This window comes from Streptomyces sp. NPDC091271 (assembly GCF_044757505.1).
Lineage (GTDB): Bacteria > Actinomycetota > Actinomycetes > Streptomycetales > Streptomycetaceae > Streptomyces.
The window spans coordinates 265,919-321,801 of sequence record NZ_JBIVVD010000004.1 but is presented as its reverse complement, the minus strand read 5'-3'; the positions used below and the strand labels follow the sequence as shown (position 1 = coordinate 321,801).

54 protein-coding genes and 1 pseudogene (1 of these 55 cut by a window edge) are annotated in these 55,883 nt (G+C 70.8%); 20 read left to right on the top strand and 35 right to left on the bottom strand.

Annotated features, from left to right (window positions below):
- The 3 genes from ACIQM3_RS18030 to ACIQM3_RS18020 form a co-directional block, all read right to left on the bottom strand.
- Positions 1–738, bottom strand: the 5' portion of a protein-coding gene (locus tag ACIQM3_RS18030) for an SRPBCC family protein (RefSeq protein WP_401517932.1). 597 nt of this gene lie to the left of the window's left edge; the window shows 738 of its 1,335 coding nt (coding positions 1–738); the start codon lies at positions 736–738; its stop codon lies off the left edge, out of view.
- A gap of 112 nt (positions 739–850) precedes the next feature.
- Positions 851–1,480: a TetR/AcrR family transcriptional regulator gene (locus ACIQM3_RS18025; RefSeq protein ID WP_401624961.1), complete on the bottom strand. Its 630-nt coding sequence runs from the start codon at positions 1,478–1,480 to the stop codon at positions 851–853.
- Complete coding sequence (locus tag ACIQM3_RS18020) at positions 1,477–1,959, bottom strand: MarR family winged helix-turn-helix transcriptional regulator (protein ID WP_401624958.1); 483 nt, start codon at positions 1,957–1,959, stop codon at positions 1,477–1,479. Before ACIQM3_RS18020 ends, ACIQM3_RS18025 begins: the two co-directional genes overlap by 4 nt.
- 115 nt (positions 1,960–2,074) lie before the next feature.
- Between ACIQM3_RS18020 and ACIQM3_RS18015 the strand changes: the two genes are divergently transcribed.
- From ACIQM3_RS18015 to ACIQM3_RS17975, 9 genes are all read left to right on the top strand, one after another.
- A complete protein-coding gene (locus tag ACIQM3_RS18015; protein WP_401624955.1) occupies positions 2,075–3,433 on the top strand; it encodes a carboxypeptidase regulatory-like domain-containing protein in 1,359 nt (452 codons plus the stop codon).
- A gap of 85 nt (positions 3,434–3,518) precedes the next feature.
- Entirely contained in the window at positions 3,519–4,559 is a 1,041-nt protein-coding gene (locus ACIQM3_RS18010; protein ID WP_401624952.1) for an enoyl-CoA hydratase/isomerase family protein, read from the top strand.
- 34 nt (positions 4,560–4,593) lie between these two features.
- Positions 4,594–5,817, top strand: coding sequence for a CoA transferase (locus tag ACIQM3_RS18005; protein WP_401624949.1), 1,224 nt, complete (start codon positions 4,594–4,596; stop codon positions 5,815–5,817).
- On the top strand, positions 5,814–7,196 hold the full coding sequence (locus tag ACIQM3_RS18000; protein ID WP_401624947.1) for an amidohydrolase family protein: 1,383 nt from the start codon (positions 5,814–5,816) through the stop codon (positions 7,194–7,196). Before ACIQM3_RS18005 ends, ACIQM3_RS18000 begins: the two co-directional genes overlap by 4 nt.
- A 72-nt stretch (positions 7,197–7,268) precedes the next feature.
- Positions 7,269–7,997, top strand: a complete 729-nt coding sequence (locus tag ACIQM3_RS17995) for a TetR/AcrR family transcriptional regulator (protein WP_401624944.1) — start codon at positions 7,269–7,271, stop codon at positions 7,995–7,997.
- A gap of 206 nt (positions 7,998–8,203) precedes the next feature.
- Positions 8,204–8,398, top strand: a complete 195-nt coding sequence (locus ACIQM3_RS17990) for a ferredoxin (RefSeq protein ID WP_401517952.1) — start codon at positions 8,204–8,206, stop codon at positions 8,396–8,398.
- Positions 8,395–9,630: an NAD(P)/FAD-dependent oxidoreductase gene (locus ACIQM3_RS17985; RefSeq protein ID WP_401624941.1), complete on the top strand. Its 1,236-nt coding sequence runs from the start codon at positions 8,395–8,397 to the stop codon at positions 9,628–9,630. The genes ACIQM3_RS17990 and ACIQM3_RS17985 overlap by 4 nt, the downstream gene beginning before the upstream one ends.
- Complete coding sequence (locus ACIQM3_RS17980) at positions 9,630–10,922, top strand: NAD(P)-binding domain-containing protein (protein ID WP_401624938.1); 1,293 nt, start codon at positions 9,630–9,632, stop codon at positions 10,920–10,922. Before ACIQM3_RS17985 ends, ACIQM3_RS17980 begins: the two co-directional genes overlap by 1 nt.
- An 82-nt stretch (positions 10,923–11,004) precedes the next feature.
- Complete coding sequence (locus tag ACIQM3_RS17975) at positions 11,005–12,231, top strand: cytochrome P450 (RefSeq protein ID WP_401624935.1); 1,227 nt, start codon at positions 11,005–11,007, stop codon at positions 12,229–12,231.
- A 125-nt stretch (positions 12,232–12,356) separates the two neighbouring features.
- On the opposite strand, the gene ACIQM3_RS17970 is transcribed toward ACIQM3_RS17975, so the two are convergent.
- Positions 12,357–13,046, bottom strand: coding sequence for a TetR/AcrR family transcriptional regulator (locus tag ACIQM3_RS17970; RefSeq protein ID WP_401624932.1), 690 nt, complete (start codon positions 13,044–13,046; stop codon positions 12,357–12,359).
- Positions 13,047–13,312: 266 nt separating this feature from the next.
- Between ACIQM3_RS17970 and ACIQM3_RS17965 the strand changes: the two genes are divergently transcribed.
- Together ACIQM3_RS17965 and ACIQM3_RS17960 are read left to right on the top strand one after the other, a co-directional pair.
- Complete coding sequence (locus tag ACIQM3_RS17965) at positions 13,313–14,437, top strand: ABC transporter permease (protein ID WP_401624929.1); 1,125 nt, start codon at positions 13,313–13,315, stop codon at positions 14,435–14,437.
- Between the two features lie 65 nt (positions 14,438–14,502).
- Complete coding sequence (locus ACIQM3_RS17960; protein ID WP_401624927.1) at positions 14,503–15,594, top strand: ABC transporter permease; 1,092 nt, start codon at positions 14,503–14,505, stop codon at positions 15,592–15,594.
- Positions 15,595–15,653: 59 nt separating this feature from the next.
- Here ACIQM3_RS17960 and ACIQM3_RS17955 read toward each other — a convergent pair whose 3' ends face one another.
- On the bottom strand, positions 15,654–16,256 hold the full coding sequence (locus ACIQM3_RS17955) for a TetR family transcriptional regulator (protein ID WP_401624925.1): 603 nt from the start codon (positions 16,254–16,256) through the stop codon (positions 15,654–15,656).
- A gap of 172 nt (positions 16,257–16,428) precedes the next feature.
- On the opposite strand from ACIQM3_RS17955, the gene ACIQM3_RS17950 reads away from it, so the two are divergent.
- The 3 genes from ACIQM3_RS17950 (at position 16,429) to ACIQM3_RS17940 (ending at position 20,344) form a co-directional block, all read left to right on the top strand.
- The gene (locus tag ACIQM3_RS17950; protein WP_401624922.1) at positions 16,429–17,481 is read left to right on the top strand and encodes a 2,3-butanediol dehydrogenase; all 1,053 of its coding nucleotides are present in this window, start codon (positions 16,429–16,431) and stop codon (positions 17,479–17,481) included.
- A 286-nt stretch (positions 17,482–17,767) separates the two neighbouring features.
- On the top strand, positions 17,768–19,375 hold the full coding sequence (locus ACIQM3_RS17945) for a carboxylesterase/lipase family protein (RefSeq protein WP_401624919.1): 1,608 nt from the start codon (positions 17,768–17,770) through the stop codon (positions 19,373–19,375).
- Between the two features lie 159 nt (positions 19,376–19,534).
- Entirely contained in the window at positions 19,535–20,344 is an 810-nt protein-coding gene (locus tag ACIQM3_RS17940) for a FadR/GntR family transcriptional regulator (protein WP_401624916.1), read from the top strand.
- Positions 20,345–20,408: 64 nt separating this feature from the next.
- Here ACIQM3_RS17940 and ACIQM3_RS17935 read toward each other — a convergent pair whose 3' ends face one another.
- The 9 genes from ACIQM3_RS17935 to ACIQM3_RS17895 all read right to left on the bottom strand — a co-directional run bounded on the left by ACIQM3_RS17935 (position 20,409) and on the right by ACIQM3_RS17895 (position 29,337).
- On the bottom strand, positions 20,409–21,452 hold the full coding sequence (locus ACIQM3_RS17935) for an MBL fold metallo-hydrolase (protein WP_401624914.1): 1,044 nt from the start codon (positions 21,450–21,452) through the stop codon (positions 20,409–20,411).
- The gene (locus tag ACIQM3_RS17930) at positions 21,439–22,470 is read right to left on the bottom strand and encodes a phosphotransferase family protein (RefSeq protein WP_401624911.1); all 1,032 of its coding nucleotides are present in this window, start codon (positions 22,468–22,470) and stop codon (positions 21,439–21,441) included. Before ACIQM3_RS17930 ends, ACIQM3_RS17935 begins: the two co-directional genes overlap by 14 nt.
- A complete protein-coding gene (locus ACIQM3_RS17925; protein WP_401624908.1) occupies positions 22,470–23,246 on the bottom strand; it encodes an SDR family NAD(P)-dependent oxidoreductase in 777 nt (258 codons plus the stop codon). Before ACIQM3_RS17925 ends, ACIQM3_RS17930 begins: the two co-directional genes overlap by 1 nt.
- Complete coding sequence (locus tag ACIQM3_RS17920) at positions 23,243–24,544, bottom strand: acyl-CoA dehydrogenase family protein (RefSeq protein WP_401624905.1); 1,302 nt, start codon at positions 24,542–24,544, stop codon at positions 23,243–23,245. The genes ACIQM3_RS17925 and ACIQM3_RS17920 overlap by 4 nt, the downstream gene beginning before the upstream one ends.
- Positions 24,545–24,588: 44 nt before the next feature.
- Complete coding sequence (locus tag ACIQM3_RS17915; protein ID WP_401624902.1) at positions 24,589–25,623, bottom strand: aldo/keto reductase; 1,035 nt, start codon at positions 25,621–25,623, stop codon at positions 24,589–24,591.
- A 58-nt stretch (positions 25,624–25,681) separates the two neighbouring features.
- Positions 25,682–26,593 carry an LLM class F420-dependent oxidoreductase gene (locus ACIQM3_RS17910; RefSeq protein WP_401624900.1) on the bottom strand — a complete coding sequence of 304 codons (912 nt, stop codon included), beginning with the start codon at positions 26,591–26,593 and terminating at the stop codon, positions 25,682–25,684.
- An 89-nt stretch (positions 26,594–26,682) separates the two neighbouring features.
- The gene (locus ACIQM3_RS17905; protein ID WP_401624897.1) at positions 26,683–27,561 is read right to left on the bottom strand and encodes an SDR family NAD(P)-dependent oxidoreductase; all 879 of its coding nucleotides are present in this window, start codon (positions 27,559–27,561) and stop codon (positions 26,683–26,685) included.
- 349 nt (positions 27,562–27,910) lie between these two features.
- Positions 27,911–28,354, bottom strand: coding sequence for a nuclear transport factor 2 family protein (locus ACIQM3_RS17900; protein ID WP_401624894.1), 444 nt, complete (start codon positions 28,352–28,354; stop codon positions 27,911–27,913).
- The gene (locus ACIQM3_RS17895; protein ID WP_401624892.1) at positions 28,336–29,337 is read right to left on the bottom strand and encodes an NADPH:quinone oxidoreductase family protein; all 1,002 of its coding nucleotides are present in this window, start codon (positions 29,335–29,337) and stop codon (positions 28,336–28,338) included. The genes ACIQM3_RS17900 and ACIQM3_RS17895 overlap by 19 nt, the downstream gene beginning before the upstream one ends.
- Positions 29,338–29,438: 101 nt before the next feature.
- Between ACIQM3_RS17895 and ACIQM3_RS17890 the strand changes: the two genes are divergently transcribed.
- Positions 29,439–30,335 (top strand): acyl-CoA thioesterase, encoded by an 897-nt coding sequence (locus ACIQM3_RS17890; protein WP_401624889.1) that lies wholly within the window; start codon positions 29,439–29,441, stop codon positions 30,333–30,335.
- 77 nt (positions 30,336–30,412) lie between these two features.
- Here the strand turns inward: ACIQM3_RS17890 and ACIQM3_RS17885 are convergent, their stop codons facing one another.
- Positions 30,413–31,315, bottom strand: coding sequence for an NAD-dependent epimerase/dehydratase family protein (locus tag ACIQM3_RS17885; RefSeq protein WP_401624886.1), 903 nt, complete (start codon positions 31,313–31,315; stop codon positions 30,413–30,415).
- A gap of 90 nt (positions 31,316–31,405) precedes the next feature.
- Between ACIQM3_RS17885 and ACIQM3_RS17880 the strand changes: the two genes are divergently transcribed.
- The gene (locus ACIQM3_RS17880) at positions 31,406–31,909 is read left to right on the top strand and encodes a MarR family winged helix-turn-helix transcriptional regulator (protein ID WP_401624883.1); all 504 of its coding nucleotides are present in this window, start codon (positions 31,406–31,408) and stop codon (positions 31,907–31,909) included.
- Positions 31,910–32,015: 106 nt separating this feature from the next.
- On the opposite strand, the gene ACIQM3_RS17875 is transcribed toward ACIQM3_RS17880, so the two are convergent.
- The 3 genes from ACIQM3_RS17875 to ACIQM3_RS17865 all read right to left on the bottom strand — a co-directional run bounded on the left by ACIQM3_RS17875 (position 32,016) and on the right by ACIQM3_RS17865 (position 35,612).
- Positions 32,016–32,918, bottom strand: coding sequence for an alpha/beta fold hydrolase (locus tag ACIQM3_RS17875; RefSeq protein ID WP_401624880.1), 903 nt, complete (start codon positions 32,916–32,918; stop codon positions 32,016–32,018).
- A 635-nt stretch (positions 32,919–33,553) separates the two neighbouring features.
- Positions 33,554–34,201, bottom strand: a complete 648-nt coding sequence (locus ACIQM3_RS17870; protein WP_401624877.1) for a nitroreductase family protein — start codon at positions 34,199–34,201, stop codon at positions 33,554–33,556.
- A 43-nt stretch (positions 34,202–34,244) separates the two neighbouring features.
- A complete protein-coding gene (locus ACIQM3_RS17865; protein WP_401624874.1) occupies positions 34,245–35,612 on the bottom strand; it encodes an MFS transporter in 1,368 nt (455 codons plus the stop codon).
- Between the two features lie 135 nt (positions 35,613–35,747).
- On the opposite strand from ACIQM3_RS17865, the gene ACIQM3_RS17860 reads away from it, so the two are divergent.
- A complete protein-coding gene (locus ACIQM3_RS17860; RefSeq protein WP_401624872.1) occupies positions 35,748–36,212 on the top strand; it encodes a MarR family winged helix-turn-helix transcriptional regulator in 465 nt (154 codons plus the stop codon).
- Positions 36,213–36,382: 170 nt separating this feature from the next.
- Entirely contained in the window at positions 36,383–36,652 is a 270-nt protein-coding gene (locus tag ACIQM3_RS17855) for a hypothetical protein (protein WP_401626508.1), read from the top strand.
- 67 nt (positions 36,653–36,719) lie between these two features.
- Here the strand turns inward: ACIQM3_RS17855 and ACIQM3_RS17850 are convergent.
- The 15 genes and pseudogenes from ACIQM3_RS17850 to npdG all read right to left on the bottom strand — a co-directional run.
- Positions 36,720–36,950: pseudogene (locus ACIQM3_RS17850) on the bottom strand (integrase); the annotation flags it as partial.
- Positions 36,905–37,417, bottom strand: a complete 513-nt coding sequence (locus tag ACIQM3_RS17845) for a site-specific integrase (protein WP_401624869.1) — start codon at positions 37,415–37,417, stop codon at positions 36,905–36,907. The gene ACIQM3_RS17845 and the pseudogene ACIQM3_RS17850, both read right to left, overlap by 46 nt.
- 20 nt (positions 37,418–37,437) lie before the next feature.
- Positions 37,438–37,932 (bottom strand): hypothetical protein, encoded by a 495-nt coding sequence (locus ACIQM3_RS17840; protein WP_401624867.1) that lies wholly within the window; start codon positions 37,930–37,932, stop codon positions 37,438–37,440.
- A 147-nt stretch (positions 37,933–38,079) separates the two neighbouring features.
- Positions 38,080–39,225 (bottom strand): thiolase family protein, encoded by a 1,146-nt coding sequence (locus ACIQM3_RS17835; RefSeq protein WP_401624864.1) that lies wholly within the window; start codon positions 39,223–39,225, stop codon positions 38,080–38,082.
- A 53-nt stretch (positions 39,226–39,278) separates the two neighbouring features.
- Entirely contained in the window at positions 39,279–40,835 is a 1,557-nt protein-coding gene (locus ACIQM3_RS17830; RefSeq protein WP_401624862.1) for an acyl-CoA synthetase, read from the bottom strand.
- 75 nt (positions 40,836–40,910) lie between these two features.
- A complete protein-coding gene (locus ACIQM3_RS17825; protein WP_401624860.1) occupies positions 40,911–42,068 on the bottom strand; it encodes an acyl-CoA dehydrogenase family protein in 1,158 nt (385 codons plus the stop codon).
- Positions 42,069–42,090: 22 nt separating this feature from the next.
- On the bottom strand, positions 42,091–42,897 hold the full coding sequence (locus ACIQM3_RS17820) for an enoyl-CoA hydratase/isomerase family protein (protein WP_401518012.1): 807 nt from the start codon (positions 42,895–42,897) through the stop codon (positions 42,091–42,093).
- On the bottom strand, positions 42,894–44,099 hold the full coding sequence (locus ACIQM3_RS17815; protein WP_401518015.1) for an acyl-CoA dehydrogenase family protein: 1,206 nt from the start codon (positions 44,097–44,099) through the stop codon (positions 42,894–42,896). Before ACIQM3_RS17815 ends, ACIQM3_RS17820 begins: the two co-directional genes overlap by 4 nt.
- Before the next feature lie 169 nt (positions 44,100–44,268).
- Entirely contained in the window at positions 44,269–45,441 is a 1,173-nt protein-coding gene (locus ACIQM3_RS17810) for a thiolase family protein (RefSeq protein WP_401624858.1), read from the bottom strand.
- Positions 45,434–46,588: an acyl-CoA dehydrogenase family protein gene (locus tag ACIQM3_RS17805; protein WP_401624856.1), complete on the bottom strand. Its 1,155-nt coding sequence runs from the start codon at positions 46,586–46,588 to the stop codon at positions 45,434–45,436. The genes ACIQM3_RS17810 and ACIQM3_RS17805 overlap by 8 nt, the downstream gene beginning before the upstream one ends.
- 33 nt (positions 46,589–46,621) lie before the next feature.
- The gene (locus ACIQM3_RS17800) at positions 46,622–47,752 is read right to left on the bottom strand and encodes an acyl-CoA dehydrogenase family protein (protein ID WP_401624854.1); all 1,131 of its coding nucleotides are present in this window, start codon (positions 47,750–47,752) and stop codon (positions 46,622–46,624) included.
- Between the two features lie 83 nt (positions 47,753–47,835).
- Positions 47,836–48,606, bottom strand: a complete 771-nt coding sequence (locus ACIQM3_RS17795; RefSeq protein ID WP_401624852.1) for an SDR family NAD(P)-dependent oxidoreductase — start codon at positions 48,604–48,606, stop codon at positions 47,836–47,838.
- A gap of 119 nt (positions 48,607–48,725) precedes the next feature.
- Positions 48,726–49,490 (bottom strand): crotonase/enoyl-CoA hydratase family protein, encoded by a 765-nt coding sequence (locus ACIQM3_RS17790; protein WP_401624850.1) that lies wholly within the window; start codon positions 49,488–49,490, stop codon positions 48,726–48,728.
- Between the two features lie 45 nt (positions 49,491–49,535).
- Positions 49,536–50,300 (bottom strand): SDR family NAD(P)-dependent oxidoreductase, encoded by a 765-nt coding sequence (locus tag ACIQM3_RS17785; protein WP_401518027.1) that lies wholly within the window; start codon positions 50,298–50,300, stop codon positions 49,536–49,538.
- 76 nt (positions 50,301–50,376) lie between these two features.
- A complete protein-coding gene (npdG, locus tag ACIQM3_RS17780; RefSeq protein ID WP_401624848.1) occupies positions 50,377–51,093 on the bottom strand; it encodes an NADPH-dependent F420 reductase in 717 nt (238 codons plus the stop codon).
- Between the two features lie 86 nt (positions 51,094–51,179).
- On the opposite strand from npdG, the gene ACIQM3_RS17775 reads away from it, so the two are divergent.
- Positions 51,180–52,007, top strand: coding sequence for a FadR/GntR family transcriptional regulator (locus tag ACIQM3_RS17775; protein ID WP_401624846.1), 828 nt, complete (start codon positions 51,180–51,182; stop codon positions 52,005–52,007).
- Between the two features lie 115 nt (positions 52,008–52,122).
- Here the strand turns inward: ACIQM3_RS17775 and ACIQM3_RS17770 are convergent, their stop codons facing one another.
- Together ACIQM3_RS17770 and ACIQM3_RS17765 are read right to left on the bottom strand one after the other, a co-directional pair.
- Positions 52,123–53,280, bottom strand: coding sequence for an acyl-CoA dehydrogenase family protein (locus ACIQM3_RS17770; RefSeq protein ID WP_401624844.1), 1,158 nt, complete (start codon positions 53,278–53,280; stop codon positions 52,123–52,125).
- An 81-nt stretch (positions 53,281–53,361) separates the two neighbouring features.
- On the bottom strand, positions 53,362–54,627 hold the full coding sequence (locus tag ACIQM3_RS17765) for a MaoC family dehydratase N-terminal domain-containing protein (protein ID WP_401624842.1): 1,266 nt from the start codon (positions 54,625–54,627) through the stop codon (positions 53,362–53,364).
- An 85-nt stretch (positions 54,628–54,712) separates the two neighbouring features.
- Here ACIQM3_RS17765 and ACIQM3_RS17760 point away from each other — a divergent pair, with 85 nt between their 5' ends.
- Positions 54,713–55,723 carry an LLM class flavin-dependent oxidoreductase gene (locus ACIQM3_RS17760; RefSeq protein ID WP_401624840.1) on the top strand — a complete coding sequence of 337 codons (1,011 nt, stop codon included), beginning with the start codon at positions 54,713–54,715 and terminating at the stop codon, positions 55,721–55,723.
- Positions 55,724–55,883: the final 160 nt, after the last annotated feature.

Genomic DNA, 55,883 nt, shown 5'->3' with positions numbered 1-55,883 from the left:
GGCGTGCCCGGCCTCGAAACACTCGAAGGGGCCGCCGATCGCGTCCACGTCGTAGTCCTCGTCGGCGGCGCCCATGCTGAGCGAGGGGTGCGCCTGCATGACGTGGTAGGCCTCCAGGAACGCCTCCTGCGCCATCTTCCAGTTCGCCGGCAGCACGATGTGGCGCCACCACCGGACCTGCATACGGTCGAAGGCGATGGGGTCGAGTGCTTCGGCGATGTCCTTGAGGAACTCGCTGAGCGGCGGGGCGTCGGAGTCCGGGTTGACGAACACCATGCCGCCCCACGTGCCGACCTGGCACTCCCGCAGTCGCAGGAGCTCCGGGTCGAGACAGGCGGGGGTGAAACCCCGCTCGGCGTAGACGTAGGAGTTGGAACCGTCGAGGTTCCACCGCCAGCCGTGGTACGGACAGACGATCTGCCGCCCGTGGAACGTACCGGTGCCGTTGCCCAGGGCGGTGGCACGGTGGCGGCAGGCGTTGAAGTACGCCTTGATCGAGTCGTCCGACTCCCGGACGACGAGGATGGACTGGTCGTTGATGGTGTACTCGGTGAAGTCGCCGGGCCTGGGGATCTCTTCCAGGCGACAGGCCATCTGCCAGACGCGGGACCACAGGTGGTCCTTCTCCAGCTGGGCGAATTCGCGGGAGTAGTACCGCTGGGCCGGCACTCGCGCGGGGTGCTCGATGGCGTGCGGGATCGTGGCCGTCGACCGGTTCGGATCAGGGGTGAGTGACACGTCGTCGCCTCCTTTGGCGCAACGTAAGTAAATAGCTGTTCACTTATTTACGAGCACGAAACCCAGGGGGTCAAGAGGTGTACACGAACTGAATTACGTCGGGCGGCGCCGGTCAGGCGCGCCGCGGCCCCAGGGATCCGCTGACGAGCAGCGCCTCGAACTGCCGGATCGCGGCCGCGTGCCGATCCCGGGACACGGTCGCCGCCAGGTGGGTCAGCCCCCAGGTGAGGGAGGTGAGCATGTCGCTCAGCGCCTGCCTGTCGACGTCCTCGGCCAGCTCACCATGGCGCACGGCGTCGTCGATGAGGCGGGTGTACAGCTTCTCCTCGGCGTCCTGCCGGGCGACGAGCGCCTCACCGAATTCCGGATGACGGCCCGCCTCCATCTGGACGGCTTCGTTGAGCCGGGTCGCCGCCGGGTACTCCCGCATGCACGCCAGAGACTCCTCCAGCAGGGCCACGAAGCGCTGCTGGAGGGTGCCCGGGATCTGGGTGGCCAGGTCGAGACGGCTCAAAATGCTGTTCATCGTCTCGTCCAGCGTCGCCGCCACGAGCTCCTTCTTGGAGGGGAAGTAGCGGTAGATCGCCGCGCCCGTGATGCCCGCCCGGCCGGCGATGTCCTTCATGGTGGCGTTGGCGTAGCCGACCTCGGCCACGTACTCGGCCGCGACGAACATGATGCGCCGTCGCGTCTGCTCCCCGTCCACGCCCGCCGGGCGCCCCCGCTTGCCCCCCTGGGTCATGCCGCCCCGCCTTCCCGCTCCTGGTTCGCCGGCCTGGTGTCGTCCGACAGCAGCCGCAGCACCCGCGCCGTCGCGGTGACGTCCTTCACGTCCACGTCCGCGAGCAGCCGCCGCAGCCGCTCGACCAGCTCTTCCTCCAACTGGTCGACCAGCCCTTCACCCCGGGGGGTGAGCCGGACCCGCTGGACCCGCTGGTCGTCGGCGTCCCGGGTCCGCTCGACGATCCCCTGCGCCTGGAGCTGGGTCACCTGGCGGGTGACGTGCGGCGCGTGCACGAGCAGGTGGTCGGCGAGGACACCGATGCTCATGGGTTCGTCCGCCCGGCGCAGCACGCGCATGAGCGAGACCCCCGCCCGCTCCACCTTCACGTCCAGCGTCGCCACGAAGGTCGCGTGCACCTGCGAACGCGTCATGGCGTAGGCGAACGTCATCATCGCCTGCTGGAGCTCATGGAGCGCGGAATCTTCCTGGTCGGACACTCCCCCATCCTCCCTCACCGACCCCCGTGCCAGGTACCGACCCTTGGCGAGATATCCTTACCTAACTTAAGTAATGTCTACGCCCTGGTTACCGCCGGGTGTGAAAGGAGCGCTCGTGTCCGAGCAACCCGACAGCAATCCGGGTCTCCTGCGTACCCTGACCGGCGGACTCTGGTTCCCGGTCTTCTTCTTCTTCGGGTTCCTGCTCTGCTACCTGCTTCCGTTCCACAACCCCACGCCGCACGACGTCAAGATCGCGGTCTCCACACCGGCGGCCGCCGCACAGGTGCGTACCGCCCTGTCCGCCGAGGCCCCCGGTGCCTTCGAGATCCTGACGGCGACGGACGCGGACGACGCCGAGCAGAAGGTGCTCGACAGGGACGCGGTCGCCTCCTACGCGGCCGGTGCCGACGGCAAGGCCACGCTGTACGTCGCGAAGGCGAACGGCACCATGCTGGAGTCGGCCGTCCAGCAGACCTTCGAGAAGGTGGCCGGAGCGTCGGGCGCCGAACTCACGACGACCGAGGTCGCACCGGTCGCGTCCGGGGACTCCACGGGAACGTCGTTGTTCTACCTCACGATGACGTGGACCATCGTGCCGTACGTGTCCGTCATGATGATGCTCCGCGTGGTGACCCTCGGCCGCCGGGCGAAGCTGCTGACGTTCGCCGGCGTGGGCGCGTTCATCACAGCCGTGGCCTACCTGGTCGGCCTCGCGGTGGATGTCATCCCCAACGAACCGCTCGCCCTGCTCTACGCCTTCGCGGTCACCCAACTGGTCGCCTGGGTCACGTACGGGCTGGTGCCTTACGTGAAGCAGTTCATCCCGGGTGTGGCCATGGGCCTGTTCGTCCTGCTCAACATCCCGTCGAGCGGTGGGGCCATGCCCTACCAGATGGTGCCCGGGTTCTTCCGCGTGCTGCACCCCGTGATGCCGCTCGGCAACCTGGTCGACGCCCTGCACGGAGTCTTCTACTTCGACAACAAGGGCCTGCTCCGCCCCACTCTGGTGCTCGCCGCCTGGCTGGTGGCAGGAGCCGCGCTGGTCGCCGCGGGCGTGCTGCGCGAGCGGCGGATGAAGAGCCGCGCGGCGGCCGCCGAAGGAGACGACACCGTGGTGGAGGCGGTCGTGGAGGACCCCTCCATAGAGGCGCCCATGCCGCACGCGATCCGTCCCGGTCACCGTTCGGCTCTCGGGGAGGCCCCCATGGTGTACGGAACGGTGACGGAGGAGTCCGGCGCGACCGTCGCGGGCGCGCGGGTCACCGTGATCGACGCCCAAGGCCGTCAGCTGGCTCATGCCCGCACCGACGAGAACGGTGCGTACGGGCTCACCGGCATGCCGGAGCAGTTCCTGGTCATGGTTCTCTCGGCCCCGGGACGCCTGCCCGCCACGACGAACGTCCTGCCCCGGGAAGGGCGGCAGCAGCGGAAGGACTTCATCATGCCCGGTCGGAGCGCTGTGGCCGGCTGAGGGCGGCCTCTCCAGGTCCGCGGTCCAGGTCAGCGGCGCAAGACCCTGGACCGCGGCGGGCCCGTGGTGAACTAATGGCCGCACCATGCAGCTGAACGGACAAGACTTCGACGGCGTCTCGGCCCCATTGGTCCTGGACGAGGGCGGGTATCCCCAGAACCCTCTGGCCCTGGTCGATCTGGGCGACCCCGACGTCCTCGACCGGCTGCCCGGCGCCCCGCGCGACGGCGGCCGGATCATGGTGGGGGTGGTCCGGGGGCCGTTGCCGGCCACGGCCGTCCCCCTGCTCGCCCTGCTCGACTGCACGCTGGTGGAGGGCCCGCCGCCAGGGGACGCCGATCCCCGGACGTACGTCGCCGTCGCCGACGCCCGCACGTCGGCCGAGCGGCTGGCGCGGTCCGTACGGGGCGCCCCGCTCGCCGCTCTGACCCTGGCCGGGCTGCTGCGGGCAACGGAACAGCTGGCCGTCTCCGAGGGTCTGGGCGCGGAGTCCGCCGCGTATTCGACGCTGCTCGCCGGCCCCGAGTTCGCCGTCTGGCGGGCCGGGCGGCCCCGACGGCCCGGTTCTTCCTCCGCCGATCCCGTCCTCGTCCACCGCGACGGCGGGCTGCTGCGCATCGAACTCAACCGGCCCGGACGGCGCAACGCGTTCAGTGCCGCACTGCGCGACGGCCTGGTGGAAGCGCTGGAGATCGCCCGGCTGGACGACACGGTCACCGGTGTGGAGCTCAGTGGGCGCGGCCCTGCCTTCTGCAGCGGTGGCGACCTCGACGAGTTCGGAACCACGCCCGACCCGGCGACCGCGCACGTCCTGCGCCTGCGGCAGAGCGCGGGCGCAGCCGTCGACCGCTGCCGCGAACGGGTCCATGCGCGTCTGCACGGGGCCTGTGTCGGAGCCGGGATCGAAGTGCCCGCTTTCGCAGGACGGATCACCGCCCACCCGGACACGTTCTTCCAACTGCCCGAGCTGTCCATGGGTTTGATACCTGGTGCAGGCGGCACCGTGAGCATCACCCACCGGATCGGCCGCTGGCGTACGGCGTTCATGGCACTGACCGGCGAACGCCTCGACGCCAAAATGGCCCAGGACTGGGGACTGGTGGACCACCTTGCCGTCCACGGCTGAGAGCCCGCTCGCCGGCTGGGCGGCTTGTGGCGGGATGGCACTGACCGGCCGGGCCGACGGGCCACCCCTCGCCTCGCCGGGCGATCCGGCCGGTGCCGTACGCCGGGCGCTCGCCGCGTTCGCGGGGGACACCGGGGCGGACCCCGCGCGACTGCCGGGGCACCGGCTGCTCGGTGAGCGTGCGGCCTCGGCCGGGTTCGCCCGGCGCGCGCCCCGGTCCGTCGGCGGGGCCTTCCGCATCCTGTCCTGTGCGGACGGCCCGATGGGCATCTCCCTCGCCCGCCCGACGGACCTCGAACTCGTCCCCGCGCTGATCGAGGACGGCGACGGCGGTGACCCGTGGGCAGCGTTGGCCGACTGGGCCGCCGGCCAGGTCGCGGCGGACGCCGTGGGGCGGGCCCAGCTCCTCGGGATCCCCGCCTGCTCGGTCCCTGCCACCCCCGGCGAGGCCGGGGACGAGCAGGCCGTTCACCGCGCCCGCCAGGCGATCGTGAAGGGCGCCCCTCGTCGCACGCCCGGACTGCCTCCCCTCGTGGTCGATCTCAGCGCACTGTGGGCCGGCCCCCTGTGCGCCCACCTTCTGGGCCTCACCGGCGCTCGGGTCGTCAAGGTGGAGAGCCCCGAGAGGCCCGACGGCGCACGCTCGGGTCCTCCGGCCTTCTACGACCTGCTGCACGCCGGCCACGCCTCGGTCTGCCTGGACCTCACCTCTACCCCGGGCCGGGACGCTCTGCGCCGCCTGGTGGAACGGGCCGATGTGGTGCTGGAGTCCTCCCGCCCACGCGCCCTGCGCCGCATGGGGGTGCTCGCGGAGGAGGCCGTCGACCGCGGCACGGTCTGGACCAGCATCACCGCGTACGGCCGTTCCGGCCCGTGGGCCGAGCGTGTGGGCTTCGGCGACGACGTCGCGGCAGCCGCCGGGCTGGTGGTCCAGGACCCGGCGACCGCCCAGCCGCTGCCCTGCGGGGACGCCCTGGCCGATCCCCTCACCGGCGTGGCCGCGGCGGCGGCCACCGCCGCGGCCCTGCGTGAGGGGCACGGCCGGCTCATCGACCTCGCCATGCGGGACGTCGCTGTCGCGGCGGCCACCGCGCCCGGACCCGAGCCCCATACCGTCGGCCGGTGCTCGGACGGCACCTGGCAGGTCGAGACCGAGCACACCCGCTTCCCCGTCCTGGCCCCGCACGCCCGCTCCCCGCACGGCCCGGCACGCGCCCTGGGCGCCGACAACGCCGCATTCACGGGAGACGGCGCGTGACCGTCACAGGGATGCTGCTCGCGCGCGTGGAGGTCGACGGGGCGCTGTGCGACGTACGCATCCGCGGAACGCATGTCACAGAGGTGGGCGTCCGGCTACGGTCCCAGGCGGGCGAGGAGGTCCATGACGCCCGGGGCGGCGCACTGTTGCCCGGACTGCACGACCACCACATCCACCTGCTCGCGCTGGCCGCCCGCGCCGGCTCGGTGGACTGCGGCCCGCCCTCCATCACTTCCCTGGACTCGCTGGCCGCCGCCCTGCGCTCGGCCGGCCGGGACCTCCCTCCGGGCGGCTGGCTGCGCGGCACGGGCTACGCCGAGTCGGTGGCCGGCCTCCCTGACCGGCACCTGCTGGACCGGCTCGTCCCGGACCGCCCGGTCAGGATCCAGCACCGCGGCGGAGCCCTGTGGATCCTCAACTCCCGGGCGCTGCACGCGGTCGCGCCCGCACTGGACGACTCCTCCGACGTGGAGCGTGACGCCGCCGGGGCGCCCACCGGACGCCTGTGGCGGTACGACGCCAGGCTGCGCCCCGCCCTGCCGACGGCGCCGCCCGACCTCGGGCCGGTGGGCGCCCGGCTCGCCTCCTACGGCATCACCGGGGTCACCGACGCGACGCCCGATCTCGACACGGGCGCGTTGAAGCTGCTGCACGACGCGAGCGCTTCCGGCGCAATCCCCCAGTCCCTCCACCTCATGGGGGCCGACGGCGGTGATGCCCCGCACAAGATTCATCTGCGGGACCACGACCTGCCCGCCCTGGAGGCGCTCACGGTGCGCATCGCGGCCGCCCACGCGGCCGGCCGGCCGGTGGCGGTGCACTGCGTGACCCGCGAGTCCTTGATCCTGACGCTGGTGGCGCTCCAGGAGGCCGGCCCGCACCCCGGGGACCGCGTCGAGCACGCTGCTGTGGTCCCGCCCGAGGTGTATCCGCTCCTGGCCGAATACGGGGTGCGTGTCGTCACCCAGCCCACACTCCTCACCACCAGGGGCGACGACTACCTCCGCGACGTCGAACCCGCGGACCGCGCCCATCTCTATCCGTACGCCTCGCTGCTGGCGCACGGCATTCCGGTGGCCGCTTCGAGCGACGCCCCGTACGGCGACCCGGACCCGTGGGCCTCCATCGCAGCCGCGAGCACCCGCAGCACACCATCGGGCCGCGTCGTCTCGCCCGCCGAACGGGTCCCCGCACGCGTCGCCCTGGAGGGGTTCCTGTCACCCCCGGACGAGCCCGGAGGCCGGGTGCGGCGCGTCACACCGGGCCTACGGGCCGACCTGTGCCTGCTGTCCGTACCTCTCGCGGAGGCGCTGGCCGGACCGACGGCCGGACACGTCGCCCTGGTCCTGCGGAACGGGCGGGTCATCCACCCTCGCTGACTCGGTCCGTCCGCGGTTCAGGGGCCTGGACGTGGCCGGATTATTCTGTCCGGAACACGGCGAAAGGACGACATGAACAAGGACGCGGGCGACACCGTGCGACGGGAGCGGAGCCCGCGCGGGCAGGGTGAGCAGCTGCGCCGGGAGATCCTGGACGCGGTCGCCCGGCTGCTGGACGAATGGGGCGGGGCCGAGAAGCTGACCATGCGCGCGGTGGCCCGCGAAGCAGGCGTTGCCGCACCCAGCATCTACCTGCACTTTTCGGACAAGGCCGACCTGGTATGGGCCGCTCTGGAGGACAAGTACACCGATCTCGCCGCTCGGATGCGGGCCGCGGACGCCCGTGCCGCCGACGCGGGTCGCCCCGCGAAGGAGCGGCTGGCGGAGCAGGCGTACGCGTACTGCCGGTTCGCGCGGGAGCTCCCGGGCCACTACCGCCTGATGTACGAGACGCGCCAGCCGCAGGTGAATGCGGCTCGGCTGCACCGACACCCCTCCCGCCACATCAGCCAGTCACTGCGGGAGGGCTTCGCGCAGTGCCGGGCGGCAGGCCACGCCGTGCATCTCCCGGACGAACAGGCGGCCCAGACGCTGTGGGCCGGGCTGCACGGCTCCGTCGCCCTGCACCACGCCCTCAAGGTCGAGGAGGGCGACGGGTCCCTGACCGAGGAGCTGGCGTCCGGGCTCGTCGACTCGCTGGTGCCGACGGCGGCATCGGATGTCGCGCAGCCGCCCGCGGCCGACACGGAAGCCGCACGGAAGATCCGCTCCCTCCTCACGGGCGACACTTCCTCCACGTAACCTCCCCTTTCCCTAACTCACCGCCTGACCAGGCGTGTTGCGCCTGAGTCAGTGAACGGCAAAATCCCGGCCCCCGGATTGCATCGCCGATCCGGGGGGTCTAGCGTGCGTAACTGAACTTAGTTAGGTGACAGGGCCACGCATGTTTCCCTGTCCACCCGACTGTGCGCTACCCGGCCCCCCACGGGGCGTGACGGAGGTATTCCGTGAACATTTCAATCGACTACGACAAGTGCTGCGGCGCCGGACAGTGCGTCCTGGCCGCGCCCGACGTCTTCGACCAGCGCGACGACGACGGCGTCGTGATCCTGCTCGACACCGACCCGCCCGCCGAACAGCTCGCGGCGGTACGCGAGGCCGCGGCCGTCTGCCCGGCGGCCGCCATAGAGGTGGAGGCATGACCGATCCCACCGGTCCCGTCGTGGTGGTCGGCGCCTCGGCCGCCGGACTGAGCGTGGCCGAGGGCCTGCGCCGAGGCGGCTACACGGGCCCGCTCACTCTCGTCGGTGACGAGATCCACGCTCCCTACGACCGCCCTCCGCTCTCCAAGCAACTGCTCGCCGGGGACTGGGAGACCGACCGCCTGGCGCTGCGGGCACCCGAGGTCCTCGCCGAGCTCGGCCTCGACCTGCGGCTGGGCAGCGCGGCGGTGGCTCTGGACACCCGGCGCCGCGAAGTCGCGCTGGCGGACGGCTCCCGGATCGGCTACCGCCACCTGGTGGTGGCCACCGGAGCCCATGCTCGTCGTCTCCCCGGAGCCGACCAGCTCACCGGCGTGCACACCCTCCGCACCCTGGAGGACGCCCTCGCCCTGCGCACCGCGCTGCGGCCGGGCACCCGCCTGGTGATCGTCGGCTCCGGTTTCGTCGGGGCCGAAGCGGCTTCGGTCGCCCGCGAGCTGGACTGCGAGGTGACCATGGTCACCGATGTCGCAGTGCCCTTGGCCGACAGTCTCGGCGCGGAGCTCGGCTCGATGCTGGCCGACGTGCACCGAGAACACGGGATACGCATCGAGCCCGGCGTTCTGGTGCGGGACGTCCTGCACGACGAAACGGGACGCGCGACCGGTGTCCGGCTCGCCGACGACCGCACCGTACCGGCCGACGTCGTCCTGGTCGGCATCGGCGCCCGGCCCGCCATCGACTGGCTGCGGGGCAGCGGCGTGCCGCTCGGCAACGGTGTGCTCTGCGACGCGACCCTGCACGCCGGCAACGGTGTGTGGGCAGCCGGGGACGTGGCCTGCTGGCCGCATCCGGTGACCGGTGAGCTCACCCGGATCGAGCACCGGACCAACGCGTCCGAAGCAGGACTCGCCGTCGCCAGGAACATTCTCGCCGGCCCGGATGGTGCGACGTCTTTCGCTCCCGTCCCCTACGTCTGGTCCGACCAGTACGACCTCAAGATCCAGATCTACGGTTCGACGCGTGGCGCCGACAGCGTCCGGATCGTGGAGGGCTCGACGGCCGAGCGCAAGCTGGTCGCCGTGTACGGCAAGGGCGGCAGGGTCTGCGGCGTCGCGGGCGTCAACATGGTCCGCGCGGTGCGGAGTTGGCGGGCCGCCGTGGTGGCGGGCGAACCGTTCGACACGGCAGGCACCACGCCGGCCGTGACCACCGGCACAGGGAGCGTGTGATGACACCGAAGACGACTCCACGGGCCGGAGTGGTGGGTCTCGGGATGATCGGCGGCGGGGTCGCCGTCAGCCTGGCCCGCAGCGGTCAGGCGCCGGCCGTGTTCGATGTCCGTCCCGACGCGTCGGACCAACTGCCGGGCGTGCCGGGCGTCCTGGCGTCACCCGCCGAGGTCGCCGCGTCCAGCGACGTGGTGATGGTCGCCGTGGTGAACGCGGCCCAGGCGCGCCAGGCCATCACCGGCGAGGACGGAATACTCTCGGCCGCCCGCCCGGGTTCCACCGTGGTACTGCTCTCCACCGTGGCCCTGCCGGTCGTACGGGAACTGGCGGCGGCCTGCACCGAGCGCGAGGTGGGCTTCCTCGACTGCGGGGTCACCCCGGGCGACAAGGCTGCCGAGCACGGCATGGTGGCCATCGTCGGCGGGGACGCCGCGGTGGTGGAGTCCGCCCGCCCGGTCCTGGCCGGCTGGGCCAAGCGGATCGTCCACTGCGGACCTTCCGGAGCCGGCATGGCCACCAAGATCGCCCGTAACGTCGTGACCTACGGCACCTGGCGCACCGTTCACGAGGCGGCGGCGCTCGCTTCGGCGGCGGGGGTGGATCCCGGACGCCTGGCCGAGGTGATCGAGGCCGCCGATCCCGACGGGCGCACCCTGCTCCAACTGCTCGGGATGCGCGGCGAGGACGGAAACCTGCCCGATGCCGTCGCCCGGCAGATCTCGCCGCTGATGACCAAGGATCTGGACGCGGCGCTGGCTCTCGCGGAGGATCTCGGCGTGTCCGTGCCGGGCGTCGGGGTCAGCCGGGAACGCGCGGCGGAAACCCTCGGGCAGCAGCCGGCCGAGGAGCCCGGCTCCGCCCAGGCGGTTGCGTCGGAACCGTCCGCCGAGGCGGACAAGGGCCCGGACGCCGTATATCGGCGCGGGCTCGAGCTGATGGACCAGGTCTACGGGCCGGGTTTCAGCGACGCCATGCCGAAGAGTCCTGTCGGCGACCCCTTCATGGACGCCACCGTCAACTATCTGTTCGGTGAGGTGTGGTCGCGTCCCGCCCTGTCCGTGCGTGACCGCCGCCTGCTGGTCCTCGGTGCGACCGCAGCCCTGGGGCGCAGTGATCTCATCCGTATCCAGACCGAGGGTGCGCTGATCAACGGCGAGCTGGACGCCGGCCAACTGCGCGAAGCCGCGCTTCATCTGGCGCTGTACGTCGGCTGGGGCAACGCGACGGCCGTCCGGAGCGGCTTCGAGGAAGCCATCGCCGCGCAGAAGGACGCCACCCCACCCCAGAACTGACCCGGACCCCGGTCCGGGCGGCCCCCCATCCCCCACCCGCGCGGCTCCGCGTCCCGGACGCCGCTGCTTTACGGAGATCTCCATGACTTCCCCGGCCCACACGGGCGATGCCCTGCCGTCCATGCCCGTCGCGCGTACCGCGCTGCTCGACCCCCCGGCCGAGTACACCGCCCTGCGCGAAGACCAGCCGATCCTCAAGGTCCGTTTCCCGAACGGGACTTCAGGGTGGCTGGTGACCCGCTTCGAGGAGGGCAGCGAGGTCTTCGGCCACCCGAAGCTGTCCGCCCGCCGCCCCCGCCACGACACCCCGGAGGGAGAGGCGTCCGAGGCGGGCGAGGACGCCCCGTTCAATCCCACGTTCGTGATGATGGACGAGCCCGACCACAGCCAGTACCGGCGGCTGCTGTCCGGGCGGTTCACACCCAAGTCCGTGGCACAGAAGCTCCAGCCGTACATCGACCGCATCGTGGACGAGCACCTGGACGCGATCGAGGCCGGCCCGGCCACCTTCGACCTCATCCAAGCTCTCGCCCTTCCGATCCCCTGCCTGGTCATCTGCGAACTGCTCGGCGTGCCGTACGCGGACCGCGACGGCTTCCACGAAGCCACCGAGCAGCTCATGGACATGAGCAGGCCGCGCGCCGAGCGGGACGCGGGCGCGCACTGGCTCATCGACTACATCACCAAGCTGGTCGCCGAGAAGCGCCGGACGAAGGTCCAGGACGGCATCCTGTCCGAGTTGATCGGACACGCCGACGCAGAGGACGGGTTCCTGACCGACGACGAGGTCATCGGGATGGGGGTCCTGCTGCTCTTCGCCGGTCATGACACCACGGCGAGCATGCTGGGCCTCTCGTCGCTGACCCTCCTCACCCACCCCGAGCAGCGCGCCGACCTGGTCGAGCACCCGGAGAAGGCGGGCCCGGCGGTCGAGGAGCTGCTGCGCTATCTCACCATCGTGCAGTTCGGCCTCGGCCGGGTGGCTCTGGAGGACGTGGAGATCGGCGGCCGGACCATCCGCGCCGGAGAACTCGTGGTGGTGGCGATGCCGGCCGCCAACCGTGACCCGCGGATCTTCACCGACCCCGACATCCCGGACTTCGACCGCAAGATCACCCGCCACCTGGCCTTCGGCTACGGCGTCCACCAGTGCCTCGGCCAGAACGTCGCCCGCGCCGAACTGAAGACGGTGCTGCCCCGCCTGTTCACCCGCTTCCCCGACCTGCGCCTCGCGGTCCCGGTCGACGAGGTACCGATGGACGTCCTCGGAACCAACTACGCGGTGAAGAAGCTCATGGTCACCCGCTGACCCACCGGTCGGCCGCTACCGAAAGCGCCCGAGGTCGCACAGTCGTGCGCACCCCGGGCGCTTTCGCCGTTCCCTGACGTGGGCCCACCGCCCGCCCCGCGGAACGCGAGAGACCGTCCCGCCGTTCACGGCAGGCTCCCGCTCTCCCCGTACAGCCCGGCCCCGACGAGTTCGACTGCCTCGCGGATGACCTGCGCGAGCGTCGCCCCCTGCGCCGAGGGCTCCTCCCACGCCCAGTGCTCGACGGCGGCGACCATGGCTCCGCCCAGTGCGGACGCTCGCACCCCGGCCACGAGACTGTCGGCGGCCACGCCGTCGCGCTCGGCTACGACATGGGACAGCGCATGGGAGAACCCGTCGGCGACTCCCAGCCAGACCGACCGCAGAGCCGGTTCGGTCCGGGTCATCCGCACCACGGTGCGCACATGCCTCAGGCCACTCCCCGCGGACGCGCCGACCTCGTCGAGGGCCTCGGCGAGCGGCCGGTCGGCGGGCCAGTTCCGCAGGTGGGCGAGGAGCCGGTCGAAACTGTGGGTGAGCAAGGGGCGGACGAACGACTCCTTGGTCGGGAAGTAACGCCAGAGGGTGCGGGTCGAGATCCCCAGCGAGTGGGCCACCTCCCCCGCGGACGTGGCCTGGATCCCCTTGTCCTGGAACAGCCGGACCGTGGCCAGCGCGATCTCCAGTCGCACCGCTTCCCTGCGGCTCTCCGAGAGCGCCGGCCGGCCGGCCCGTGGCCGCGGGGGCGGGGGCGGGGGCGGGGGCGGGGGCGGGGCGACGGAATCACCGGGAACGTCACCCGGGCAGTTCTCCATGATCGGCTCCTTCGGGCTCCTCGACGCCCGTCGCGGCTCTACGACGACGGGAGGACCGGAGTTCACCTTACATTTAACGTCACGTCGCGCCAGAATTGGCACAACGCGACAAAAACTCGTATCCTCGAAGTCACGGCAGTGGCACGCAGCCGGCCGGCACGGCCGGTCGCACCGCACCCATCCGTCTCCGGTCGGTCGCACGCCCACCCGCGACGCCGCCGCGCGGCATCACTTTCCCCACCCTCGGACAGCACAGGGAGCAGTACATGGAATCCGCAGAGTCCTCGGGATCGCCCACGGGCGGACAGCCCGCCGGGCCCCAGGTGGACAAGGGGGCACCGAAGGGCGGGAACACCAAGAAGTACGTGTTCATGGTGGTCTTCCCGTTCGTCCTCGTGATGATGCTCGTCGGCATCTACGCGGGCTCGATGCACGCACCGACCCCACGCGACCTGCCGGTGGCGGTCACCGGCACCGCCGAGCAGGCTCAGCCACTGGCGGACAGCCTCAACGCGACCGGGGGCTCACCCGTGGAGGTCCGCGTGGTGGCGACGGCCGACGAGGCGCGCCAGCTGGTCCACGACCGTGAGATCGCCGGAGCACTCGCCCTCCCCGCCCAAGGCTCGGACGACGCCGTCCTGTACACCGCGCAGGCCGCGGGCGCGGCCCAGGTGCAGATGGTGCAGTCCGTGTTCCAGCCGGTCGCCGACGCGCAGCAGCTCACCCTGGAACAACAGGACATCGCCCCGCTGCCCGCGTCCGACGGCATGGGCGTCACCACCTTGTTCACCGCGATCGGCTGGATGCTCGCCGGGTACATGCTGGTCACCGTCCTCACCAGCGGCGCCCCCGAACTGCTGCCGCTGCGCCGCCTGGTACCCCTCCTCGCGGGCTGGTCGGCGCTGGTCAGCGCCCTGGTGTGGGTCATCGTCGGACCGCTCATCGGTGCGATCGACGGGCACGTACTGCCCGTCCTGGGCCTCGGCTGGCTCTCGGTGTTCGCCGTCGGTCTCGGCCAGACGCTCTTCGCACGGCTCCTCGGACCCCTGGCGGTCGTGCCAGGAATCGCGCTCTTCATGTTCCTCGGAGTTCCGGCCTCCAACATCATGATGTCGATCCACTCCGTCCCGGGCTTCTTCGGATTCCTCCACCACGTGCTGCCGCTGCCGGCGGCCGGTGAGACGCTTCGCTCGATCCTCTACTTCGGCGGCGACGGAGTGGGCCCGCATCTGCTGGTGCTGGCCGCGTGGGCGGTCGTGGGCCTCGCGCTGACCGCGGGCGTGGACCTGCTGCGGCGCCGCACGTCGCGCGGGCCGGACGAGGCGGCCGACACTCCGTCGAGCTCTCCGGCCGGTTCGCCGGACGCCCAGGGAGCTCTGACCTCCGCGTGACCGACAGCCTCCACCCCGGCCGGCCCCACCCGGGCCACCCCGTAGCCCTCCCGGAGGAGATATCCGTGGCACCCACCGAAGCGGCGCCCGCCGCCCCAGCCCCCTCACCGGTGAGGAAGTACGTCGTTCTCGGCCTCTTCCCGCTCCTCATGACCGTGCTCATGGTCGGCATCTTCGTCTCGGCGATGCACTCCCCCACCCCGAACAACCTGCCCGTCGCGGTGGTGGGCTCCAGCGTCCAGCAGGCGCAAGGGGCAGCCGACGCACTGTCGGCCGAGGCCGGCGGCGCCCTCGACATCAGGGTCGAGACGTCGGTGGACACCGCGAAGGATCTGGTTCACGACCAGGAGATCGGCGGCGCGTACGTGCTGCCGGCCGAGGGCGAGAAGGACGCCGTGCTGTACCTCGCGGGCGCCGGGGGTTCGAGCCTCAAGCAGGTCGTCACCCAGACCTTCGGTCAGGTCGCGGCCGAGCAGCACGTCACGCTCGACGTCCAGGACCTGGCGCCGCTGCCCGCCCACGACAACATGGGCACCAGCAGCCTCTATCTCACGATCGGCTTCGTGATGGCCGGTTTCATGTTCGTCGTGGTCGTGTCCACGGCAGCCCCGGAACTGATGAAGCTCCGGAAGATGGTTCCGTTGTTCGCCGGATGGGCGGCTCTGATGGCCGTGTCGATCTGGGCCCTCGCCGGACCGGTGATCGGCGCGCTCGAAGGCCATGCCTGGCAACTTCTCGGAGTCGGCTCGCTGATGATCTTCTCGGTGGCCATGTTCACGGCACTCCTCGCCCGGTTCCTCGGCCCGCTCGCGGTGATTCCGGCCGTGACGCTCTTCATGTTCCTCGGCGTGCCGTCCTCCGGTGGCGCGCTCTCCACCTACGTGGAACCAGTGCTGTTCCAGTCCCTGCACGGCTTCCTGCCGACGCCCGCCACACTCGAATCGGTCCGCTCGATCCTCTACTTCGGCGGCAACGGTGTAGGCGGACATGTTCTGACCATCGCGCTCTGGGGGGCGGCGGGACTGCTGCTCAACGCGGTGGTGGAACTGGTGCAGCGCCGCAGGAAGACGCCCGGCAGCAAGGTGGCCGAGGGGAACGGGGAGGCCGGCGCCGACCTCTCTGCCGAGAGCCCGAAGGCCGCCGTACCCGCGAACTGAGAATCATCCATGCGGCCAGCCACCGGCGGCCCGGACCCGGAAGGGGCCGGGCCGCCGGCCTATGCGGTCAGCGGCAGGCGGACCAGGACCCCCAGCGCCTCCTCGGCGGCGCGGACCGGGTTCTGGGCGGCGGGATCGCCTGGATCGGCGCGGGCCCAGCGTTCGAGGGTGATGCGGAAGGCCACGGCCACGCAGGCGGCGGTGAGCGCGATGTCCGTGGAGCCGACGGGCAGACCGGTCCGGGCGGCGAGCACGGCGGCGATGCCCGGCTCGGCGTCGTGGACGACGTGCAGCCACACCGCGTACAGGGCGTCGTCGTCGAGCATCGCGGCGAGGAACCGCCTGACGTGCGGTGCTCGTTCGTTGCCCAGCAACGCGGCCTCGAACGACGCCCGCAACGAGTCGAGGAGCGGTTCGTCGGCCGGGCGCGCGGACAGCACCTCCTCGCTGGTGCGCATACCGGCGGCCAGCGCGGGGGCGATCACCTGCTCCTTCGTGGCGAAGTACCGGTAGAACGTCCGCTCGGACACCCCTGCGGCGCGCGCGATGTCCGCGACGGTGCACTGCTGCGCACCCCGCTCAGCGAAAAGCGCCACAGCCACGGTGGAGATATCCAGCAACGTGGCTGCCCTGCGCCGCTCCGTGAGTGACGGGCTGCTCATACGGTCCGACCTCCCTTGACGTCGACCAGCGTACGTGGAATCCTCATAGGTGGCAGCTTCTGCCACCCTGACAGAAGCTGACACCACATTGGACAGCACGGATCCGGAGCGGGCGGCTCGACAGCCGGGGGTAGTCACCGCCCCCTCGGCCGGATCCCGGAAAGGCACCACCATGCGCGCTCTGCGTCTGCACGGCCCCCGCGATCTGCGTCTCGACGACATCCCGGAGCCGCCACTGCGCCCCGGTACGGTCAAGGTGAAGGTCGAGTGGGCCGGCATCTGCGGCTCCGACCTGCACTTCTACAAGGCACTGCCCTATCCGGTCGAGTACGAGCACCCCGTCACCGGCGAACCCGGCCCGCACACCATCGGCCACGAGTTCTCGGGCCGGGTCACCGAGATCGCGGACGACGTCACCGACATACCCGTCGGCGCACCCGTGGTCGTGGAGCCGACCATCTTCGACGGCACCTGCCCCGCCTGTCTGCGCGGCGAGACCAACCTCTGCGAGAACAGCGGCTTCGTGGGCATCAACGGCTGGGGCGGCGGAATGTCGGAGTACGCCGTACTCCCCGCCGGCCGGATCCACCTGCTCCCGGAGAACGTCAGCACGGAGACCGGCGCCCTGATCGAGCCGCTGACCGTCGCCTGGCACGCGGTGCGCCGCACGGACCTGCAGCCGGGTGAGACAGCCGTCGTGGTCGGGGCCGGTCCCATCGGACTGGGCCTGCTGATGGCCGCGAAGGCCCAGGGTGCGGGCACCGTCATCGTCAGCGAGCCCAACAAGGCCCGCCGCGAGGCAGCCACCGAGTACGGAGCCGATCTCGTCGTCGACCCGTTGTCCGAGGACCTCCCGGAACGCGTCCGCGAAGCGACCGGCGGGCGAGGCGTGGACACGTCCTTCGAAGCCTCCGGCGCGGGAAAGCCCGCCGTGGACAGCCTGATCGGCGTGCTGCGCAAGGGCGGCCGAGCGGTTACCGTCGCACCCTGCCACCCCGTCGAGTTCTCCCCGACCACCCTGCTGACCACCGAGATCGTCTACACCGGCAGCCTCGCCTACAACGGCGACGATTTCCCGCAGGTCATCGCCGCCGTGGCCGACGGCCGGATCGATCCGGACGCCCTGGTCTCCTCCCGGATCCCACTCGAAAGCGCCGTACGGGACGGGTTCGACGCACTCATCGAGGCACCGGACCAGCACGTCAAGATCCTGGTACACCCGTAGCCGTCGCGGGCGGCGCGCGATCCACGCGCCGCCCGGACCGGCCCGCACGTGCACGCTCTCCGCCCGTGTCACAAGGGGCTAAGGCTGAGGCCGGCTCCGGCTTCGAGGGGTCGACGTATTCGCCGGGACGGAGGGCAACTGACGAAGGCACCGTAGCCACCCGGAGTCAAGTCCTGCGGTCCGGGTGTGACATATGCACCTCACAGGACGGGCACCCTTGTCCCCGCCACGGGCACCCCTAGATTCACCTGCCATGTATCCGACACGTAGATTCTCGTTACGCGGCGTGCGAGCGCCCAGGCTCACAGGGTGGGCCGCCGCCCTCGCCCTCCTGCTGTCCGCACTGCCCGGCGCCGCTCTGGCTGCCGTGCCGTCAGGTGACACTCTTCCGTCGGCGGGAACCCAGGCCGCCGACGCGCGGACAGCTCCGGTGGCCGATACGCGGCAGGGGCGCGTGCAAGGCAGTTCGGTGGCCGGAGCCGACCGGTTCGCCGGTATTCCCTACGCCGCTCCTCCCGTCGGAAGCCTGCGCTGGAAGCCGCCGGCCCCGCCCGCCGCGTGGAACGGCGTCCGACCGGCAACAGCCTTCGGCAGCCAGTGTCCCCAGCAGACCGGCGGCAGTGAGGACTGCCTGAGCCTCAATGTGTACCGGCCGCAGAACCGCCCGAGCGTCGGCCTTCCGGTGATGGTGTGGCTCCACGGTGGTGCCTACGTCAGCGGGGCCGGTTCGGAATACGACCCCACTCCCCTGGTCACCGGCGGCGGTGTGCTCGTGGTGACCATCAACTACCGCCTGGGCATGCTCGGCGCTCTCGCTCTGCCGGGCCTGGACGCCGAGGCACCGGCCACGGGATCCGGGGCTTACAGCCTGCTCGACCAGCAGGCGGCCCTTCGCTGGGTGCGGCAGAACATCCGCGGCTTCGGCGGGGACCCCGGCAACGTCACCGTCTTCGGTGAATCCGCAGGCGCCACCTATGCGTGCCAGCAGGTCGTCTCCCCACTCGCGAAAGGGCTCTTCCACGCCGCGATCGCCCAGAGCGGCTGCGCACTGCCGACCACCCCGATGGCCCGGGCCCAGAGCTTCGGCACGGCCGTGGCCGCCCAGCTCGGTTGTGCCTCCGACCTGGCCTGCCTGCGTGCCGCGTCACCGGACCAGATCAACAGCGCCGCCGCAACCGTCGGAGGCAGTCCCAACGCGACACAGCTCGCCTCCATCCCCGCGGCCGGCGGCGGTGTGCTCCCTCGCGGCTTCGGCGACGCTCTCCGCGCCGGGCAGTACAACCATGTCCCCCTGGCACTCGGCAGCAACCTCGACGAGGGCCGCGGCTTCGTCCACAGCGGCGCCTACGGCGACCCGCCCACCGACCAGGCCAGCTATGTGGCCGCCCTGACACGCACGGCCACCTTGTCGTCCGGCATTCCGGCGGCCGACATCGCTCAGGAATATCCCCTCAGCGCCTACCCGAGCCCGGCCGAAGCCTTCTCCGCCGTACTCGGCGATTCCAGCTTCTCCTGCCGGACCCTGAACGCCAACCGCCTCGCCAAGGGCCGACTTCCGGTCCACGCCTATGAGTTCACCGACCCTGACGCACCCTCCCTGTTCGGGGGAAGCTCGCTCGGCGCCACCCACGGCTCCGAACTCGCCTACCTGTTCCGCATGCCCGGGACCGCTCAACTGACCCAGGCGCAGCAGACCCTCTCCCGGCAGATGATCGGCTACTGGACGTCCTTCGCCCGCAACCACACCCCCATGGCGTCCGGCACACCGCCCTGGCCACGCTTCACCGGCAGCCGGCCTCCCATCCAGAACCTCGCCCCCGACGCCATAGGCCCCGTCAGCTCCACGGCGTTCGCGGCAGAGCACCACTGCGCCTTCTGGAATCCCGCCATCTGACCGCCGGACACGATTCGCGCCACGGGTAGCCCCCGGCGCGTCACGAAAAAAGCACAATAAGTAATATGATCGAGAAGGCCGTGGTGGAGGGCGGCAGCAGGAAGCGCTGCTACGACCTCCGTACAGTAGGCTGAAGCAACGCTTTCCTAGGGAGACTCTGTGGGCACGGACACCAACAACCGCAAGCCGATGGCTCCGGTTGGAGCGGCAATCCGTGCCCCGAAGATGGCCGAACTGATCGCGTCCCGTCTCCGCAGCCGCATCGTCCGCCGTGAGCTCGGCGAGGGGGACGCACTCCCCCCGGAGACCGAGCTCATGCAGCAGTTCGGCGTCTCGCGTCCGACCCTGCGCGAGGCCTTCCGCATCCTGGAGGCCGAGTCGCTGATCAGCATCCGGCGCGGCGCCCGGGGCGGCGCCCAGGTCATGGCACCCGATCTGGGCGTCGCCGCCCGCTACGTGGGATTGCTGCTCCAGGTCGACCAGGTCACCATCGGCGACGTCTACGAAGCCCGCATCGTGATCGAGCCGGCCGCCGCGGCCATGCTGGCCCGCCGCCGTACCCCCGAGGACGTGGACGACCTCAGGGCATGTGTCGAACGGCTCCGTGACGTGGTCGAGGAGACTGCCGGCACGGGGCAGGAGGACCCGGTGGCCTGGTCGATGGCCACCCAGGAGTTCCACGACCTGATCCTGGAACGGGCCGGCAACCGCACCCTCATGATGCAGGCCGGCATGCTCCGCGAGGTCATCGGCAGTCACCTCGCACTGACGGTTTCCCGCCTCTTCGACCCGGTGCGCTCGACGAGCGAGTTCCGCAAGATGATCCGCTCGTACACCAAACTGGTGGACCTCGTCGCCGTTTCCGACGCGGAGGGGGCGGAGGAGCACTGGCGCAAGCACATGCAGGTCTCCGCCGAGCATCTCCTGCCGGGGGAGCAGGGGAACGCGGTCGTGGACCTCTTCGACTGAGCCCGCCGGGCCACGGCCCCCTGACGCACCCCTGTGCCCGGCCCGTGGCCGGGCACAGTGCGTCTCACCCCGGTCGTCGCCACGCCTCGTCGGCCGCCCGCACCACCCGCCACCGCAGTGGCTCACCGCTCTCTTCGTGCACCTCCGCGCGGCGCGCGAGTGCCCGTAGATGCGCGAACGCCTCCCCTGCCGCCGCACGTTGCGCGAAGCCGTCCATCGACTCCCAGGGCCGGGACCAGCTCATCCGGCCGGCCACCTCCCACACCGTCCGCGCACCCGCCTCCAGAGCTGTCAGCACCTCTTTGAACCGGCTCTCGTGGTGCCCCCGCAGCTCGGCCAGCCGCCCTCCGAGGCCGGCGAACCGGTGCTCGTGCGCCGGCAGCACTTCCACCGCGTCGAGGCCCTCCAGGCGTTCCAGGGAACGCAGATAGGCACCGAGAGTGTCGTCGTTCGCTCCTGTCGGCGGAGGAACGTTGGGGGTGATCCGCGGCAGCACGTGGTCGCCCGACAGCAGCAGTGCGTACCGCGGCTCCCAGAAACACATGTGCCCCGGCGAGTGCCCGGGTGTCCACAGGCCCGTCAGGTTCCAGCCCGGCACCTCCGGCTCGGCGCCGTCGTCCAGGAGCAGGTCGGGGCGCGGGATGCGACTGCGTACGGTGAAACGGGCCATGGCTTCGCGATGCCGTTCCAGTACTTCGCGCGGGGCACCCGACGCACGCAGGGTCGCTGTCGTCGACTCGACCGGCCTGTCACCCTCGAGGCGGTCCAGGACCGCGGCGTCCGCCGGATGCAGCGAGACCCAGGCGCCGGAGACCTCCCGGACGCGGTGGGCGAGACCGTAGTGGTCAGGGTGCACATGGCTCACCATCACGCCTCGCACGTCCTCGACCCGGGTCCCGATCGCGGTGAGCCCGGCGCTCAGCGCCTCGAACGCCTCGTCGGTGTCCCAGCCCGCGTCGACCAGGTACGGCCCGGCGTCCGTTTCGAAGACGTGGACCAGCACGTAGCGCAGCGAGGTGTTGGGCAGTGGTACGGGAACACTCCACAGGCCGGGCCGCACCCGTTCGACCGGGGGCAGCGGTCGGAGCCCGGGGTCAGCCGCCGACAAGGTCCCTCGCCTCCCTCAGCAGTTCGGGCAGCGCCGGGACCATGCGCCGCATCTGCGGGGACAGTTCGCCGTGCTTGCGCCCACGTTTGATCAGCAGGGCGGTCGCCCCCGCCTCCTTGTAACGGGTCAGTGCCTCGAACCAGGCCATGTCCGGGAGTTCGGCGCCACCTCCGGAGTAGGCGTCAAGCAGTTCCCGTGCGGTCGGCATGCCACTGGGCGCGTCCGTGGGGGCCGCCGGGTGGCGGGCCTCGTCGGTGAAGAACGTCAGCCAGGTCAGGTCCACGCGTGGGTCGCCGACCGACCAGATCTCCCAGTCGATCACCGCCGTCACACGGCCGTCCTGGCACAGGGTGTTGCCCACCCGGTAGTCGCCGTGGTTGACCACGGGCGGCAGCGCGGCCGGCATGGTGGCGTGGAGCGCCACCGCACAGGCCTCGTAGTCGCCCTGGAGGTCCGCGGAAACGGTGGTGAACGCCCGGGTCCAGCGGTCGATCTCGTCACCGAGACCCACGACGGGTTCGTCGCCGAGGCCGGCCTCGGCGGGATCGACCCGGTGCAGCGCGGCGAGTACCGCGGCGGCGTCGAGCGCACGGGAGCGGATCTCGGTGAAGTCGGCGGGGTCACGGCTGTCCTGGAGGACCGGCTCGGAACACTCCCCCGGCACGAACCCCATCGCGACGAACGGCGGCACACCGGGCGGATCTCCGACGTCCTCGAAGTACACCGGGGGCACGACCACCCCCGGCCGGCCGTGCAGGGCGCGCATCAGCCCGGCCTGGCGCAGCACATCGCGGTTGCGTACGGGGGCGAGCCCCGGCGGTGCCACCTTCAGCACCACGCGCTCCTCGCCCTCCGGTACGCCGGTGAGCTCGGCGATGAAGGTGAGACTGGAAGCCCCACCGGTGAGGGGCTCGACCGATACCACCTCGGCTCCGGGGTGCCGGCCCCGCGCGGAGGCCGTTGCGCGTGTCCGCAGATCTTTGACGAGACCGTCCACGCCCGTGAGGGTGCCCGACATCAGAAGAGTCCTCCATCCACCCTGAGCAGGGCACCTGTGGTGTAGCTGGACGCCGGGCTGGCAAGGTAGAGCGCGCTCGTGACGATCTCCTCGGGCCGGCCGGGGTGACCCACGGCGCTGCGGGTCCGCTGCCGTGCCTCTTCAGGCCAGGACGTGGCTATGTCGGTGAGGAACGGGCCGGCTGAGAGGGTGTTGACCCGCACCTTCGGCCCGTACTCCAGGGCGAGGACCTGGGTGAGCGCGTTGAGGGCGGCCTTGGCCCCGGCGTAGGGGCCGAACCTGGGCTGCGGCATGAGCGCGCCGGAGGAGGAGACGTTGATGATGGAGCCCCCGTCACCGTCGGCCATCCTGCGGCCGATGAGGGCGCCGAGCCTGAAGGGGCCCTTGAAGTTGACGCCCACCACCTTGTCGAACAGCTCCTCCGTGGTCTCCTCCGAGGACGGCGCGAGCGGAGACATGCCCGCGTTGTTGACGAGGATGTCGACCTTGCCGAACCGCTCGTAGGCGACGTCGACGAGTGTGTCGATCTCGTCCCACCGCCCGACGTGGCAGGCGTGGGCGAGCGCCTTGCGGCCCAGCGCCTCGACCTCCTCGGCCAGCTCGCCGCAGCGGTCGGCCTTGCGGCTGGTGATCACGACGTCGGCACCGGCGCGGGCGAAGGCGAGCACCATCTCCCGGCCCAGGCCCCGGCTCCCGCCGGTGACGAGCGCGACCTTGCCGGTCAGGTCGAAGAGCTGGGCGACTCCCCCGCCGGGTTCGTTGCCCTGGGGCGTCACAGGCCGTACTCCTTCAGCACGTCCGCGTAGCGCCGGCGGGCGGCCTCGCGCTTGGTGGGCAGGTGCTCGGTCGGGAAGAGGCCGGGCGCGGGCTCGGCGTTCTTCAGCAACTGCCGGGCGACGGTCACCTTGTGCACCTCGGTGGGCCCGTCCGCGAGTGCGAGGGACGGGACTCCCATCCACATGTCGGCCAGCGGCGTCTCATGCGTGGTGCCGAGGGAGCCGTGGATCTGGACGGCGCGCTGCACGATGTCGTGGTAGACCTTCGCCATCGCCACCTTGCACATGGCGATCTGCGTACGGGCGGCTCCGTGCGGCTGGTTGTCGATGACCCAGGCGGTGTTCAGGACCAGGAGCCGGTACTGCTGCAGCTCGATGTGCGAATCGGCGATCATCACCTGTACGGCCTGCTTGTCGGCCAGCCGCTCACCCTGGGTGCGACGGGAGACGGCGCGTTCCAGCATCATCTCCAGGGCACGGTTGCACTTGCCCACCGTACGCATCGCGTGGTGGACACGGCCTCCGCCGAGTCGGGCCTGCGCCACCTTGAAGCCCTCTCCCGGGTTGCCGAGCATGGCGTCCAGGGGCACCCGGACACGGTGGTAGCTCAGGTAGCCGTGGATGCCTTCGTCCAGTTCGTCACGCTCGGCCATGGTGGAGACGTTGCGCTTGATCTCGATGCCCGGAGTCTCGGCGGGGACGACGAACATCGACATCCGCTCATGCGGCTTCGCGTCGGGGTCGGTGACGGCCATGACGATGAGGAAGGCGGCGTAACGGGCGTTGGAGGAGAACCACTTCTCGCCCTCGATGACCCACTCGTCGCCCTCGCGCCAGGCGCGGCAGACGAACTCCTTGGGGTCGGCGCCGGCCTGGGGCTCGGTCATGGAGAAGGTGGAGACGATCTCACCGTCCAGCAGCGGCTGGAGGTAGCGCTTCTTCTGCTCGTCGGTGCCGAACATCGCCAGGATCTCGGCGTTCCCGGTGTCGGGCGCGGCGGTACCGAAGACGGTCGGCGCCCAGTAGGAGCGTCCGATGATCTCGTTCATCAGGCCCAGCTTCAGCTGGCCGTAGCCCTGGCCCCCGAGTTCGGGGCCGAGGTGGCAGGCCCAGAGGCCCTGTTCGCGGACCTGTCGCTGGAGTGGGCGCAGGATGGCGAGGGCTGCTTCGTTGGAGGTGTCGTAGGGATCGCCGCCCGCGGGGAAGAGCAGGTCGAGCGGTTCCACCTCCTCGCGTACGAAGGTCTTCATCCAGTCCAGCTTCTGCTGGAAATCCGGATCCGTGGAGAAGTCCCACATGGTCGGCCTCCTTCGGAGTTGTCAGTGGTTACGGCGCCGCGTGGTCAGTGGCGGACGCGGCGACGGCGGGTGTGCCGCAGGGCCTGCGGCTCGTAGGAGTAGTCGAGGCGGCTGACGTTCTCGCCGGGGGCCACGATCGTGTCGATGCGGTCGAGGATCTCGTCGGCGAGGGTGATGTCGGCAGCCGGGAGCTGGCTCTCCAACTGCTGCAGGGTTCGAGGGCCGACGATGGCCGAGGTGACCGCAGGGTGGGAGAGGGTGAAGGCGAGGGCCAGGCCGATCAGGTCGGTGCCGGCGTCGCGCGCGGTCTTCTCCAGCTCACCGAGCAGTTCCGTCTTGCGCCCCGCACCCGGGGCGTCGACGGTCCAGGAGTCGCGGCCGCCCAGCCGGGCGAAGCGACTGTCGACGACGGGCTCGGTGCCCTTGCGGTACTTGCCGGTGAGCCAGCCGCCGTTGAGCGGGCTCCAGACGATGACCCCCATGCCGTACCGCTCGCAGGTGGGCAGGACGTCCCGCTCGGGGCCGCGTACGAAGATGGAGTACGGCGGCTGTTCGCAGCGCACCCGCAGATGGCCACCGCGCTCGGCCGCCCACTGGGCCTCGACGATCCGTTCGGCGGGGAAGGTGGAGGTTCCCGCCATCACGATCTTTCCCTGGCGCCGCAGATCGGTCAGCGCGCCGAGGGTCTCGTCGATATCGGTGTGCTCGTCCGGGCGGTGCACCTGATAGAGATCGATGTGGTCGGTGCCCAGACGGCGCAGGCTGTCCTCGCACGCCTTCATGATCCAGCGGCGGGATGCGCCCCGCTGGTTGGGGCCCTTGCCCATCGGGTTGTAGAACTTGGTGGCGAGCACCACGTCGTCGCGCCGTCCGCGCAGCGCACGGCCGATGATCCGCTCGGACTCGCCCTGTGAGTACACGTCCGCGGTGTCGACGAAGTTGATCCCGGACTCCAGGGCACGGTCCACGATGCGTACGCAGTCCTCCGGGTCGCGGTTGCCCATCGCCCCGAAGGACATCGCACCCAGGCAGAGGCTGGACACCAGCACGCCCGACTTCCCGAGATGGCGCATGCGCATGGCTCGGCTCCCTCCCCGCTGTCACAGCGGGCTGTCGTTGAGACGTCTGTGGGCCGGTTCAGCGGATTCCGACGGTCTCCGCGTATTCCCGCAGTGAATCGGCGGCACGGCCCGCGCTGTCGCCGGGAGTCTGGACAACGAAGGAGGTGACCCCTGCCTCCGCCAGCCGGCCGAGATGGTCCCGGTGTTCTTCGGCCGAGCCGCCCTCCAGAAGATGACGGGAGCCGGGCGTCTGCACCTGCACGTCGAAGGGCGCGTCACCGCCCTGCTCGGCGGCGGCCGCCTCGCGCACGCGGGTGATGTGCGAAGCGAGGGCCTCGATCGTGGAAATGCCGGGCGAGCGCGTGGTACGGGCGACCTCGTCGCTGACCATCAGCGGGCTCCAGCCCTGGTTGCGGGCCGCTCGGGCACGGGCCCGGGAACTGTTGCCGCCGATCCATACCGGGGGGCCTCCGGCCTGGGCGGGCAGAGGCACGGAGGCGACGCCGCCGGCTTCGAAGTGGCGGCCCTCGTAGGCGTAGGGGACGGTCGTCCAGGCTCCGCGCATGACCTCCAGGGCCTCGTCGAAGAGTTCGTTGCGCTCTGCGAACTCCACACCGAGGGAGCGGAACTCCGAGCGCAGGTAGCCCGTTCCGGCGACGACGGTGAGCCGGCCGTCGGAAAGGAGGTCGACGGTGGTGAGGGCCTTGGCTGTGACGAAGGGGTTGCGGTAGGGCAGGACGAGCAGATAGGTCATCAGCCGGATCCGGCCGGTGAGCGCGGCGCAGAAGCTCAACGCCGAGGTGAGATCCAGGGATTCGTGACCTCCGGCGTCCAGCCACTTCTTGGAGGGCGCCGGATGCTCGGTGAAGGCGATCGCGTCGTAGCCGCAGTCCTCCGCCGCCCGGACGACCTGCTCCATACCTTTGCGCCCGACCAACGCCCGGTCGTACCCGGCCGCGCTCACGGGGTACTCCACGGTGAACTTCACGCGCTCTCCCATCATTAAGATACAGTTAACTCTTTCATCTATTTATGCGACGGGCAAGGAAGCCATGTCCCGGCCCGCGGTGTCCGTGGTCACCCGAAGCGCAATCCCTCGTTCAGGGTCCAGCGCCGGTCGCGGCCCCGGACCCAGCCACCCGCCGCCCACGTGCCACCGTCCACGGGCAGTACGACGCCCGTGACGTAGGAAGCGAGTTCGGAGGCGAGGAACAACGCGGCGTCACCGCACTCCGCCGCGTCTCCTTCGCGCCCGAGGGGGATCAGCCGGGCCATGGCATCGGCGGCCTCCGGGGCAGGCCGCACCCAGGTGTCGGGATCCACGGGGCCACTGCGATTGCCCATGGTGCCTGGGGTGACCGTGTGGTCCGGCGTGATCGCGTTGACACGGATTCCGTGCTCGGACAGTTCCAGGGCCATGGTCCGGGTGAAGCTCTCCAGGGCGGCCTTGCAGGCGGCGTACACGGCGAAGTTCGGTGCGGCGCGGCCACCCTCGATACTGCCGATGTTGATGACCGATCCGCCCCTGCCGCCGCGGATCATCCGGGGTACGACTGCCGAGGTGGCGGCCAGCGCGCTGACCAGGTTGATGTCGATGTGCCGACGCCAGCTGCGCTCACTCTGTTCAAGGAACGGGCGGGCGGAGACGCCCCCCGCGTTGTTCACCAGGATGTCGATGGCGCCGAAGCGCTCGTCGGTGGCGGCGGCCATGGCGCCGATCCGCTCGGTGTCCATCACGTCGAGGTGGTACGGCAGCGCCGTGCCGCCGTCCTTCTCGATGCGGCGGGCGGTCTCCTGCGCACGCTCGGGAACGATGTCGCCGACGGCCACCGCGGCACCGGCACCGGCGAGCGCCAAGGCGATACCCCGCCCGATGCCACCACCGCCGCCGGTGACGACGGCCACCCGGCCATCGAGGGCCAGCTTGTCCGCGGGTGAGACGTCACGGTCGTTCATCCGTGGTTTTCTTTCCATGTCTCGACAGGCGCGGGCTCGGAAGAGGCGATCGGCTCACGGCCGCGGTGACAGTCCGACCGGTGACGTACGCCGCCTCGTCCGACGGCCGGCCACGTGAGTCCGAACGCGGCCTCGGTAGTGGCTCGGAGGATCTTCCGCCGCGGCTCCGAAGCCAGCCGGTCCGGAGGGACCAGCCTGGTGTGGGCGGCGTCGTTGACCAGCAGCCCGGGCCCCGGCCCGGCCTCGGCCTTCGCCAGTACCGCTGCAGGCGCACCTGGTTCGGCGAGATCGCCGCCCATGCCGCCCCCGGTGACCAGGGCAGTCCTTCCCGCGAAGGGACGCTCGCCGCTCATCCCGCCCGCCCCGCGAACCAGCCCTCCTCGCGCGCGGCATCGACGGAGGCCAGCCGGTGGCGGAGCAGCCAGCGGTCCGCGACCGGCACGTACACGTCGCGATAGCGCCCCCAGTGGTCGGGGCCCTGGTCGGTGAGGACCATGAAGTAGGCGGACGCCTCGATGCGTTCGGTGGTGACGCTGTCGAAGGAGAGGTTCGTGACGAAGTGGCGGATGAAGAAGCCGTCGCCGACGGGGCGGCTGCCGGAGCGGCTGTTACCGCCCAGCATCCCCTCGATGGCCGCCCGGCCTCGGGCGGTGCCGCCGCCCTTCACCTCCAGGACTCCGTCCTCCGTGAAGCACCCCGCGAGTTCCGCGAGCCGGAAGCGGTCACCGGACCAGGCATAGCGGGCCACGGTGTCACGGACCTTCTCCCGGGCGATCAGTTCTTCGAGCTCCATGGCACCTCCGTGGTGGGGTCGATGAGTACCTTGCCGAGCGCCTGACGGCCGGCGACGAGCCGTAGCGCTTCGGGCGCGCGGGACAGCGGGAAGGTCGCGCAGACATGCGGGGTGATCCGGCCCTGGGCAAGGAGGCGCATCAGCTCGGCACGGTTGCGACGGGCCTCCTCGGGCCGGTGCTCCGCGAAGGTCCGCAGCTCCATGCCCCGGACGGCGACCCCCTTGAGCAGGACGAGGTTCAGCGGGACCGCCGGGATCGCGCCGGACGCGTAGCCGATGGTGACGAAGGTGCCGCCGTAGCGCGTCGCTCGCAGCGCCTGCTCGGACCACCGGCCGCCGACCGGGTCGATGACGGCGTGGACTCCGGCGCCGGTCACCTCCTTGATCCTGGATCGAAGATCCTCGGTGGTGTAGTCGATGAGGTGCTCGGCGCCGCGGGTGCGGCACAGCTCCAGCTTGTGCGGTCCCGAGGCGGCCGCGATCACCCTGGCACCGAGCAGCGTCGCGAGCGTCACCGCGGCCAGCCCGACGCCACCGGCGGCGCCGAGCACCACGACCCACTCCCCCGGCTGCACCCCGGCGACCGAGCGCAAGGCGTGATAAGCGGTCAGATGGACCACCCCGAAGGCCGCTGCCTCCTCGTAGCCCACCGCGTCGGGTATGGCGGTGAGGGCGGCGACGGGCAGTACGGCCCGTTCGGCGAAGGCACCGTGCTGCACGGCGCCGAAAACACGTGTACCGCACAGGGAGGTCTCCACGCCCGGCCCCGTCGCCAGGATGTCCCCGGCCAGTTCGCTGCCGGGGACGAACGGTGGGTCCACGCTCATCTGATAGCGGTTGCCCACCAGCAGGACGTCGGGGAAGTTGACCGCCGCTGCGCGTACACCCACCAGCACCTCTCCCGGTCCGGGTTCGGGGTCGGGCACCTCCGTGACCGTCAGGCTTTCCGGCGGACCGTACTCGCGGCACACCACGGCACGCATGGGCGTCACTCCTTCGTGAGCTGTGGGCGGTCCGAGCTCCGTAACGCCGCCGCACGGAGGAGCAGCCCCCAAAACCGTTAACTTAATATACTCTCTTTATCATGCTGAGGACAGACCATGAAGCCTCCGCCCCGCATGAGGCGCTACCCCGGTTGTCCACGCTCCTCGAGATGGAGCAGCTGGACTCCATGAACTTCCGCACCCGCCCACCCGCGCGCGAGGAGGCTCGCACCTTCGGCGGGGAGGTGTTCGCCCAGGCCGTCGTGGCGAGTTGCCGCACCGTGCCGGCGGACCGGGCGATCCACTCCGCCCATGGCCACTTCCTGCGCGCGGGCGATCCGGCCGCACCGGTCCACTACCGGGCCGCGGTGGTGCGCGACGGCAGGTCCTTCTCCGTCCGGACGGTTGAGGCCGTCCAGCACGGCCGCACCGTCCTCCTGCTCACGGCCTCCTTCCATGTCCCCGAACCGGGCTTCTCCCACCAGGCACTCCTGCCCGACGGTCCCGCCCCGGAGCAACTGCCCTCGGCCCGCTCCGCGTTCGCCGCCTCGCACCCCGTCGACCGCGCCTGGCTGGAGGATCTGCAGCAGCGCAGGTCCCTGGAGTTCCGCTTCCCCGAGGAACTGCCTCGGCTGGCCGCCCGGCGAGGAGAGCGGAGGTCTCCCCGGCAGCACGTGTGGCTGCGCACCACCGACACGCTCGCGCAGGACCGTGTCACCCAGACCGGCGCCCTGGCCTACGTGTCGGACGCCCTGCTGCTGTCCACCGCCCTGGCACCGCACAGCGGGATCATGACGGAGGGCGGCCTGAGCTTCGCCAGTCTCGACCACACCATGTGGTTCCACGCACCGCACCGCCTGGACGAGTGGCTGCTCTACGAGCAGGAGAGCGACTGGGCCGGCGGCGGCCGGGCCCTGTGCCAGGGCCGCATGTACGACCTGGAGGGCAGGCTTCTGGCCACGGTCGCCCAGGAGGGGCTGCTGCGTCCGAGCACGTGAGCGAGGGGAACACTCCCGGGCGCGGGGGCCCGGGAGTGATGTCGACCGGCGCCGTGCAGGCCGGAGGGGCCTGAGGTTCAGCTCTGCGTATGCGCCCGGTCCCATGCCGCGTAGTAGGTGAGAGTGTCTTCCAGGATGCCGGGGTGGCGGGGCCGCCAGTCGAGCAGTTCGCGGGCCTTGGCGCTGGTGACGAGTTCGTCGCGGTCGGCGCAGCTTTCCAGCAAGCCGCCGGCGTCCGCACTCTCGAAGGTGATGTCGCCGGTGTAGCCCGCGGCGTCCAGGCACGCCTGCTGGACGGAGAGGAGGGTGGGCCGGTGTTCGTCGCCGAGCATGATGATCTGGCCGTCGACCGCCTCAGGCCGTCGGAGGACCGCGACGTAGGCGGCGGCGAGGTCGTCGACGTGGACCCAGGTGTAGCGCTTGGTGATGTCGCCGTAGAAGACGGGGTGGCCCTCTCGGGCATCGGCGAACCACTGGGCGGACTTCGAACTGCGACCGCTGCCGCCGTAGATGAAGGACGGGCGCAGCACGGTGTGGGGCAGGCCGCCGGCCGCCAGCTCCTGTTCGGCCTGGGCACGCAGGTGCAGCGGGTTGTCGGGATCGGCGGGTGTCTCCTCGTCCCACACCTGACCGGTGGAGGCGAGGAAGGTGATGCCGGTGGTGAACACCAGATGGCGGCTGCGCCCGGTACGGTCCTGGGCTTCACGCAGTGCCTGGAAGAGGGTGCGGTCGCTGCCGAGCGGGTCGTTCATGTCGAGGGCGGCGCACACGACGGCGTCCGCTTCCTCCAGTGCCCCGCGATAGGTCTCGGGGTCGGACAACAGCCCCTCGACGGGCCGGACCTCCTCGACGAGGAGCTCCGCGGCCCGGGGGCTGGTGGCGTCGCGGGTGAGGCCCAGGACGGTGTGACCTTCCTGGCGCAACGCACGGGCGATGTGGAAACCGGCATAGCCGGTGGCGCCGAGGACGAGGATCTTCATGGAGGGGACTTCCCGTTCGATCAACTTATTTGCTTGATTAGGCAAGTAACACAGTAACTTGCTCAGGCAAGGACATGGCAGACTGGGGACATGACGAGATCCACAGAGGCAAGGGATCCGGTGCTGTCGGCGCAGGAGGCGGAGGTCTGGCGTGAACTGGGACGCCTGGTCCATGCACTGCCCCGCTTGCTGGAGGAGGACATGCTTCAGGCGACGCGCCTTCCGCTGACGGAGTTCTCCGTCCTCAGCGTGCTCAGCGAGGCTCCGGGACGCAGGCTGCGCATGTCGGAGATCGCGACACGGACCGGGCTGACCCCCAGCCGGATCACCCGGCTCGTCACCGCGCTGGCGGACAGGTCTCTGGTGGCCAAGGAACGGGACGGATCCGACAGGCGCGGCAATGTCACCGTCCTCACCGACGAAGGCACGGCGTGCCTGGAGAGCGCCCGGCCGACGCACCAGGCCAGCGCGCGCCGGCGCTTCCTCGATCACCTGCCCGAAGGCTCCGCACCGGCACTTGCCGACGCCCTCCGGGCCGTGACCGCCTCACTCATCCCCGACCGCTCCTGCACCACCGCCCAGGGACGGGACTGACCGCCCGCAGCGCGCGTGGCCTGTCGAGGTTGCCGGACAACGTCCGGCGCCGGTCCGGGCAGCGGGTACGCTCGCGGCGTCCGCAGCCATGCCGGCGCGGAGGAAGTCAGCTGCGGAAGAAACGGTCCAGGCGAGCCGCGTACCAGGCGGGGTTGTCCTCGCCCAGAGTGTGTCCGCTGCCGGGGACGATGTCCTGCTCGAAGCGGGAAGGTTCCGCCACGCGTGCCACGCTGCCGGCGGTCTGGGCGGCAGGGATGCCGTACTCCCCGTTGACGGTCAGCACCGGCATGGCGAGCTTGTTCTCGCCCAGGAGGTCGCGGGACTCCTCTATGTCTTCCAGCAGGGTGCCGTAGTGCTGGAAACCGCCGCGCATGGCGCCCGGGGCCTGGAACGCGGCCAGTAGCTCCCTCGTCCAGGACTTGTCCTTGCTCGCCGACATCATGTCCCACGTGGGACCGAGGAACTCTTCCTCGCAGCCCTCGGTCTGCCGGGTGGCCAGGTCCACCTGCATGTGGTGGGCGAAGTGTCCATAGCCGCCGCGGGCGGGGTCCATGTAATCCTCCAGGCCGTAGCCGGGGATCAGCGCCTCGCCCAGCACGGCCTTTCTCACCAGTTCGGGCCGGGAGGCGGCAAGCGCGAAAGCGACCATCATCCCGATGTCCTGCCCCACCAGGTTGACGGGCGCCGACCCGAGCCGCTCGACCAGCTCGGCGACGTCCCGCGCGACGTTGGTCTTCCGGTATCCGCTCTCCGGCTTGTCGGAGAATCCGAAACCACGCAGGTCCGGAGCGATGACCCGGTAGCCCGCCGCCGCCAGCAGGGGCATGGTGGCGCGGAACTCCAGCCAGGTGAAGGGCCAACCGTGCAGCAGCACCACCGGCTCGCCGCTGCCGCCTTCGACGTAGTGCAGACGAACCCCGTTCACTTCCGCGTAGTGGTGCGCGAAGTCCGGCAGGCCCTGGACAGCCTGGCCCTCGACGGGCGGCAGGAGTGAGATCCGACTGGTCATGAGTCCCTCCGAAGTGGCGGTGCCGTCACACTGACGGGCACGACTTACTTGCCTGAGCAACAACCAGTCTGCATCTACTTGCCGAGGCAAGCAAATGGCGTCTCCGGCTCGCCGTGGATCGATACCCCGAAGTCACGGCGAAACGGGCCCGGAGACAACGCATGAGCCTCACGCATGGCCACTCCCCGGCAGCACCCGCCCCTGCGGCCGCGCGGCACGCAGCAGCCCGTCCCCGCTGCTGGAGGCGACCAGCCGGCCGGCCGAGAAGACATGTATCCGGGTGTGCATACGGCCACAGCCGGTGTGGGAGTTGTCCGCACGCATCAGGACCCAGTCGTCAAGGACGTGGTTTATGTATAGCTCGGTGGTTCGTCATCGGCTCTGATCTGGTGCTTTGCGTGGCGGACATGTCTGGGACGGGCTTCGCCCCGGCCCCGGAGTCCTAGCTCAGACACCAGCCGCGCAACGTGACGAGCGGGTGGTTTCTACGTCGTGTGGCGGTCCCGCTTCTGCTCCGGACGCCTTGTGACTGCTCCCCGCCGCCTGGTGGACGGCGGAGAGCGAACTGGGAGCAGGGCCTGACGTTCCGCGGGCGACGGCCGTGCTGACGCAGGCGATGGGAGCTCAGTTCTCCATTACCACTGCTCCCAATGCAGGACCTGCTCCCGAGGAATCCGGCGGGCCGGCTTGAAGTCGGTACCGATGGTGAAAGCCAACGGGATGAAGGCGGTGAGCATCACCTCGTCATAGGGCACTCCGAGCGCGTCGGCGAGTTCCTTTTCCAGCGGGCCCTGTGCCGTAGTCCACACGGTGCCCAACCCGCGGGCGCGCGCGGCGAGCATGAAGCTCCACACGGCCGGGAGGATAGACCCCCAGGTCATGGACTGGTCGAGCACGGAGGCGCCTTCCGTACGGCCTTCGATGGCCGGAACGACGAAGGCGGGCACACGGTGGATGTTGTGGTGCAGGTGCCGCAGGCCGTCCGAGATCCGTACCATGGAGCCGGGCTGGGCGAACATGCGCGGCAGGTCCCGCTCGGTCGGAGGCTGCCCACCTCCGGTGGTCAGCGCGCGGCGGAAGATGTCCCCGACGAGGCGGCGCCGGTCGGGGTCGGTGACGACGATGAAGTGCCAGCGCTGCCGGTTGCGCCCCGTCGGTGCCTGTGTGGCCAGGTCGACGCACTCTTCGATCAGGGACCGTGGGACCGGGCGGTCCAGGTCGAGGCGCTTGCGCACCGCGCGGGTGGTGGACAGCAGTTGGTCGGGGGTCAGGTCCAGGGTCACGGGGAGCCTCCTCGGCGTCGGGTGATGTTGTTGCGGGCGAGGCTCAGGCACGGGCCTGGGTCTTGTGGCTGACGCGGGTGCGCAGGCCGATGGACGCGATGGTGGCGCCGAGCAGCGAGAAGCAGCCGGCCACAAGGAAAGCGAGCCGGTAACCGTCGAGGCCGGGCCCGCCCGTGGCCATGAGCGAGGCCAGCAGAGCCACGCCGATTCCGGCTCCGATCTGTATGGACGACGTGATCAGGCCGGAGGCCAGGCCCTGCTGCTCGTCGGGCAGCCCGCCGACCGCGGCGATGTTGAGGCTGGGGAAGGACAGGCCGTTGCCCACGCCGTGCACCAACAGCGCCGGCAGCAGCACCGCGATGTAATCGGCGGTGGCGCCGGCCCGGAGGAACAGCAGGATTCCGGCGGCCTGGATCAGCATTCCGACCGCAGCCGTGCGGCCCAGCCCCCACCGGCTGATCAGTCTTCCGGCCAGGTTGGCGGTCACAACGATGGCCAGCCCCATGGGGACGATGCCCAAGCCGGTTGCCAGAGCCCCGTAGTCCTGGACCTCCTGGACCTGCTGGAGGTACAGGACGGCAGCGAACTGCCAGCCGATGGTGGCGCAGGCCCAGGCAAGTGCGGCAAGGTTGGCGGTGACCAGACTGCGCGAACTAAAGACACGCAGTGGGACCAGCGGGAGCTGCTGCCGACGCTCAATCAGCACGAAGGCGACCAGAAGCAGGACGGCCGCCGCTCCCGCCGGCCAGGTGGTCTCGGTGAGTGCGTACACGAGCAGCAGTACTCCCGCGGTGATCGTGACCGCGCCGGCTCCGTCGAAGCCCCTGGCCGTACTGTGTGAGCGCTCCACTCTCGGCAGCGCCAACGGCGCGAGGACGAGGACCAGCAGGGCGATCGGCACCGGGAAGAAGAACACCAGTCGCCAACTGACCTCGGTCAGCAGCCCGGAGGCGATAAGTCCGCCGCTGTATCCGGTAGCGCCAGCCAGGGCGTAGACGCCGAGCGCTCGGTTGCGCCGGGCGCCTTCGGTGAACGTCGTGGTGATGAGTGACAGGGCCGCCGGGGCGGTGAGCGCCGCGGCCAGCCCCTTGACCACTCGCGTGACGACCAGCGCCCATCCATCCGAAAGCAGCCCGCCAACCAGGCTGGCGGCCGCGAAGACGGCCAAGGAGAGCAGGAACATGCGGCGACGGCCGAACAGGTCCGCCATGCGACCTCCCAGCAGCAGGAAGCCGCCGTAGGCGACCGCATATCCCGACACCAGCCACTGCAGCATTCCCCCCGACAGTGACAGATCCCGCCCGATCGCGGGCAGGGCGACCCCCATCAGTGACAGGTCCATCGAGTCCAGGAACACCGCAGCGCAGAGCAGTACAAGAGCCACTCGCTTGCGGCTATCGGGCTTGTCCACGCCAGACCTCCATCAGAGCACCAATGATTGGTTAACAGATGGTTGGCGAGCATACGATTTCAATGGTTGGCGGTCAAACAATCTGCGTTCAGATGGTTGCTGGTAGGGTGGCGACAGCCAGGAGGGAGACACCACATGCCGTCCACGACCACGGACCACGCGAGCACCGCCTACTTCCCCCGGCTCGCCGCAGAGCGTTTGGACATCGCCCTGTGCCGGGCCTCAGCCGCGGTTGCCCGGGCTGCGGATGCCAGGGCCGGCGCGCTCGGGATCGGCGTCGGCCAGCATCTGGTGCTGAAGATGCTCGCCGAGGTCGGCCCCTGCTCGCAGCGCGTCCTGAGCGACGAACTGCGCATCGACCGCACCGTGATGGTCGGCATCTGCGACGGCCTTGAACAGGCAGGCCACATACGCCGCGAACGAGACCTCGCAGACCGCCGCGCGTACGCAGTTACCATCACCGACTCCGGCCGGCAACTCCTCGCCCAGGCTGAAGACGCCGTGCCCGAGTTCCTTGACGGAACCTTCCAAGCCCTCAGCCCTACGGAGCGCAGACAGCTCTCCAGCATCCTCGGCAAACTGCTGCAACCTCGGCCGTGACCCGCCGCCCGGGCCTCCAGGGAGCTCTAACGCTCTGCCCTTGAGGCCCGCTCGTGGAGTCGGCAAACGACGACACTGGCACGAGTGATCATGAACCCGCAGGTGGGCGGTGTGGACAACTCGCGCTGGGAATCAACGGCGGTGATCGGTCCGGCCGATAGATTCCGACCATGCTCTACGACGCCCGCGAGAAGGCTGCCGGCCGTCGCGTTTCTCGATTACTCCTTGCCGCGAAGCTGAGCCGAGCCGTGACTCTGGACACCACGCTGGAGCGCCAGGCGACGCGCTTCGATCGGTCAAGGCAACGGCCGTTCGCTGCGCAACTTTCGGATCTCGCCGTATGCCGTCTCCAGGCGTCCGGCGAGGTTGCTGTTCTCCGCTCGCAGCTGCATGATGCGCGCGAGCGCGATCTCCAGACGTCGTTGGACGGACGCGACTGACGCGGGCTGTGAGCCGGCCCGCCCAGCTGTGCCGCAGCACATGCGGCGTGAAGTGCTTGATCCCAGTCCGCTTGCGCAGCCGGGACGCCAAGTCCTCGATCGCACTGCGGGTCATCGGCGCTCCCACCGACGGCCGGAACAGGTTCACGAACACGTAGTCGCAGTCCAGCGTCCCGTACTCGCTCTCCATGTAGTCGGCGTAGGCGTCGAAGACCACGGGTCGGGCCGGGACCGTACGAGGCTTCAGCCCCTTTACCCGGGCGGCGTTGACGTTGCTCTCCCGGGGAACGACACGCACCTCCCGATACGGATCGGACTGTAGGCATCCAGCCCCGGTCCGTGGCGCCGGGCGTGCGCCAGCATCGGCACGTACCGCCCCATCGGCCGCGGCCCGGTCAGCTCCCCCAGCAAGGCTGGCACGGTTTCGTCCCGGCGGGCATGGAACCGGTAGAGCCCGGCAAGCGCGGCCCCCTTACGTACGAGCGTGGTGTTGCCGACCGCGGGCGGCGCGCCCGGCAGCTGGTACACGCCGGGCTGACGGGCCGGGCGCGACCGCTGCAGCCAGGCGAAGAACTCAGCGACGTCTTCTAGGCCCAGGTGCCGGTAGTCGACGTCGCGTTGGCTGGTCCACTCGAAGAAGTCCCGCAGGTCGTGCGCGTATGCCTCCACGGTGTACGGCGAACGTCCCGTCACGGTCAGATTGCCCAGATACACATCGGCCGCCTCGACGGGCAGCCCGCCGGCGTCGATGACGGTGTACGACACCCGATCCGAGTCCGGGACCCTCACCCGCTGCACTCGCACAGCTCTCCGCCCTGCGTCGACGACACGACCGGGCCGGGTGTCCGCGACGGACACCCGGCGCTGGCCACTTCAACGACGTAGACGTCGAAGACGGCACGCGACGAGCTGTTCATGACGAACGGCTCGTGGAAGGTGATGGTCTGGGACAGTACGACGGCCTGCCCGGCGCCGCCCCTTCGCTCCGGTTCGACAGCCGGGTAGGGACGCGTCCCGACCGGGACGATCAGTCCCTCCAGGGCGAAGGCAAGCAGCGCGCGGGACAGCGCGGGGTCGCCGGCCGCGTCCTTGCAGCGTGCCCAGACGTCCACCGCGGCGGGCCGGCCGGCCGCCCCCGACCAGGCGGCGTCACCGCCCGCCACCTTGGTCTCCCAGGGCATCAGCCCGTAGTTGAACGGCTCGCAGGCGCCGGGGCCCGGCAGACCGGCCGGCACCTCGGCGGAGTGCGGGAGGAAGTCCGGTTCCGCCCGGGTGAGCATGACCAGCGCACGGCAGTGCGCGCTCCTGCTGCGCGTACGACACCTCCACGGTGGTCAGCATCCGGCCCGACGTGCCGCGTGGCAGTGCCGCCTCCCCGGCAGGAGGGGGCGGCACCGTCACGCGTCGCGCTCGTAGGGGTCCGGTCGTCAGAGAAGCTCGAGAATGGTGGCGTTGGCCATGCCGCCGCCCTCGCACATGGTCTGCAGGCCGTAGCGGATCCCGCTGTCCCGCATGTGGTGGACGAGGGTGGTCATGAGCCGGGCGCCGGAGCCGCCGAGCGGGTGGCCGAGTGCGATGGCTCCACCGTTGGGGTTGAGGGCCGCCTCGTCCGCCCCGATGTCCTTCAGCCATGCCAGCGGGACGGGCGCGAAGGCCTCGTTCACCTCGTAGGCGCCGATCTGGTCGGGGTTGAGGCCGCTTCGCTTGAGCGCCTTGACGGTCGCCGGGATCGGCGCGGTCAGCATGATCACCGGGTCGTCAGCGGCGACGACGGCGGTGTGGACCCTGGCGATCGGGGTGAGGCCGAGCTCGCGCGCCTTCTCCGAGGTCGTCATCAGCAGCGCGGCGCTGCCGTCGCTGATCTGTGAGCTGTTGCCCGCGTGGATCACGCCGTCCGGCTTGAACGCCGGCTTGAGGTTCGCCAGGGACTCCAGGGTGCCGCCGCGGCGGATGCCCTCGTCCGTGTCCACGACGGTGCCGTCGGGCAGGGTGACCGGGGTGATCTGCCCGGTGAAGCGGCCCGCGTCGACGGCGGCCGCGGCCTTGGCGTGCGAGCCGAGGGCGAACTCGTCGAGCTGGGAGCGGGACAGGCCCCAGCGTTCGGCGATCATCTCGGCGCCCACGCCCTGGTTGGCGGAGGCGATGCCGTACCGCTTGAGGAAACCCGGGCCCATTCCGTCGGCATCCCCGACCGAGGTGCCCATCGGGATCCGCGACATGGATTCGACCCCACCGGCGACGGCCACGTCGTACTGCCCGCTGATCAGTCCGGCGGCGGCGAAGTGGACGGACTGCTGGGAGGAGCCGCACTGGCGGTCGATCGAGGTGGCGGGCACCGAGTCGGGCCAGCCCGCCGAGAGCACGGCGTTACGGCCGATGTTGAGGGCCTGCTCACGGACCTGTGCGACGCAGCCCCAGATCACGTCGTCGACCTGGGCCGGGTCGATGCCCGAGCGCTCGGCCAGGGCCTGGAGCACATACGCCGAGAGGTCCACGGGGTGCACGGAGGACAGGCCGCCGTTACGTCGGCCGACCGGGGTCCTGACCGCCTCGACAATCACAGCATCGCGCATGGGAATCCTCAATCCGTAGGGAGCGTCGGGATAAACATTTCTAACTAGGTTAGCTATTTAGTGGGGGAGGCACCAGTGCCGTCGGCAGCTCCGGACCCTGGGCCGGGGGCCAGCAGCCGGCGCAGCAGCTTGCCGGTCGGGGTACGTGGCAGCTCGGCGGAGAACTCCACCGCCCGAGGGCACTTGAAGTGCGCCAGACGTTCGCGGCAGTGGGCGATCAGCCGCGCCTCGAGGCCGGGGCCGGCGGCGCTGGGATCGGCCGGCTGCACCACGGCGCGCACCCGCTGCCCCATCTCCGGATCAGGGGCCCCGACCACAGCGGCGTCGGCGACCTCGGGGTGCAGCACCAGGGCGTTCTCGATCTCCTGGGGGTAGATGTTCACGCCGCCGCTGATGATGAGGTCGGTCCGGCGGTCGACCAGGTACAGGTAGCCTTCCGCGTCCAGACGGCCCAGGTCCCCCAGCGTCGTGCGTCCGTGGACGTCATGCGCCCGCGCCGTCTTTTCGGGGTCGTTGTGGTAGCGGAAGTCGGGGCCGCCCTCGAACCACACGGTCCCCGTCTCCCCGGGCGGGAGCTCCTCGCCTTCGTCGTCGAGGACGACCGCCCGGCCGTGCGCGGCTCTGCCGACCGATCCCTGGTGCTCCAGCCACTGCGCGGAGTCGATGAGGAAGAAGCAGTTGCCCTCGCTGCCCGAGTAGTACTCCTGCACGATCGGACCGAGCCAGTCGATGATCCGCTGCTTGATCTCCACCGGGCACGGGGCGGCCGCGTGGATGACGGCACGCAGGCTGCTGGTGTCGTACGCCTGCCGCCGACGCGGCTCCATCTTCAGCATCCGTACGAACATGGCGGGCACGAACTGGGCATGGGTGACCTCGAATCGTTCGATCGTCCGCAGGGTCTCCTCGGGATCGAAATGGTCCATCAGGACGACCGTGCCACCGCCCCGGATGGTGCCGAGTGTCCAGCCGGTGGGAGCCGCGTGGTACAGCGGTGCCGGGGACAGGTACACGCTGTCCGGCGAGAAGCCGAACATCAGCGGCAGATTGTGGTCGATGCGCAGTCCGCTGCCGAAGGGCTCCCCGGTCAGCTCGGGCAGGATGCCCTTCGGCTGCCCGGTGGTGCCCGAGGAGTAGAACATGTAGTAACCCTCGAGCTCGCCCTGCGGTGGCTCGGCCGGGAAGGAGGCACACGCGGCCTCCAACTCCTCGAACCCGTCGAGCCGGCCGCCGTCGGCCAGTCTGATCTCGAGGTCCGGCACCTGGGCGGAGACCGCCGACGCGAGCTCCGCCAGGCCCGCGGAGACGATCAGGGCCCGGGCCCCGCAGTCACGCACGATGTACGCGGCCTCGTCCGGGGTGAGGTGACGGTTGACCGGCGTCCAGTACAGGCCGGCCCGCTGGCAGCCGAACGCCGCGGTGACATAGCCCGGGGTGTTCTCCATCAGCAGCGCGGTGTGATCGCCGGGCTTCAGACCACGGGCGGTGAGCAGCCGCGAGAGGCGCACCGATGCCTCGTCCAGCTGCCTGTAGGTCACGACTTCTCCGGTGGCCGCCGTGATCACCGCGGCCTTGTCGGGGTGCCGGTGCGCGAGCTCGGTCAGGTGCACGGTTCCTCCTGCGCTGCGGGCGGTGTGACGAGCGGGCCGGGCGGCGGGTCCAGGAGCCCGTCACCCGGCCCTTTCTCAGACGCCGGCGGCGGGCTCCGGCCCGCGTACGGCCGCCAGCAGGCCGGCGGCAGCCCGCTCCCGCAGCCGGTCGGGTACGGCCACCAGGGATTCGGCGGCCTTGGCCCGGCGCAGATAGCGGTGGGCCGGGTGTTCCCAGGTGAAGCCCATGCCGCCGTGCACCTGCACGCAGCCCTGGGTCACGGTGACGGCGGCCTCCAGGGCTTGGGCGGCGGCCAGGCAGACGGTGGCGTCGGTGCCCTCGCCCGGGTCCTGGAGCTCTTCGGCGGCGGCCGCCACCAGGGCACGGGCGGACTCGACCGCCACCAGCATGTCGGCGCAGCGGTGCGAGACGGCCTGGAAGGACCCGATGGCGCGGCCGAACTGCTGCCGGGTGCGGGCGTGGTCGACGGCCAGGTCCATGGCCTCGGCGGCGACGCCGACCGCGTCGGCGGCCAGCATCAGCAGGGCGGCGTGCTCGGCGGCGCGCAGCACGGCGGCGAAGTCACCGGGTCCGGCCAGCAGTCCGGCCGGGCACCGGGCGAAGGCGACCGAGCCGAGCGGGCGGGTCGGATCGAGGCACTCCACCGGCGTCACCTCGCAGCCCTCCGCTCCCCCATCACCGGCGTCCACGGCGAACAGCGCGGGGCCGGCAGGGGTTTCGGCGGCCACGAGGAGCAGACGCGCCACGGGGGCGTCCGCGACGACGGGTACGCGGCCGTCCAGCAGCCAACCGTCGCCGTCGGACACGGCGTTCACCCCTTCGGCGACGGTCCAGCCGTCCGCGGTGCGTCCTGCCGCGACGGTGGCGGGCACCGCACCGAGCGCCACGGTACGCAGCCGGGTCCCGGCCGCGTCGCTGCCCGCCGCCGCGGCCGCGGCGAGCGCCGCCTGGGCCGCGAAGAGGGAGACCGTGGGAACCGGGGCCAGGCGACGGCCCAATTCCTCCTGGGCGGCCGCCGCGAGCGTGTGGCCGGCGCCCTCCCCGCCGTACTCCTCGGGCACGGCCAGCCCGGGCACACCCATCGTGACCAGCTCGCGCCACAGGCCCTGGTCCCAGTACTCCGGCCCGTCCGCCAGTGCCGCGACCGTCTCCGCACCGCTGCGCTGCCGCAGCAGTCCGCCGAGCGCGTCGCGCAGTTCCTTCTCTATCTCCGCGGTCGTCACCGCAGCCACCTCCGCTTCCTCCGGCCGGTCATCAGCGCACCTCGTACGACGTACGGCCCTTGAGGGACGCGCGGTCGACCTGGGCTGTGCCGATCGGGTTGCCGATCTGTGTGTAGGCCAGGCCGGTCGCGAGGGCCTGGGACCGTCCGGTGTCGAGCGATTCCCAGATCGCCTTGACGCTGCCCTGGATCGCGGCGGGCGGCTTGGCCGCGATCTTCGCCGCGAGTTCGTGGGCGCGGCCGCGCAGCCCGTCGCGGGTGACGACCTCGCTGACGAAGCCGATCTCACGGGCCCTCTCGGCGGACATCCGCTCGTCGTTGCCGAGCAGCACCATCCGCAGCACCTCGCCGATCGGGATGCGGTGCGCGAGCCCGATGGGTTCCAGAGCGGCGACCATGCCGTAGGTGGTGTGCGGGTCGAAGAACGTGGCGTCGTCGGAGGCGATGATGATGTCGGCCTCGTTGAGCCAGTACAGGGCGCCGCCCGCGGCCATGCCGTGTACCGCGCACACCAGCGGTTTCCAGCAGCGGTTGAGCTTGGGCGAGAGGCTGGCACCGGGGTCGGACTCGGCGAAGGGGTTGGCGGAGCGGTCGATTCCGTCGACCACGTCCACCCCTGTGCAGAAGGCGCGCTCACCTTCGGCCCGCAGGACGATCGCGTGTACGTCCTCCTCGTCGGAGGCGTATCGCCACAGGGAGGCGAAGTCGTCCAGGGTCGCCTGGTTGAAGGCGTTCAGCCGCTCGGGACGGTTGAGGGTGACGGTGAGGACGTGGTCCTCACCGAGCTCCGCCAGGATCGTCGAGAACTGCGGCGGTTCGTTCTTGCTCGCCATGGTCATCCCTGTTCCTTTCCGCTGCCGGAAACGCCACGGTGGGAGGGCAGGCCCAGGACTTTCTCGGCGATGGTGTTCCGCTGGATCTCCGCGGTGCCCGCCCCGATTGTCGAGGACCTGCTCATCAGATAACCGTAGGTCCACCGGCCGCGTTCGACGGCCATCGGGTCGCGGGCCCCGAGGACGGCGTCGGGGCCGATGACGCGCAGCGCCACCTCGTGGAGGTACTGGTCGAACTCCGAGCGCACCAGGCGGTTGACGGAAGCCGCCGGGCCCGGGTCTCGTCCGGAGAGCACGGCGTCCAGGGCACGTCGGCTGTTGGACGCCAGGACGCGGACGTTCGCCTCGATCCGGGCGAGCTGCTGACGCACCAGCGGGTCCTCGGCGGCGCCGGTGTCCAGCGCGAGGGTGAACAGCTCGTCCACGATGCGGCGGTAGCGGAACTCGTCGGCGAGGAAGGCGGTCGCCCGCTCGTGGCCGAGGCTGGTCCGGGCGATGTGCCAGCCGCCGTTCTCCTCCCCCACGAGGTTGTCCACGGGCACGCGCACACCGTCGAGGAAGACCTCGGCGAAGTGGGTGCCGCCGGCGATGTCGCGCAGCGGGCGGACGGTCACCCCCGGGGAGTCCATCGGGATCAGGAGATAGCTGATCCCGGCGCCACCGGGCCCGGCGGGTCCGGTGCGCACCAGGGCGAACATCCAGTCGGCCTGGTGCGCCTGGCTGGTCCACAGCTTCTGACCGTTGACGACGTAGCTGTCGCCGTCGCGTTCGGCGCGGGTGGACAGGGAGGTCAGGTCGCTGCCGGCACCGGGTTCGGAAAAGCCCTGGCACCAGAACTCGTCGGCGCGCAGCAGCGGGCGCAGGAAACGCTTCTTCTGCTCGGGCGTGCCGTGCTTGATCAGGGTGGGGGCGACGATGAAGGACAGCCCGCACGGGTGCTTCGGGGCACGTGCGCGGGTCATCTCCTGGTGGTAGGCGATCTGGTCGGCCAGGTCCAGCTCCATGCCGCCCGCGTCCACGGGCCACCCGGGGGCGGCCAGGTGCGCCTCCTCCAGTTCCGCGTGGAAGGTCCGGGCCCAGGCCAGCCGCTCCTTCTTGTCGCGGGGCGGTTTGCCCGCGTGGGCCTCCAGGAACTCCCGCAGCCGGGTCATCCAGTGCCGTTCATCGGGCACGGGCCCACCGGCGTCCACGACCGTGGCGCTGGGCATCAGATCCTCCTCCTGGGCCGCGTTCGACCCGCTCTCGCGACCATACATCGTTAACTAGGTTCTATCTATGGCCTGTATAACGTCCGTCCGGAAGAAACACTTCGGCCCCCTGCCGTGGCTCTCGGCGCACCGGAGTCACGGCCGGGGGCCGGCCGACAGCGCGTGCGGCTCAGACCTCGACGACCACCGCGCTCGCCTGGCCCCCGCCCGCGCACATCGCGGCGACACCGATGCCGCCGCCGCGGCGGCGCAGATCGTGCACCAGGGTGGTCAGCATCCGGGCGCCGCTCGCCGCGATCGGGTGACCGAGGCTGCAGCCGCTGCCGTGGATGTTGACGATCTCCTCGCTGACGCCGAGTTCGCGGGTGGCGGCCACCGCCACCGACGCGAAGGCCTCGTTGATCTCGAACAGGTCCACCGCACCGACGTCGAGGCCCGACCGGCGCAGCGCCTTGCTGACGGCGCCCGCGGGGGCGAGCCCGGTACGCTCCGGATCGACGCCCACCGAGGCCCAGCCGCGGACGGTGGCCAGCGGTGTCAGGCCTTCGCGCGACGCCAGCGTGTCACTCGTCAGCGCCAGTACGGAGGCGGCGTCGTTGATGCCGCTGGAGTTCCCCGCGGTGATGGTGAAGCCGTCGATCTCCGGGTGGAGCGGCTTGAGGCCGGCCAGCTTCTCGGCGGTCGAGCCCCGGCGCGGATGCTCGTCGACCTCGAAGGTGGTGTACGCCCCGTCCGCCAGGAGCGCCTTGACCGGCACGATCTCGTCGGTGAACAGGCCTTCGTCGATCGCGGCCAGCGCCCGCAGGTGGGAGCGCAGCGCCCAGGCGTCCATCTCCTGGCGGGAGATCCCGGCGATACGGGCGGCGTTCCAGCCGACGGCGACCGACATGTCGTTGTTGGGCGCTGTCGGGGTGGACGGGTGGGCCGGGGAGTCCCAGGGGTCCTCCCACTCCCCCGTGGCAGGGTCGACGCGACGCATCACCGGTGCCGTCGAGGTGGACTGCACCCCGCCGGCGAGCACGGCGTCCTCCATGCCCGCGCGGATGCCTGCCGCGGCCATCGAGACGGTCGACAGGCCGGAGGCGCAGTGCCGGTTGACGGCTGCCCCGGGCACCGAGGTGAGACCGGCGATGACCGCGACGTTACGGGCGATGTCTCCGCCCCCGTAGCGGGATTCGCCCAGAATCAGGTCGTCGTACGCCTCACCGGGCAGCCCGGAACGGCGTACCGCCTCGGTGACGGCGGCCTCGGCGAGGTCGAAGGCACTGGTGCGGGCCAGTGTTCCCTTGAACGAGGTGCCGATCGCCGTACGGCAGGCGGCGACCACGACGGCTTCAGGCATGGACGGACTCCTTCGGTGAGGTGGGGGTGGGGGCCAGCCCGATCTCGGCGGCCACCCGCTCCAGATGCCAGGAAGTGCTGCCGAGCAGCAGCGCGGAGGACTTGGCCCGGCGCAGGTACAGATGCGCGTCGTGTTCCCAGGTGAAGCCGATGCCGCCGTGGATCTGCACGGTCTCGCCGGCGGCGTGGACATAGGCGTCCGAGCAGTGGGCCCGGGCGGTGGACGCCGCCAGGCCGCGTTCGGCGCCGGCGTCGTCCTGGCCCCACAGGCCGGCCGCGTACTCCACCGCGGCCTTCGCCGCCTGGACCTCCAGCAGCATGTCGGCGCACTTGTGCTTGATGGCCTGGAACGCGCCGATGGGCCTGCCGAACTGCTCGCGGGTCTTGGCGTATTCCACCGAGAGCTCCAGACAGCGTTCGGCTCCCCCGGTCTGCTCGGCCGCCAGGGCCACGGCCGCGAGGTCCAGGGCCTCTTCCAAGGCGGGGCCCGCCGCGCCCTCGGTGCCGATGAGACGCGCGAACACCCCGTCCAGCGCGATCCGGGCCAGCTTGCGGGTGGGGTCCAGTGCCGGGAGTTCCTCACGGAGCATGCCGTCGGCCGCGCCGTCCACCGCGAAGAGGGACAGTCCTGCCTCCGTACGGGCGGCGACCAGGACCAGCGCGGCGGTGTGCCCGTCGATGACCAGGGTCTTCTCCCCGTACAGCCGGTGAAGGTCGCCGTCGCGGCGGGCGGACGCCCTGACCCGGGCCAGGTCCCGGACGTCGTGGTTGCCCTCGGCCACGGCGACGGTGGCGATCATCGAGCCGTCGGCGATCCCGGGCAGGAGCTCCGCACAGGCCCGGGCATCTCCGCTCCGGAGCAGGACCGCAGCGGCGAGTACGGCACTGGAGAGGTACGGCCCGCACATCAGGGCGCGGCCCATCTCCTCCATGACGACGGCCAGTTCGGCGACGCCCGCCCCGGCGCCGCCGTACTCCTCGGGCACGATGAGCCCCGTCAGTCCGAGTTCACCGGCCAGCCGTTGCCAGACGGCCCGGTCGTATCCTGCCCCGGTCTCCATGACGCGCCGCACTTCCGGGCTCGGCGACGCCGTCTCCAGGAAGCGGCGCACGGAGCGGCGCAGCTCCCGGTGCTCATCGACGGTCACGACTGCCGTCCTCCTCATCTGCCGTCCGGTGGTTCATTTCTTCGGCAGGCCGAGGACTCGCTCGGCCAGGATGTTCTTCATCACCTCGGTGGTCCCCGCGGCGATGGTCGACGCCCGCACGCGCAGGTAGCGCTGCGCCTCGGCACCGTCCCCGTTCCGTCCTCCGGCGAGACCGGAGGGGCCTGCGGCGTCCAGCAGGGTCTCGCCGAGTCGCTGGGTGGTCAGACTCCACCCGAGCTTGATCACGGACTGCTCCGGCCCGGGCTCGCGGCCCTCGCCGAGTGAGCGCAGCACCCTGCTGCCCATCAGACCGACGGTGCGCGCCTCCACATAGCGCCGGGCGAGCTCCCGGCGCAGCACGGGGTCGGACACTCCGTCCGGGAACTCCGCCACCGCGTCGCGCACATTCCTCTCCAGGGAGGCGGCGAGCTCGACGACGCCGGCCCGCTCGTGCCCCAGAGTGGTCATGGTGACCCGCCAGCCCTCGTGAACGGGGCCGAGGAGGGCGGACGCGGGCACCCTCACATCGGTGAAGAAGAGCTCGGCGAAGCCGTGCTCACCGGTCATCTGCCGTAGCGGGCGCCGCTCGATTCCGGGGGTCCCGAGCGGCACCAGCAGTACGGAGATGCCCTTGTGCGCGGGCGCGTCGGGTTCGGTCCGAACCAGGACCATGCAGTGGGTGGCCCGGGTGCCGTCGGAGGTCCAGACCTTCTGCCCGTTGATGACGAAGGTGTCGCCGTCACGTACGGCGCGTGTGCGCAGTGAGGCCAGGTCGCTGCCCGCGCCGGGCTCGCTGAAGCCCTGGCACCAGATCTCCTCGGTGGCCAGGATGCGGGGCAGCGAGGCGCGCTGCTCCACGGTGCCGAAGGCCGAGATGGTGGGGCCGACGTTCTTGATGCCGAAGACCCCGGCGATGTCGGGGGCGCCGGCCCGGGCGAGTTCGGCGTCGCACTCCAGCCGGTCCACGACACCCAGGCCGCGTCCGCCGTCGGCGACGGGCCAGTGCGGGGCGGCCCAGCCGCCCTCGTGGAGGGCGCGCTGCCAGGCGAGCCGGGCCTCGAAGGACGTACGGTCGGGCCACTCCCGGTGCAGCGCGGGAGCGATCCTCTCCAGATACGAGCGGAGCTCCCCGGCGGCCCCCTGTGCGGTGGATCCGGTGGACATGGTTCGCCCTCCCGAGGGCTGTGTCGCGGAGTGCTGGGGCTGATCGGGCCCGCCCCCAGGAGGGCGAGCCGACAGTCGGGCGGCTACTTGGGGGCGAAGCGCTGGGCCCCGTCGATGCGGATGACCTCGCCGTTCAGGTAGTCGTTCTCCGCGATGTGCTGGACCAGGGCCCCGTACTCCGCGGGACGGCCCATGCGCCGCGGGAAGGGGACCTTGTCGCCCCAGGCCTGCTGCGCCTGCTCCTCGGGGATGCCGAAGGCCGGGGTGAAGAAGGTCCCCGGAGCGATGGTCATGACCCGGATTCCGAGGGGCGACAGGTCACGTGCGGCGACCAGGCCGAGGCCGACGACGCCGCCCTTGGCCGCGGAGTAGTCGGACTGCCCAATCTGCCCCTCGAAGGCGGCGATACTCGCGGTGTTGACGATCACTCCGCGCGCGCCGGACTCGTTCGGCTCGTTCCTGGCCATGAACGAGGCCGCGAGCCGCAGCACGTTGAACGTGCCGGTGAGGTAGATGTCCACTGTGCGCCGGAAGAGGTCGAGGGCGTAGGGGTTGCCCTCGCGGTCGAGCACCCTGGACTTGGCGACCGGCCCGCCGTGGGCGCTGACGGCGACTCGCAGCGGGCCGAGAGTCGCCGCGGCGTCCAGGGCGGCCAGCACGCTGTCCTCGTCGGTGACGTCGGTGCGGACGAACACGGCACTCTCGCCCAGCTCCTTGGCCAGCTTCTCGCCGCGGTCCTCGGCGAGGTCGGCGATCACCACCTTGGCGCCGGCCTCGGCGAGACGGCGTACGGTCGCCTCGCCGAGGCCACCGGCTCCGCCCGTCACCAGGGCCACTCCACCACTGAGCTCCATTGCTCCTCCTTGCAGTCTGTCTATCGCTGTACGGTCGTTCACCGCCTCACGGGCGGGGAGATGTGACCCGGATCAGGACTCGACGGGCGGTGATCAACGCCTGCGGCCACCGCGGCGGTTCACTCGCCGCGCCACACCGGGGGGCGCTTCTCGGCGAACGCGAGGGCTCCTTCGCGCGCGTCGGCCGAGGTGAAGACGGGCGCCATGATCGCCGCCTGCTTCTCGAAGGCGACATCGGAGGTCCAGTCGGCCGAACGGACGATGATCTCCTTGGTCGCCGCCACCGCCAGCGGCCCGTTGGCCGCGATACGGGCGGCCAGTTCACGCGCTCCGGCCAGGGCGCCCCCGGGCTCGGTGAGCCGGTTGACCAGCCCGAAGCGGTGCGCGTCGGCGGCGTCCAGGAAGTCGCCGGTGAGCGCGAGTTCCATCGCGATGGCGTACGGGATGCGCTTGGGCAGCCGCATCAGGCCGCCCGCGCCGGCGACCAGGCCGCGCTTGGTCTCGGGGATGCCGAACTTGGCGTTGTCCGCGGCCACCACCAGATCGCAGGCGAGCACGACCTCGCAACCACCGGCCAGGGCGTACCCCTCGACGGCCGCGATGACGGGCTTGCGCGGCGGGCGGTTGGTGATGCCGGCGAGCCCCCGGTCCTCCAGCGTGACGTTCTCTCCGGCCAGGAACGCCTTGAGGTCCATGCCCGCGCAGAAGTTGCCGCCGGCGCCGGTGATCACGGCCGCGGTCAGATCCTTGCGTGACTCGAACTCCTCGAGCGCGGCTCCGACGCCCTCGCTGACAGCCCGGTTGACAGCGTTGCGCGCCTGGGGCCGGTTGATGGTGATGACGGTGACGCCGTCCGCGTGCTCGACGAGCACTTCGTCGGACATGTGCTGCCTCCTTGGCTGGGTGCCGGTCTGCGGTGGCGAGAGCTGTCAGCGCGGTGCCATGCGGATGGCGCCGTCCAGACGGAGCGTCTCGCCGTTGACGTAGCCGTTCTCGATGAGGAACTGCGCGGTCTGCCCGTACTCGTCGGCGGTGCCGAAACGCTTGGGGTTGGGGATGGCCGACGCCAGCGACTCCCGTACGTCGTCCCGCAGCCGGTTGAACAGCGGAGTGTCCATCAGGCCGGGAGCGATGGTGTTGACGCGGATGTTCCGGCCGGCCAGGTCGCGGGCGGCGACGATGGTCATGCCGACCACGCCTCCCTTGGAGGCGCTGTAGGCGATCTGACCGATCTGGCCCTCGTACGCCGCGACCGAGGCGGTCATGATGATCACTCCACGTTCGCCCTCCACGGGCTCGGTGGCCGCCATGGCGGCACCGCCCAGGCGCAGGGCGTTGTAGGAGCCGATCAGGTTGACCTTGATGACCTTCTCGAAGCCTGCGAGCTCTCCGGGGTTGCCCTCCTTGTCCACGACGCGAAGGGCGTGGCCGAGTCCCGCACAGTGGACCAGGGCACGCAGCGGACCGGCCTCCGCGGCGGTGTCGAGCGCGGCCTGGAACTGCTGCTCGTCGGTCACGTCCGCGGGGGCGAACCGTACGTGGCCACCCAGCTCGGCGGCGATCTTCTCCCCGTCCGAGGCGGGCAGGTCGGCGATCACGACATGAGCGCCGGCCTTGGCCAGACGCTTCACCGTACCGAGGCCGAGGCCGGAGGCGCCGCCGGTGACGACGGCGGAAATGCCCTCGATGCGCATGGAGTCTCCTGCTGTGAGTGTTGGGCAAGCGCGTCCACCATACATGGATCAACTTACCTAGTAAACTATGTGAGAGCTATTGATGGGGCTGCTGCATCCCTCCCGCCACATCCTCGGGAAACCCGGTGACACGGATGCCGGCGTGCGTCTTGTAACGACGGTTGAGTGCGATGAGATTGGCGGTCAGGGCCTCGACCTGGCCGGCATTGCGCAGCCTGCCCCCGTAGACCCCCCGGACGCCCGGGATGGCGGAGGCCAGCGCCTGGACCTCGGCAGTGGCCCCTCGGTCGTCGCCCAGCACCAGCACGTCACTGTCGATGGTCCCGACAGCCGGGTCGGTGAGCAGCACGGCCGACAGGTGATGGAAAGCGGCCGTGACCGTGGAGTCCGGGAGAAGCTCCCGAGCCTGCTCGGCGGCGCTCCCCTCCGCCACCGAAAGGGAGAACGGGCCCTTCCCGTCGAAGCCCATGGGGTTCACACAGTCCACGACGACCTTGCCCGCCAGCTGCTCACGCAACGAGAGCAGCAGTTCACGATGCCCCTCGAAGGGGACGACGACCAGCACGACGTCGGACCGGCGGGCACAGTCCTCGTTCGAGCCACCCGACACCGGGGCGCCGGCCTGGGCGGAGAGCTCCTCCGCGGCAGCCTCGGCCTTGTCGGCCTTGCGGGAGCCGATCACCACCGTCATGCCCGCGGCGGCGAACCGATAGGCGAGACCCCGGCCCTGAGGGCCGGTTCCGCCGAGAATGCCGATCGTCCGGTTCGCAGGCACGTCGCTGTCAGCAGTCATATGAACCTCCATGCACAAGACGTAGTAGACTTAGTTATCTATCACGTGACCGAAGTGAGCACCAGCTCACGAAGAGAGGTGGCCCCATGACGCATGCGGATGTCCGTGGGTCCGGGAGCGCCTGGCGAGCCGGAGGGGCTCGTCGGAGTGGTGGCGCCGAGGCCACCGGTGTCGTCCGGCCGCCGAAGACCGGCGAACTCGTGGCCCGACGCCTGCGCCGGATGATCGTCGAAGGTGAACTCTCGGACGGAGACTTCCTGCCGCACGAGGCAGAGCTGCTCGCGCAGTTCGGCATCTCGCGGCCCACGCTCAGGGAGGGGGTTCGCGTGCTGGAGGCCGAGGGGCTGGTCGAACTCCGCCGCGGCTCACGCACGGGCGCCCGGGTCACGGCACCGGGACCGGAGGCGGTCGCCAGGCCCGCCGGCCTGCAACTCCAACTGGGCGGCGCCACGCTCGCGGACGTCTACGTCGCCCGGGGATCCATCGAGCCGCCCGCGGCCCGGCTGCTGGCGCTCACCGGTGACGAGGAGCGGTACGACGCACTGCAGGCCGCGCTGGAGCACGAACGGGGCAGTCTCGGCGACCCCGACCGTTTCGCCGTCGGCTCGGCCCAGTTCCACCTCCGGCTGGTCGAGCTGTCGGGCAATCAGACGCTTGCCGTCATGGCCGGGATGATCCACGAGATCATCCTGCGTCAGTCCCGGCTGGCCGTCAGGGAGCGCGAGGAGAGGGCGCCCAGCATCGGCCGGGTCCACCACGGGAAGGCCCTGCGCTCGTACGAGAAGCTGGTGAGCCTGGTGCGGTCCGGCCAGGGCGAGGCCGCGGAAGACTTCTGGCGCAGGCACCTCGAGGTCGCGGACGAGCTGGTGCTCGCGGGACGCGAGGCGACCCGCGTCGTGGACATCCTCGACTGACGGCCGCGCGCGTGCCCACGGCCTGAGCCGCCGCCCCGAAGGTTCGTACGCGCTGCTCCGCGGGCCTCGTCCACGCCGTGGACGAGGCCCGCGACTGCCCTTTTTGCCGGCCCGGTCAGAGCCCCATCGACTTGGCGATGATGGTCTTCATGACTTCGTTGGTCCCGCCGTAGATCCGCGACACCCGGTTGTCCGCGTAGAGGCGGGCGATCGGGTACTCCCACATGTAGCCGTAGCCGCCGTGGAGCTGGAGGCACTTGTCGATGACCCGGCCGGCCGCCTCGGTGCAGTACAGCTTGGCCTTCGCCGCGTCCGGACCGGTCAGTTGTCCCGTCTCGTTCAGCTCCAGCGCCCGGTCCGCCATGATCTGCGCGGCCTCCACCTCCGTGGCGCACTCCGCGAGCACGAACTTGGTGTTCTGGAACGAGGCCACGGATTTGCCGAAGACCACACGGTCCCGCACATAGGCCACGGCCTGCTCCACGGCCGCCGCGGCAGCCGCGTAACCGCCGTAGGCAATGGTCAGCCGCTCCTGGGCCAGATTGTGCGTGAGGTAGGAGAAGGCCTTCCCCTCGTCGCCCAACCGGTTCTCCACCGGGACCTTGACGTCGCTGAAGGACAGCTCGGCGGTGTCGTGTGCCTTGAGCCCGATCTTCTTGAGCTTCCTGCCGACCTCGAACCCGTCGCTCGCCGACTCCACGCACAGGATCGTCAGCCCTCCGCGGCGGTCCTCCGCCGTTGCGGGAGCCGTGCGGCAGACCACCAGGACCAGGTCGGCCTGCGCGCCCCCGCTGATGAAGGTCTTGGCGCCGTTGAGGACGTAGTGCGTGCCGTCGGCGGAGAGCTCCGCCTTGGTGGCGATGCCGGCGAGGTCGGAGCCGGTCCCCGGCTCCGTCATGGCGATGGCGGTCATGATGTCGCCCGAGGCGAAGCCGGGCAGCCAGCGCTGCTTCTGCTCATCGGTCGCGTATGTCAGCAGGTAGGGGAGGATGAGGTTGGAGTGCACGGAGTGGCCGCTGAAGGACACCCCGGCCCGGCTGCACTCCTCCATCAGGACAGCGGCGAACTTGAAGCTCTTCTCACCCCCGCCCCCGTACTGCTCGGGCACCTGGATGCCCAGGATGCCCAGCTCACCCAGTCGCCGGTAGAAATCGCGCGGCGGGTGGCCCTGCTCCTCCCACTCGGCGTGGACCGGCTCGACCTCCTTGGCGATGAAGTCCCGGAGCATCGCCCGGAACGCCTCGTGGTCCTCGTTGAACACGGTGCGGAGCACGGCCCCACCCTCCTCTTTCCGTTCTGCTGTGCCTTCGTCGTGGTGCGCGGCCCGCCGGTCCCGGCCGGCCGCGCGGGTATGTCAGCCGGCGTCCGTGACCTGGTAGCGCTCCAGTTCGTGGCGGACCATGCCGTCGAGGGTCGGAGCCGGCGGCTCGGGCAGCTGAAGGCGGGGCTCGCGACGGGTCGGCAGCAGGACCGTCGCCGAACCGGGCGTCGTGACCTCGCCCCGCTGGTTCTCGCAGCGCACCTCCAGGTGGACCTCGTGCCGGCCGTCCACCTCCCGCTTCCCGACGACCTCCCCGCGCACCCAGGTGGTGTCACCGACGTAGTTGAACTTGCGGTGCTCGCACCGCAGCTTCCACAGCCAGCCGTCGTCGCCCATCCAATCGGTGAGCGCGTGCACCAGCCAGGTCTCCCGCATCGCGCCGTAGTCGTACGACGTGGGCAGGCCAAGCTCCTGGGCACGGTGCGGCTCCCAGTGCAGGCGCTGGACGGTGTCCGGCACGCCCAGCGGGTTGGCGGGGTACAGCCCCGGCACCTTCCGGCGGGTGCGGGCGGCGATTCCGAAGGCGCCGTCGGGAGTCAGCTGCATGCCCCAGCCCACGTGCCAGACCACCACATCGGTCGTGGTGAGCGGGCCCTTGACCCGCGGCTGGATCACGTCGCCGACGCGGACGTCCTCCCAGTAGCGGGGTTCGGAGCCCCGCCGCTCCTCCGCGGCGTACGCGGCCTCGATCTCCGCCAACTGCTCCGGGGTGTAGGGCTCCTGCTTCAGCTGCTCCTTGGCGCGCTTCCTCGACGTGTGCCGCTCGGCGTTGATCCAGGTGCCGCGCCGCACGGCGTGCAACTGCCCCTCACCGTTGGTGTAGAGGTAGTCGCGGGTGACGTGGGCGGTGCGGCCGCCGAAGCTGGACTTCTTCTCCTCCACACCGACCTGCGCCTCGAGGACCTCGCACCGGTCCCCCAGGGCAAGGGGGTTCCACCACTCGTACTCCATCACGGCCTGGTACGAGCCGAGGCCCGCGAAGGGGTCGCCCTTCAGCAGCGCCTTGGTCTCCGGATCGGGCTTCGGCGCCAGGTCCTCGCCCATCGTGTAGTGGAAGGTCGGCGGCGCTATCAGCCGGCCCCAGCGGGTGCCTGCCGCGTACTCGGGGTCGCAGAACAGCGGGTTGTCGTCGCCGTAGCCGTTGGCGAAGTGGCGGGACGTGTCCCGCGTGACCTCGTAGTTGTGCGGCCGCTGGTGCTGCGGATGCGGGATTCCGAGGCGCCGCCGGGACCTCTCCAGAGCGGCATCGGTGAGCACACCGAAGGACGGCTCCTGCGCACGGGGCTCTGTTGTGGTCACTGGCAACCTCTTCCTTCGCTTCTGCCGAGCAGGGATTGGGCTATATAGTAAACCAGGTTAGATGATTCGTTGGTAGGAGGAACGCATGGAGTTCGGGATGCCGTGGCCCGGGGCGGACGTCGCCCGCCAGGCCGAGGAGGCCGGTGTAAAGGCCTTCTGCAGCGGAGAGTTCGTCGACCACGAGGCGTACAGCACCCTGGCCGAGATGGTCGCGGGGACGAAGACGGCCCAGGTCGGTCCGGGGATCGCCTACGCGTTCGCGCGCACCCCGTACGCCCACGCCGCGGCGATGCGCAGCATGTGGAAGCGGGCCGAGGGCCGGCTCTTCCTGGGCCTGGGCTCGGGCGCCTACCGCATCAACCGCGACTGGTTCGGCGTCGAGGCCGACCGGCCCGTGGAACGGATGGCCGACCTGGTCGGGGCCGTACAGGCGTGGCTGCACGCGGAGAACGGCGAACGCGTCCGCTACGAGGGCGAGTTCTACCACGTGGACGCCGATGTACGTGCCCCCGTCCTGGGCCGGATCGACGTGCCGGTTCTGCTCGCCGGCTTCAACAAGAGGATGGCCGCGGCCGCCGGCCGGACCGCCGACGGTGTGATCGGTCACGGCCTGTTCACCCGCAGCTGGTGGGACGACGTCGTGCGGCCCGCGCTGGAGCGGGGAGCGGACGAGGGCGGACGCGAGAAGCCGCCCGTGGAGCACGGCTGGGTGATCACGGCCGTCAACGACGAGGACCCGGAGCGTGCGGCCGCCGACGCGCGACTGATGATCGCCTTCTATCTCACGGTCAAGACCTATGACCCCTACGTCGTCCACCACGGCTGGGAGAAGGAGGTCGACTCGATTCGCGAGGCGTTCCGCACCGGGGACATCAAGGGCATGGGCAAGGCCGTCACCGACGAGATGCTGGAGGCGATCGCGGTGTGCGGCACGACGGCTGACGCGGTCTCCGCGCTGCGCCGCCGACAGGGATCCTTCGGACGGGACGTCGCCTACCTGGCGCCGCCCTCCTTCATGGTGAGCGACCGCCGCCGGGACGCGTACGCCCGGGCGAACCTCTCCCTGATCTCGGCCGCACGGGCGGCAGGCGTCTGACCCGGCCCGGCCCCGCCCGGGGCACCACGACGCGGCGGGGGGGCCGGGGGGGGGCCGCCCCCCCCCCCCCCCCCCCGCGGGGGGGGGGGGGGGGGGCCGGGGGGGGGGCGGGGGGGGGGGGGCGCCCCCCCCAGCGCCCCAACACGGCGGGGGCGGCCGG

What these genes read in the sequence shown, in the direction of transcription:
- ACIQM3_RS17810 (WP_401624858.1), bottom strand. Translation starts at nt 45,441, where the DNA reads ATGCCTGAAGCCGTCGTGGTCGCCGCCTGCCGTACGGCGATCGGCACC.
- ACIQM3_RS17815 (WP_401518015.1), bottom strand. Translation starts at nt 44,099, where the DNA reads ATGCCCAGCGCCACGGTCGTGGACGCCGGTGGGCCCGTGCCCGATGAA.
- ACIQM3_RS17760 (WP_401624840.1), top strand. Translation starts at nt 54,713, where the DNA reads ATGGAGTTCGGGATGCCGTGGCCCGGGGCGGACGTCGCCCGCCAGGCC.
- ACIQM3_RS18025 (WP_401624961.1), bottom strand. Translation starts at nt 1,480, where the DNA reads ATGACCCAGGGGGGCAAGCGGGGGCGCCCGGCGGGCGTGGACGGGGAG.
- ACIQM3_RS17795 (WP_401624852.1), bottom strand. Translation starts at nt 48,606, where the DNA reads ATGGAGCTCAGTGGTGGAGTGGCCCTGGTGACGGGCGGAGCCGGTGGC.
- ACIQM3_RS17900 (WP_401624894.1), bottom strand. Translation starts at nt 28,354, where the DNA reads ATGGAGCTCGAAGAACTGATCGCCCGGGAGAAGGTCCGTGACACCGTG.
- ACIQM3_RS17775 (WP_401624846.1), top strand. Translation starts at nt 51,180, where the DNA reads ATGACGCATGCGGATGTCCGTGGGTCCGGGAGCGCCTGGCGAGCCGGA.
- ACIQM3_RS17875 (WP_401624880.1), bottom strand. Translation starts at nt 32,918, where the DNA reads ATGACCAGTCGGATCTCACTCCTGCCGCCCGTCGAGGGCCAGGCTGTC.
- ACIQM3_RS17985 (WP_401624941.1), top strand. Translation starts at nt 8,395, where the DNA reads ATGACCGATCCCACCGGTCCCGTCGTGGTGGTCGGCGCCTCGGCCGCC.
- ACIQM3_RS17885 (WP_401624886.1), bottom strand. Translation starts at nt 31,315, where the DNA reads ATGAAGATCCTCGTCCTCGGCGCCACCGGCTATGCCGGTTTCCACATC.
- ACIQM3_RS17800 (WP_401624854.1), bottom strand. Translation starts at nt 47,752, where the DNA reads ATGTCCACCGGATCCACCGCACAGGGGGCCGCCGGGGAGCTCCGCTCG.
- ACIQM3_RS17965 (WP_401624929.1), top strand. Translation starts at nt 13,313, where the DNA reads ATGGAATCCGCAGAGTCCTCGGGATCGCCCACGGGCGGACAGCCCGCC.
- npdG (WP_401624848.1), bottom strand. Translation starts at nt 51,093, where the DNA reads ATGACTGCTGACAGCGACGTGCCTGCGAACCGGACGATCGGCATTCTC.
- ACIQM3_RS17820 (WP_401518012.1), bottom strand. Translation starts at nt 42,897, where the DNA reads ATGACCATGGCGAGCAAGAACGAACCGCCGCAGTTCTCGACGATCCTG.
- ACIQM3_RS17980 (WP_401624938.1), top strand. Translation starts at nt 9,630, where the DNA reads ATGACACCGAAGACGACTCCACGGGCCGGAGTGGTGGGTCTCGGGATG.
- ACIQM3_RS17785 (WP_401518027.1), bottom strand. Translation starts at nt 50,300, where the DNA reads ATGCGCATCGAGGGCATTTCCGCCGTCGTCACCGGCGGCGCCTCCGGC.
- ACIQM3_RS17955 (WP_401624925.1), bottom strand. Translation starts at nt 16,256, where the DNA reads ATGAGCAGCCCGTCACTCACGGAGCGGCGCAGGGCAGCCACGTTGCTG.
- ACIQM3_RS17860 (WP_401624872.1), top strand. Translation starts at nt 35,748, where the DNA reads ATGCCGTCCACGACCACGGACCACGCGAGCACCGCCTACTTCCCCCGG.
- ACIQM3_RS17905 (WP_401624897.1), bottom strand. Translation starts at nt 27,561, where the DNA reads ATGAACGACCGTGACGTCTCACCCGCGGACAAGCTGGCCCTCGATGGC.
- ACIQM3_RS17880 (WP_401624883.1), top strand. Translation starts at nt 31,406, where the DNA reads ATGACGAGATCCACAGAGGCAAGGGATCCGGTGCTGTCGGCGCAGGAG.
- ACIQM3_RS17840 (WP_401624867.1), bottom strand. Translation starts at nt 37,932, where the DNA reads ATGCTCACCCGGGCGGAACCGGACTTCCTCCCGCACTCCGCCGAGGTG.
- ACIQM3_RS17975 (WP_401624935.1), top strand. Translation starts at nt 11,005, where the DNA reads ATGACTTCCCCGGCCCACACGGGCGATGCCCTGCCGTCCATGCCCGTC.
- ACIQM3_RS18005 (WP_401624949.1), top strand. Translation starts at nt 4,594, where the DNA reads ATGGCACTGACCGGCCGGGCCGACGGGCCACCCCTCGCCTCGCCGGGC.
- ACIQM3_RS17915 (WP_401624902.1), bottom strand. Translation starts at nt 25,623, where the DNA reads ATGCGCATGCGCCATCTCGGGAAGTCGGGCGTGCTGGTGTCCAGCCTC.
- ACIQM3_RS17950 (WP_401624922.1), top strand. Translation starts at nt 16,429, where the DNA reads ATGCGCGCTCTGCGTCTGCACGGCCCCCGCGATCTGCGTCTCGACGAC.
- ACIQM3_RS17895 (WP_401624892.1), bottom strand. Translation starts at nt 29,337, where the DNA reads ATGCGTGCCGTGGTGTGCCGCGAGTACGGTCCGCCGGAAAGCCTGACG.
- ACIQM3_RS17790 (WP_401624850.1), bottom strand. Translation starts at nt 49,490, where the DNA reads ATGTCCGACGAAGTGCTCGTCGAGCACGCGGACGGCGTCACCGTCATC.
- ACIQM3_RS17970 (WP_401624932.1), bottom strand. Translation starts at nt 13,046, where the DNA reads ATGGAGAACTGCCCGGGTGACGTTCCCGGTGATTCCGTCGCCCCGCCC.
- ACIQM3_RS17995 (WP_401624944.1), top strand. Translation starts at nt 7,269, where the DNA reads ATGAACAAGGACGCGGGCGACACCGTGCGACGGGAGCGGAGCCCGCGC.
- ACIQM3_RS17890 (WP_401624889.1), top strand. Translation starts at nt 29,439, where the DNA reads ATGCTGAGGACAGACCATGAAGCCTCCGCCCCGCATGAGGCGCTACCC.
- ACIQM3_RS17920 (WP_401624905.1), bottom strand. Translation starts at nt 24,544, where the DNA reads ATGTGGGACTTCTCCACGGATCCGGATTTCCAGCAGAAGCTGGACTGG.
- ACIQM3_RS17855 (WP_401626508.1), top strand. Translation starts at nt 36,383, where the DNA reads ATGCTCTACGACGCCCGCGAGAAGGCTGCCGGCCGTCGCGTTTCTCGA.
- ACIQM3_RS17835 (WP_401624864.1), bottom strand. Translation starts at nt 39,225, where the DNA reads ATGCGCGATGCTGTGATTGTCGAGGCGGTCAGGACCCCGGTCGGCCGA.
- ACIQM3_RS18010 (WP_401624952.1), top strand. Translation starts at nt 3,519, where the DNA reads ATGCAGCTGAACGGACAAGACTTCGACGGCGTCTCGGCCCCATTGGTC.
- ACIQM3_RS17930 (WP_401624911.1), bottom strand. Translation starts at nt 22,470, where the DNA reads ATGTCGGGCACCCTCACGGGCGTGGACGGTCTCGTCAAAGATCTGCGG.